The following is a 57,671-nucleotide window of genomic DNA, read 5'->3' on the forward strand; positions in this document are numbered from 1 at the left end:
AAAAACTTGGGGATTTAAGCAGAGAGTTGACTTTCATACAAACCATGAATTTAAGCAATAAAAACGATAGTATCTGGCAAAATGAACTTTTTTCTTTTTTAAAGGAATTAGAAAATTTATTGCTTGAGTATCTAGAAAAAGGCGAAGAAGAAGCCGAAAATTTAAGAGAATTTCTGATGAATGAATTTGAAAAACTAAAAGGTTAGGCATTGCAAGAGGAAAGAAATTCTTTAAAATATTTTAAATTTATTTCATGGAGTATTTTTACTTTAGTTCTGATTTTTATTTTAATTCGTTATGACGAGCTTGCCAATCTTTTAGCAGGAGTGGCAATACTTCTTATTGGAATGACTAATTTAGGTATAGGTTTTAAAGCTTTTAGTGGTGGTTTACTTGAAAAAATTTTAGCGAAGTCAACCGATACAAAGATAAAAAGTATACTTTTTGGTACTTTAAGTACTTTAATTATGCAATCTTCAACTTTAGTTTCTATTATTACGATTTCTTTTTTGAGTGCAGGGCTTATTTCTTTGGGTGCGGGCATAGGGATTATTTTTGGAGCAAATTTAGGAAATACGGCAAGCTCTTGGCTGATTGTTGGTTTGACAAATATTAAAATTTCAATGCTAGCTATCCCACTTTTGATTATTGGAGTATTATTTTTCTTTCAAAAAGATAGTGTTTTAAAAGGTTTGGGTAATATTTTTATTGGTATAGGATTTTTCTTTTTGGGTGTGGATTATATTAAAAGTGGTTTTGAAAATTTTAAACATATAATTGATCTTTCTCGTTTTGATTTTGCTGGTTTTAAAGGAGTTTTTGTTTTTTTAGGATTAGGTGCTTTGCTTACAGGAGTTATACAATCAAGCACAGCTACAATGGCTATTATTGTCGCTGCTTTACTTGCAGGACAAATCAGTTTGGAAAATTCCTTAGCAGCAACTTTAGGTACTAGTGTTGGAGGAGTTGTAACGGCTGTTTTAGCTTCTTTAAGTACCAATATTGAAGGAAAGAAATTAGCGTTTGCAAGTTGTATTTTTAATTTTGGTATAGCTTTTTTAATAGTGCTTATTTTTCCTTATTTTATACATTTTCTTAATTTTTTATCCATTGTATTAAACATAGAAGATATAGCTTTGAAAGTAGCATTATTTCACACTTTGTTTAATTTAATTGGTGTTGTGCTTTTTTCATTCTTTACTCCTCAAATTGTTCTTTTTTTAAATAAGATAGTAAAAGCTCCTAAAGATAAGAATAAAGACAAGCCTTTATATCTTGATAGTAGTTTGGTTAAGTTTAGTGACACAGCCATCGAAGCTTTAAGGAAAGAAAGCGAGCATCTTTATAACAATACCTATGCAATTGTTGCTCATGCTATAGGTTTTAGTCGTAAAGATATACAAAGTGATAAAAGTTTTAAAGAAATTTTAGAAAATAAAAAGTGGTTTAGTAAAAATGTGGATTTGGACTATTTGTATCAAACTAGGATAAAGGTTCTTTTTGAAGCTATTATCGATTTTTCAACTAAAGCACAAGTTTATATTAACGATGAAACAAAGAATCATAAAATTTTTACCTTTAAGATGGCAGCTAAAAATTTAGCCGAAACAACTAAAAATTTAAAAATTATCCAAGCAAATATTAAGAAATATTCTAGTTCTTCTAATGAATTTTTGGCTTTAGAGTACAATAAAATTAGATCGAATTTAGGAGAGCTTTTAAGAAGTATCGAAGAGCTTAGAGTTGTTGAAGATCGTGAAAAGCTTTATTTGATTATTAAAAATCTTCAAAAAGGAAAAGAAATTTTAAAAGAAATCGATACTTTAACCTTGAGCAATGTTGAACATCTTATTTCAGTAAGAAAAATCACAACAGCTGAAGGAATTTCAATACTTAATGATACAACTTTTGCTGCTAAGATTGCTGAAGAACTTATAGGTGCTGTTGAGGTGATATTTTCTAAAGATATATCAAACTAGTTGTTTGTGCTAGTTTAGTTATTGTCTTGTATAGGCGTTAGAAATTCTTCATTGATTAAAATATCAACAACATCTTTAAACATAGGCAAAGCACTTTGTGCAGCATAATAACTATAAGGTTTAGTAGGATGTCTTACGAGAACTCCTATGGTATAGGCGTGATTTAAATCATTTGCAAAACCAAAAAAGGATGCATTGTAGCGATTTGAGGTGTAACCTTGTCTTTCGGCTATTCTTGCCGTTCCTGTTTTACCTCCTGCAATAATACCTTGTGTAATTGCCTTTTTTCCTGTTCCTTTTTCTATAACATTTATAAGAACATTTTGCATCGTTTTAGCGGCTTCGCTAGAAAGAATTTTTTCTTTTTTTACATCATCATCAAGATTTGTAAAGCGTCCATTTTGATAGAATTTTTCAGCTAAACGTGGTGTGATATAAAACCCATCATTGTTGAAAACATTATAAGCTGCAAGGAGTTGTATAAAGGTTGTTTTAAGTCCATAACCATAACTTAAAACAGATTTTTCTATATCTCTTAAGCGCTTAGGATTTGGAATTTCTCCTTTTTGTTCATAGGGTAGATCAATACCACTTTTTTCGCCAAATTTAAATATTTTAAGCCCTGATACGATTTCTATATTGTTAAGTCTTTTAGCAATTTGTATCATGCCTATATTTGAAGAATATCTTATAACTTCCTCCATAGTCATTTTGTCCATTTTGTGATCGTCTTTGATGGTGAAACGTCCTAGCTTGTAAGAACCGCCATAAGTATTAATCACTTCATCCATTTTTATTTTACCAAGTCTTAAGGCTGTTGTAAAGATAAAAGGTTTGATAACAGAACCTGCTTCATAGCCGTATTCTATAGCGCTTGCATTAAGAACTGATAGATCCTTTCCGCGATTTTGTGGGTCATAACGCCTTGAGCTTGCTAGAGCTAAAATTCTTCCTGTTTTACTTTCCATTACCCCAACGATGATTTCATTGGCTTTTAAATCCTCATTTCTTTGATCTATAGCTTTCTCTATACTTTTTTGCAGTTTTAAAGAAAGATTTAAATATAAATCACAACCATTGATCTTTTTTTGTTGTAGTGAATTTAGATTTAAAATAATATTTCCACCTATATCTTTAAGTCCTTGAATTTTTTCATTTTGAACAGGGCTTAGACATGCATCGTAGTATTTTTCTAAACCTTTAACTCCTATATTTTTTAAAATTCCACTTTCTGGATCTAATATCATTTTAGTATAACCGATAATAGGAGTAAAAGAATCTTTTGACATGTAAATTCTATCTTCTTCATGTTCGATGATATTTAATCCTCTTGTTTCAACTCTTCCTGAGTTATTTGTAAAAGCTTTGAAAAAACCTTGTATATAAAGTTTTTTAGCAAGATCTTTAAGGTAGCTTGCTTGCTTGGAGTCTAAGTTTTGTAAAAGAACAAAATTATAAGAGCGTTTTTTTTGATTTTGCATTCTTTTTTTAATATCTGCTACTTGATCGTTACTTATCCCACTATAAATTTGAAAAAGCTTTAAAAATAGATCAAATTTATCTTTGTTAATGCTTCTAAGATCAATTTCAGCACGATAAATTTGTTTAGAACTTGTGATAGTAAAATTATCTTTGGTTATAATCGATCCTCTTAGAGCAAGAGCGTATTGATCTTTTTCAGTGTTAGGTATATGACGTTTTGATGTAAGAAAAAAAGTAGAGCTGATAAAAATAATCATAAACAAAAGTGCCATGCAGTAGGCAAAGGCAACTTTTGAAACCCTATTTTTTTTATATTCTTGCATTAGGGTTTAAATTTGAGTTCTTGTGATTTCTTTATAAGCACTGATCGCTTTATTTCTTACTTCTAGCATAAATTTCATGCTGCTTTCAGCTTTAGTGATAGCTATAGCTGCTTGATGTAAATCTTTTACTTGTCCTGTGGCAATGTCTGTCATTGCAGCTTCTCCACTTTCTTGTGCTTTATTTAAATCATCGATTTCATTTTTAAGCATCTTGGCAAATTCATCACCAATTCCTGTGGAATTTTGACTTTTGTTGGTATTTGAAATATTATTATTTAATCTTAAATCATTAATATTGTTCATTTTTTATTATCCTCTTAATAAATCAATCGCACTTTGAGCTATAGTTTTTGCACTTGTAAAAGCACTTACATTGGCTTGATAAGCTCTTGTAGCTTCAATCAAATCTGCCATTTCAATAACAGGGTTTACATTTGGATACGCTACATAACCTTCAGCATTTGCATCAGGATGGCTTGGATCATACTTCATACGAAAATCTTTGTCATCTCTGACCACTTTATCCACTACAACACTTTGAATAGCAGGTTTAGCTTCTTCTGGCGAACTTGGATCATTTAAAGGATTTTCATATTTTAAAAAATTATTATCTTTGTTAATTCGCTCATTTAAAAGCTTATCAAAATCTGTTGCTTTAAAGATCACTTCGCGTCTTCTATAAGGCCCACCTTCAGCTGTTCTTGTAGTGTTTGCATTAGCTATATTAGAGCTAATAACATTCATTCTAAAACGTTGAGCACTTAAACCATAACCACTAATATCAAAATCACTTAAGTATGCCATAATTTACCTTTAACTTAATTTAGAGCTTGCATCAAGTATAGAACTAAAGATATTGCTTTGTCTTCTTAAAACTCCATCAAGAGCTGTTATCATAACTGTATTTTTACTCATTTCTGTAGTTTCTACATCTAGATCAACAGTATTTGCATCATTTCTTGCCAAATGACCATCTCTTAAGTAAATAGTAGATTTACTAGGATCAGGAAATTTCCAAGGTTTTTGATGCCCTTCTTCGGTTACTGCCAATTCTAATTCTTTTTTGTCATTTTTTTTGAAAATTTCATTTGCACGATTTACCAAAGCTGTTTCAAATTCAATATCTCTTGCTTTATAAAAAGGAGTATCAACATTTGCAAGATTGGCATTGATGAGTTGATTTCTTAGATTTCTACCCGCTAAAGCACCAGTGACTAGTTCTTTTGATTTAAATGGGTTAATCATTTTTTATCCTTTTTATAATTTTTAATATTAACAAGCAAATACTGTTCCAATTTAACTGTTTTGTATAAAAATATCAAAATTATTTTCCTTTTTGTAAATTTATGGCTTTATTGTGATCATCTATATTTGTGCTAAAAATATGAACTCCAGTATTTTTATCACGCACAAAATATAAATAATCTGTCTTTAAAGGAAAAATAGCTGCACGAATAGCAGCTAAAGAAACATTACAAACCGCTTCTTTAGGCAATCCTGTAAATTTATAGGTATTATAAAAGCTATTATCTTGTCTTATTCTTTGTGGGGTAACTTTTACATGGGAGTAAATTCCATAATTTAAAGTTCCATCCATTTGAAGCTTCATACCTTTTTTAAGTCGATTGTAAATTACGCTTGCAACTATAGGCATTTCATTGTCATTAGCAGCTTCTTTTTGTATTACAGAAGCGATGATGATATATTGGTGCCATTTTTTTGGATTATAATCACCAAAAATTTTCTCAGAAGTTTTTTTATTGGAAATTTCAGCATGGTTTAAAAGCATTTGAATGAGTAGATTTTCTGTAATGCCTTTCGGGATTTTATAAGTTTCTGGTAAAAAAACTCCTTCATCATAAGGAGCTTGAGCTTGAAATTCTTTTAAAAGTATATCTTTATCAAGTCCAAGTTGTTTGGCTGCTTGTTCTAGAAAGATTACGCTTGTTTCTCCTGGGATAAGAGTAATGGTTTGAAGTGCTGCTTTAGCAATAGTGAGTTTATGTAGAAATTCAGCTCTATTTAAATCTTTTGTACCTATGTTGATCCAGCCTGATTGAGGGTGTCCTAAAAAAAATAAAATATATTTATCAATATTACTCATCTGATATTTATTTTGCTTTAAATATGTTATAATTTGAGAAATTGAACCTTGGGGAATAAATACCACAGAATTGCTTTTTAAAGGCTGAGTTAGATAATAAAAAATCCCCAAAATAAATATCAAAAAGAAGTTGCGTATGAAAAAGAAAATTTTATATATTGTTGTATTTTTTGTTGTGCTTATATTAGCTTTGTTTATAGTGCTTAAAAATGGAATTGTCATCTCTAGTATCCAATTTGATTTTTTAAAATTGGAACAATTATATATTAAATTAGATAAAAAATTAATTGTACGAGCAAAAAATATCACTATAAATGAGACTCAAAATTCCGAAATTTCATCACAAACCCACTCTTCTGATAATGCTTCAACAGAGATTTTAAAAATAACAAAAAATTTAAAATATCTATATACTTTTGTTAAAGAGATTGATATACAAAATTTAAATATAAAAGATAATCATGTGCGTATTTTATTTAAAGATAATGAATTTTTTATAGATAATGATTTATTGTTTTTAAAATTAACATTACAGCGTCAAAATAAAGAACTTATAGCTGATATTAAAAAACTTTTATTAAAAGATTATGATTTAAGTATTGATGGAAATTTAAGCATCAATACTAAGAGCGAGTTTTATTATTTTCAAGGTAGAGCAAGTGGAGAATTGCTTGACTTTAACGCAAGCATCTCTTACAAAGATAAAAATTTAGCTTATAAAATAGAAGATTTAAACATTAGAAATATTACGGAAATTTTTAAAAGAGTTAATAAAAGAATAGAACTTCCGCAGAGTTTAAATCTTTGGGTAGCATATAGGGCTAAGGGAGAATTTTATCATTTAGATTATTTGCAGGGCTTTATAGATTTTACTAAAGATAATTATTATTTAGACAATATTAGTGCATCAGGTTATGTTAATAATGTCAAAGTTCGCTTGGATGATAAAATGAATGCTATTGAAATTCCAAAACTCGATTTAAATTTAAACAAACAAAAGCTCGATTTTGTCTTTAATAAAGCTTTCTATAATGGTGCTGATTTAAGTTCTAGTAAGGTTTATCTATATGATTTGTTTGATGAAAAAAAAGTTGGGATTTATTTGCGCATTAAGTCTGATAATCTAAAATTTGACGAAAAACTTGCTAAAGCTTTAGAGGATTATCATTTTTCACTACCTTTTTATCAAAAAAGCGGAAAAATTAAAAGTGATTTGGAGCTTAAAATTGATTTTCATGATAAGGGTGAAATTTCTTATAGTGGTATTTTAGCTTTAGAGAATGCTAGTATTTCTTTGGCTGATTTTAATATTACAAAAGCATTTGTAAAATTAAATCAAAATGATTTAAATATAGAAAATGCCAGTGTTAAAAATGGCTTTTTAGAAGCTGATTTTAATGCTAAATTTGACTTACAAAAACAGCAAGGAAATTTCAATACTCAGATTTCAAGGCTTTATTTTGACAATGGAGAGCTTTTAGATTTAAAAAATCAAAATGTAGAAGTAAAATTAGATTATTCGCAAAATGTTAATATTAGCATTCCTCAGTGGAATTTGATTTTAAATTTTAAAGATGGACTTGAGGCTAATCTTAATAATCCTAAGATTTTATTTTCATTTTCTCCATTACTTAAAAAGCTTGGGTTTATCGATGCTAAAAATGTTTATTATAAAACTTTAAATTTTGAAGATTTTAATGCAAGTGTTAATGATACTTATTTTAAAAATAATTTACTTATCAACGGTCAAACTCCTTATGAAAATGATAGCTTTGATATTGTAAAAAATAAGGGCATTATGGAAATTCATACTCAAAGTGATACAGCAAGTGCTAAAATAAGTTCTGATAATAAAGAAATTCATTTAAAAAATTTAAGTTATATTTATAGAAAACATTCCAACTCTTCAAATTCAACATTTGATATTGCTACTAATACCCAAAATATTAGTTTTGGTGGAGCAAATGTAGCTTTAATTTTGGCAGATTCTAATAAAACTTTGGCTTTTGATAGAGTAGAAGCTGATTTAAAAGGCAATGCTTTAGATCTTAAAGGTTCTAGAGGAAATGCAAAATTTGATCTTTATTATTCTTCTAATGATTTAAATTTAAACGTTAGCAATATTGATGATAATTATTTAAATGAGTTTTTACAAAAACAAGCTGTTCAAGATGGAGTGTTTAACTTAAGTATAAAAGGAAGTGGATTGGAGTATTTTGATGGACAGATCGATTTTAAAAATACTTATGTGAAGGATTTAAGAGGTATAAATCAGCTTATTTCCTTCATCGATACTGTACCAAGTTTATTGATGTTTAAATCTCCAACTTTTAATCAAAAAGGTTTAAGCTTACATGATGGAAAGATTATTTTTAATAGAAAAAAAGATCTTTTAAGTGTTTCAGCTATTAATTTAAATGGCGATAGTGTAGATATATATGGTTTAGGATCAGCAAATTTAAGATTAAATACAGTGGATTTTAGTTTAGAGCTTAAAACTTTAAAATCAGCTTCAGAAGCTATATCCAAGGTTCCAATTTTAAATTATGTAATTTTAGGTAAAAATCAAGAAATTAGCACAAACTTAAAAATAGATGGAAGTATAGATGACCCTAAATTTCATACCGAAATTTTAACAGATACCCTAAAAACCCCTTTTAATCTTATTAAAAATATCATACAACTTCCTGCTAATTTACTTAATTAAAAATATTTAAAGTTTGTTTGAAAACTAAAACAAACTTTAAACTTACTCTTGCATTTTTTTTTATTTGTAATATACTTAAAAATGAAAATAAAAATAAGTATTTTAAAGGACTAAAAATGCAAATTACTTATACCTTAACAGATGAGTCTCCAGCTCTTGCGACTTATTCGTTTTTGCCTATAGTGAAAGCTTTTTTAAGTAGGGCACATATAGGAGTAAAAACCTCGGATATTTCTTTGTCTGGAAGGATTTTAGCTACTTTTAGTGAGTATTTAAAAGAGGAACAAAGATGTGAAGATGCTTTAGAACTTTTAGGTGAGCTTGTCAAAAGATCGGATGCAAATCTTATTAAAACCCCAAATATTTCAGCTTCTATTCCTCAGCTTAAGGCGGCGATTAAAGAATTGCAAGATAAGGGTTACATGTTACCAAATTACCCAGATGAGCCAAAAAATGATGAAGAATTGCAAATTAAAACAAAATATCAAAAAGTTTTAGGTTCAGCAGTTAATCCTGTATTAAGACAAGGAAATTCAGATCGTCGTTCAACAAAAGCGGTAAAAGATTATGCAAAAAACAATCCTTATCGTGTGGTTGAGTTTAATCCAAACTCAAAAACTCGTGTTTCTTACATGAAAGAAGGGGATTTTTTCTCTAATGAAAAAGCGGTTTTAATCGATCAAGATTGTGTGGCTAATATAGAATTTACAAGCGTTGATGGTAAAAAAGAAATTTTAAAAGAGGGCTTAAAACTTGAAAAAAATGAAATTTTAGACGCTACTTTTATGGATGTGCAAAAACTTCAGGAATTTTATACAAAAGAAATTAAAGCAAGCAAAGATGATGATGTGCTTTTTTCTTTGCATTTAAAAGCTACAATGATGAAAGTAAGTGATCCTATACTTTTTGGTTATGCGGTAAAAGTATTTTTTAAAGAATTATTTATCGAATTTCAAGATGAATTTGAAAAATTAGGCATTAATCCAAATAATGGTTTAAGTGAGCTTTTAAGTAAGATCGAAAATTTAAGCAAAAAAGATGAAATTTTAAAAAAATACAATGAAATTTTAGCTAAATCTGCAGATATTTCTATGGTAAATTCAGATAAAGGCATTACAAATCTTCATGTTCCAAGCGATGTTATCGTTGATGCTTCTATGCCTGCAATGCTTAAAAATGGCGCAAGATTGTGGGATAAGGAAGGTAAGGAAAAGGACACAAATGCCGTAATTCCTGATCAAACTTACGCAACTATTTATGAGGCGGTTATTGAAGATTTGCATAAAAATGGTACTTTAAATCCTTCAAAACTTGGCAGTGTATCTAATGTAGGTTTAATGGCTAAAAAAGCTCAAGAATATGGATCGCACGATAAAACCTTTGTGGCTAAAGAAGAAGGAACTTTTAAAATAGTTTCTAACGGTAAAGTTTTATTAGAACATAAGGTTAGAAAAGGTGATATTTATAGAGCTAATCAGGCTAAATTTGATGCAGTGTTAAATTGGATTGATTTAGGTATAGAAAGATCAGAACTTAGTGGAGCCGAAGCTATTTTTTGGTTAGATAGCAAAAGAGCTAGTAATAAAATCATGATAACTTTGGTACAAAATCGTTTAAAAGAAAAGGGTAAAAATGTAGCCATTTTAACTCCAAAAGAAGCTTGTTTAAGAAGTTTAGAGTTAATCCGAGAAGGTAAAGATGTTATTTCTATCACGGGTAATGTTTTAAGGGATTATTTAACCGATCTTTTTCCTATTTTAGAGCTTGGAACAAGTGCAAAAATGCTTTCTGTTGTGCCTATGTTAAATGGTGGAGCTATGTTTGAAACAGGAGCAGGGGGTTCAGCACCTAAACAAGTAGAACAATTAGTCGAAGAAAATCATCTGCGTTGGGATAGTTTGGGTGAATTTTTGGCTTTGCAAGCAAGTTTGGAATTTTATGCAAATAAGTGTGGCAATCATAAAGCTAAGGTTTTAGCAGAATGTCTTGATGAGGCTATAGGCGAATGGCTTGAAAATAATAAAGCTCCATCAAGAAAAGTCAAAGAAGATGATAATAGAACAAGTCATTTTTATTTAGCAATGTATTTTGCAAATCATTTAGCAAGACAGGCAAGTGATATGGAGCTTCAAAGCTTTTTTAAAGATATTGCCCTAGAGCTTTCTTCTAATGAAGAAAAAATCAGAGCCGAATTTAACGATGCACAAGGTGTGAAAGTGGATTTGGGTGGGTATTATAAATTTGATGATGAAAAAGCAAATAAAATCATGCGTCCAAGTGCAACTTTTAACGCTATTTTAGAAAAAATAGGACAAAGATGAAAATCACTGTTATAGGGGCTGGCAATGTAGGTTCAAGCGTAGCTTATGCTTTGATTTTAAGAGAAATAGCAAATGAAATTGTTTTAGTAGATATTAACGAGGATTTGCTTTACGCAAAAGAACTAGAGCTTACTCAAAGCATAGCTGCTTTAAATTTAAATATAGATTTACTTTGCACTAAAGATTATACTCATACCAAAAATTCAGATATAGTGCTTTTTAGTGCAGGTTTTGCTAGAAAAGATGGGCAAAGTAGAGAAGAATTGCTTCAGTTAAATACAAGCATTATGCTTGATTGTGCTAAAAAAATTAAAGATTTTACAGAAGATCCGCTTTTTATTATTTTAACTAATCCTGTGGATTTTCTACTTAATACTCTTTATGAAAGCGGGATTTTTTCATCAAAGAAAATTATAGCCATGGCGGGTGTTTTAGACAATGCAAGATTTAAGTATGAACTTGCCAAAAAACTTAATGTCAAAATGTCAAGAGTGGATACAAGACTTATTGGTTTTCATAATGATGATATGGTTTTGGTAAAATCTTACGCAAGTGTTAAAAATAAAAATATAAGCGAATTTTTAAATGAAGAAGAATTTGAGGATTTAGAAAATGAAGTTAAAACAGGCGGAGCTAAAGTAATCAAACATCTTAAAACTTCAGCTTATTTAGCCCCTGCTAGTGCTTGTATAAGAATGCTTGAGTCTATAAGAAGTGGCGAGTTTTTACCTATGAGTGTGATTTTACATGGGGAATTTGGAGTGCAAAACAAAGCCTTGGGAGTTATGGCAAGATTAGGACTTGAAGGTGTGATTGAAATCATGAAAATGGATCTTAGTTTGCAAGAAAAAGACAAATTAGAAAAATCTTTAATCAAATATCAATATAAAGGAGAATAAATGAACATACATGAGTATCAAGCAAAAGCAATTTTTGCAGACAATGGTATCCCTACCTTAAAGGGAAAAGTTGCATTTAGCGTAGATGAAGCTGTGGCTAATGCTAAAGAATTAGGCGGTAGTGTTTGGGCAGTTAAAGCTCAAATTCACGCAGGAGGCCGTGGTCTTGGTGGTGGTGTTAAAATCGCTAAGAATTTAGATGAGGTAAAAGATTACACAAGTAAAATTTTAGGAATAAATTTAGTAACTCATCAAACAGGACCTGAAGGCAAACTTGTGCAAAAACTTTATATAGAAAGTGGCGCTAATATAGTAAAAGAGTATTATTTGGCTATTTTGTTTAATAGAATGGCAGAGCAAATTACCATTATCGCTTCAAGTGAAGGAGGGATGGATATAGAAAAAGTAGCCAAAGAAAGTCCTGAAAAAATTGCAAAAGTAGGTATTGATCCACAAATTGGATTTAAAATGTTTCATGGACTTGAAGTAGCGAGAGTTTTGGGACTTGATAAAGATGAAGGCAAAAAACTCATTTCTATGATAGCTAAACTTTATAAGCTTTACATGGATAAAGATATGAATATGCTTGAAATTAATCCTTTAATTAAAACTGCAGAAGGGGATTTTTATGCCCTTGATGCAAAATGCAGTTTTGATGATAGTGCGCTTTATCGTCATCCTGAAATTGCTGAACTTAGAGATATTACTGAAGAAAATCCTGCTGAAAGAGAAGCGGCTGAATTTGGCTTAAGCTATGTGAAATTAGATGGAGATGTAGCTTGTATGGTAAATGGTGCGGGTCTAGCAATGGCAACTATGGATATTATTAATTATAGTGGTGCAAAACCTGCAAATTTCTTAGATGTAGGTGGGGGAGCTTCTCCAGAAACTGTTGCAAAGGCTTTTGAAATTATTTTAAGAGATAAAAATGTAAAAGTTATATTTATCAATATCTTTGGTGGTATTGTTCGTTGTGATAGGATAGCAAATGGAATTTTAGAAGCTACTAAGAATGTTGAGGTAAATATTCCAATTGTAGTGCGTCTTGATGGCACTAACGCAGCAGAAGCAAAGACAATTTTAGATAATTCAAATCTTAAAAATATCAAAGCAGCAACCAATCTTAAAAACGGTGCAGAGCTTGTAAAAAGTTTAGTAGGATAAGGATGGAAAATGAGTATATTGGTTAATAAAAATACAAAAGTAATAGTTCAAGGTTTTACAGGTAAAGAAGCAACTTTTCACGCTGAGCAATGCATGGCTTATGGTACAAATATAGTTGGAGGTGTCACCCCTCATAAAGGCGGACAAACTCATTTAGGTAAACCAGTTTTTGATACCGTTGCAGATGCGGTTAAAGCAACAAAGGCTGATGTGAGCTTGATCTTTGTCCCTGCTTTTGCTGTGGGTGATAGCGTGATTGAAGCAGCTGATGCGGGTATTAAGCTTGCAGTTGTAATCACCGAGCATACGCCTGTAAAAGATATGATGTTTGCTAAGCAATATGCTAATAAAAAGGGTATGAAAATCATTGGACCAAATTGTCCAGGTATTATCACTTCTGAAGAATGCAAATTAGGAATTATGCCAGGTTTTATTTTTAAAAAAGGTTGCGTGGGGCTTATTTCAAAAAGTGGAACTTTAACTTATGAAGCTGCTAATCAGGTAGTTCAAGGTGGTTATGGAATTTCTACTGCAGTAGGAATTGGCGGTGATCCTATCATAGGTCTTGCTTATAAAGAACTTTTAAGTGAATTTCAAAAAGATGATGAAACTAAGGCTATTATAATGATAGGCGAAATTGGTGGTAGTTTGGAAGTGGAAGCGGCTAAATTTATTAAAGAAAATATTAGCAAACCTGTGGTAGCATTCATTGCAGGTGCAACTGCTCCTAAAGGCAAAAGAATGGGGCATGCAGGTGCCATAGTAGGAAGTGCTGATGAAAGTGCTGCAGCTAAAAAAGAAGCTTTAAAAAGCTATGGAATTCATGTGGTGGATTCTCCGGCTTTAATTGGTGAAGAAATTCAAAAAATATTAGGTTAATAAAGGAAAAAAACATGAGTATGACAGCTCCAAAAGATACCCCTGTTTGGGTAGATGAGCATAGATGTAAAGCATGTAATATTTGTGTTAGCTATTGCCCCGCTGGGGTTTTAGCTATGCGCGATGATGTGCATGCGGTTTTAGGACAAATGATAGAGGTAGTACACCCTGAATCCTGTATAGGCTGTACCGAGTGTGAGACACATTGCCCTGATTTTGCTATTATGGTGGCAAAAAGAGATGAATTTAAATTTGCCAAACTTACTGCTGAGGCTAAAGATAGAGCTGTAGCCGTAAAAAATAACAAATACAAAAAATTAGCATAGGAAAAATAATGAGAGAAGTTATAGCAACAGGTAATGTTTTAATCGCCAAAGCTGCGATTGATTGTGGATGTAAATTTTTTGGAGGTTATCCTATTACTCCTAGTAGTGAGATAGCTCATGAATTAAGCCATATGCTTCCTGCAAATGATGGAACTTTTATACAAATGGAAGATGAAATTTCAGGTATTAGCGTGGCTATTGGTGCGGCAATGAGTGGAGTAAAATCCATGACTGCAAGTAGCGGTCCTGGAATTTCTTTAAAAGCAGAGCAAATAGGACTTGCATTTATTGCTGAAATTCCACTTGTGATTGTAAATGTTATGAGAGGTGGTCCTTCAACAGGTCTTCCAACTCGTGTAGCACAAGGAGATTTGTTTCAAGCTAAAGCACCAACTCATGGGGATTTTGCAAGTATTGCTATTGCTCCTGCAAGTCTTGAAGAAGCTTATACAGAAACCATTAGAGCGTTTAATTTAGCTGAAAAATATATGACTCCAGTATTTTTACTTATGGATGAAACTGTAGGGCACATGAATGGTAAAGCGGTTTTACCTGATTTAAAAGATATTAAAGTATATAACCGTAAAAAATTTGAAGGCGATAAAAAGGATTATAAACCTTATGCAGCAGGAGAAAATGAGCCTGCAACTTTAAATCCTTTCTTTACAGGTTATCGTTATCATGTTACAGGACTTCATCATGGAGATATAGGTTTTCCAACTGAAGATGGAGTTATAGTGAAAAAAAATATGGAAAGACTCATAGGTAAAATAAAAAACAATCAAGAAGATATTTGTACTTATGAAGAGTATATGCTTGATGATGCTGAGTTTTTAATCATTGCTTATGGAAGCGTGAGTCGTTCAGCAAAAGAAGCTATACAAAGATTAAGAGAGCAAGGGATTAAAGTGGGGCTTTTCCGTCCGATTACTCTTTATCCAGTGGCTGAGAAAAAAATCGCTGAAGTTGTAAGCAAATTTAAAAAAGTAATGGTAAGCGAGCTTAATATGGGACAATATCTTGAAGAGATTGAAAGAGTAACTTCGCGTCGCGATTTTATTAGTTTGCACCGTGCAAATGGTCGTCCTATCACTCCAAGTGAAATTATTGCTAAGGTAAAGGAGAATATATAAATGGCTTTTAATTATGATGAATATCTAAGAGTAGATAAAATGCCTACTCAATGGTGTTGGGGATGTGGCGATGGTGTTGTTTTAAAATGTATTATCCGCGCGATAGAAAAACTTGGTTGGAATATGGATGATGTTTGTCTTGTTTCGGGTATAGGTTGTAGTGGCAGAATGAGTTCTTATGTAAATTGCAATACAGTTCATACTACTCATGGTAGAGCAATAGCTTATGCAACAGGCATTAAACTAGCCAATCCTAGTAAACATGTTATTGTAGTAAGTGGAGATGGGGATACTTTGGCAATTGGTGGAAATCATACCATACATGGTTGTCGCAGAAATATTGATTTAACACATATTGTAATCAATAATTTCATCTATGGACTTACAAATTCTCAAACAAGTCCAACTACTCCAAAAGGTTTTTATACAGTAACAGCTCAATTTGGAAATATTGACCCCAATTTTGATGCGTGTGAATTAACTAAAGCTGCAGGAGCTTCTTTTGTGGCAAGGGGTAATGTGATAGAAGCTAATAAGCTTGAAAATTTAATTTATAAGGCTTTAGCGCATAAGGGTTATAGTTTTGTAGATGTTTTTTCAAATTGTCATATCAATCTAGGCAGAAAAAACAAAATGGGCGAAGCTGTAGCTATGCTTGATTGGATTAAAAATCGTGTTGTGGATAAAGCTAAATTTGAAAGCATGGATTTTGAAGAAAGAAAAGATAAATTTCCAACAGGAATTTTACATGAAGATAATTCTCAGCCAGAATACTGCCACGCTTATGAAGAAGTACGTCGTGCAGCCAAAGAAAAAAGAATGGTGGATTTAGGAGCTTTAAAATGAAATATCAATTAAGATTTGGCGGTGAAGGCGGACAAGGTGTTATCACCGCAGGAGAAATTTTAGCAGAAGCAGCCATTAAAGAAGGTCGTCAAGCTTTTAAGGCTTCTACTTATACTTCACAAGTGCGTGGCGGTCCTACTAAGGTGGATATTATCATTGATGATAAAGAAATTTTATTTCCTTATGCTGTAGAAGGGGAAGTAGATTTTATGCTTTCGACTGCAGATAAGGGTTATAAAGGTTTTCGTGGGGGTGTAAAAGAAGGAGGTATTATAGTTGTAGAGCCAAATTTAGTACATCCTGAAAGTGAAGATTATAAAAAATGGCAAATTTTTGAAATCCCTATTATTACCATAGCTAAAGATGAGGTAGGAAATGTGGCTACTCAATCAGTTGTTGCACTTGCAATTGCTGCTTATATGAGCAAATGTATAGATTTAGATGTTTTAAAAGAAACTATGCTTCATATGGTTCCTGCAAAAACTCGTGATGCAAATGCTAAAGCTTTTGATCTGGGTGTAAAATACGCCACTCAAGCAAAACCATATTCATAATAAATTCCGCATCATGCGGAATTTAACTTCTAAAATTTTACACATTGCAAATAAAATTTAAATTTTAATTATTTTAATTTAGCTACTTTTAACGATTAAAATTTTATAATCAAAAACTTATATTTTCAAGGAAAATTAATGGATTTTTTTGATGAAATGTTTAATAAAACTCCAAAAGAAAAATTTATAGAAATTATACAGAATGGAAATTTAGGAGCCTTAGAAAAAGTTTTTGAGGAATTTTTTGCTGATCATATTGCCATGGTGGAACTTTTGGAAAAACAAGGTTTAACAGAAATGGATGTAAAAAATTTCATATTAGAAAATGGTGATTTTATAGAAGAAAGGCAAAATGATATTTATATAGAATTGGGCGCAAAAATTTTAGGACACGAAGGCTAAAATTGTTTAAAATAAGCCCTTGTTTAATTTGTATTTTTTTTATTTTTAGTAATGTTTTAGCATCTGAACCAACTTTTGATTATACTTATAAATTTATACTTAAAAAAGATGAGAGAGCTAGTGTGCAGATTAAAGAAATAGGCTATGAAGATAAGGTGCAAAATTTTGATTTTTATTGGACTTTGTTTGATAATACTAATATCATCGTACATTCGAAATTTCGCAAATATCCGCGTCAATTTGTGATGAGTTTAAGAAGAAATTTAGATTGGGTAACTCAAACTTTAATACCTGATTATACTAATCCACATATTGATAGAGCAAGACTTATTTTAGAATTTAGTGGTTATAATAAAGGTTTGGCAACTTTTACGGTTTATATAGAAGATAAGGAATCTCGCTTAATGGTAGAATTTTTAGATCCGAGAAAAAAAGCTTTACAAAATCCACCGCAAAATAATCAGGTTGTTCCTATGATTAATTTTAACGAACCTCAGGTAAAACCATTAACAAGCAAAGAAAATAATAATAGCAATTAACAAGGAAAAGATAGTGCAAAAAATAGATGAATTAATAAAACAGTTTTTACAAGAGCTTGGCTATGAACCTATTTTAAATATGCTTTCAAATGTAAAATCAGGAAAGAAATTACGCTCTAAATTATTATTAACTATCGCAGATGAGAGTGAGATTGCTTTTAAAATTTGTGCGGCTATAGAATTGATACATCTTGCTAGTTTATTACATGATGATATTATCGATGAGAGTGAATTAAGGCGTGGAGCAAGATCTGTTAATGCTGAATTTGGTACAAAAAATGCTCTTATGTTGGGCGATATTTTGTATTCAAAAGCCTTTTATGAATTAAGCAAAATGGATGCTAGATTTGCAAGTATTATTTCAGATGCTGTTGTAAAGCTTGCTATAGGCGAACTTATGGATGTTGATTTGGGAGAGAAATTTAATATCAATAAAGAAGCTTATTTGAAAATGATCTATAATAAAACAGCTGTTTTGATTGAAGCAAGTGCTAGATGCGGAGCTATTTTGGCTGGATTATATGAAAAAGATTTTGCAGAATATGGTAAAAATTTAGGACTTGCTTTTCAGATGATTGATGATATTTTAGATATTAAGAGTGATGAAAAAATTCTTGGAAAACCTGCTATGAATGATTTTAAAGAGGGTAAAACTACCTTGCCTTATATTTATCTTTATGAAAATTTACAAGAACAAGATAGGATATATTTGCAGACTTTATTTAAAAAAGATTTAAATGAAAATGAAAAAGAATGGCTAAAAACTAAATTTGAAGAACAAAAAGCTTTAGAAAAAGCTATTTTAGAAGCTAAAACTTATGCAAAAAAGGCTAGAAAAGCAATTGAAAAATATGATAATAACAAGCTTAATGATATTATTAAAGCTATGATAGATAGGGAATTTTAATGTATTATTGTATATCTTTTACTCATAAAAATACAGATATTGCCTTAAGGGAAAAGTTAAGCTTTTCCAATGAAGCTAAAAAAAGTGAGTTTTTAAAAATCATTAGCACTCATGAAAATATTGAAGAATGTTTGGTTATAAGCACTTGCAATCGTGTTGAAATTGTTGCTTTTGTAAAAATGGCCTGTGCGGAGTTTATTGTTAAATCTTTGGCTTTACTTTGTGATGTTGATAAAGATATTTTACTTGAAAAAGCTGATATTTTTGAAGATAGTGGAGCAATCCACCATCTTTTTTCTGTAGCAAGTTCTTTGGATAGTTTGGTGGTTGGAGAAACTCAGATAGCAGGACAATTAAAAGATGCCTTTGCTTTTGCTGTAAAAAATAATTTTTGTGGAGTACACCTTTCAAGAGCAGTACATAGTGCTTTTAAATGTGCTGCTAAGGTACGCAATGAAACTCAAATTTCTAAAAATTCTATTTCTGTAGCTAGCGTTGCCGTGGCAAAAGCAAAAGAACTTGCAGATTTAACGCAAAAAAAAGCTGTTGTTATTGGAGCTGGAGAGATGGGAGAACTTGCGGCAAAACATTTAATTGCCGCGGGTGCTAAGGTGATTATTTTAAATCGTGATTTACAAAAAGCTAAAGATTTGTGTGTGAGACTTGGTGTTTTAAGCGAATATGATAGTTTAGAAAATTTAAAAAAATATTTAAATCAATACGAGTTTTTTTTCTCAGCTACCAATGCACCAAATGCTATTATTACAAATTCTTTAATAGAAGAACTTTCTTATAAAAGGTATTTTTTTGATATTGCAGTTCCAAGGGATATTGATATCAATGAAAATGAAAATATATCTGTTTTTGCTGTAGATGATCTTGAAATTGTGGTTCAAAAAAATTTAGCACTAAGAGAACAAGAAGCTCGTATGGCTTATGGGATAATAGGTCGTGAAACAAGTGAATTTTTTAGGTATTTAAACGATTTGGCTTTGATGCCTATTATCAAAGCTATACGCTTGCAAGCTAAAGAATATGCAGATAAACAACTTGAAATTGCGTTAAAAAAAGGATATTTGAAAAAATCTGATAAAGAAGAGGCTAGAAAGTTGATTCATCAAGTTTTTAAGGCTTTTTTACACACGCCTACTGTAAATTTGAAACATTTACAAGGTAAAATGCAAAGCGATACAGTGATTAATGCTATGCGTTATGTTTTTGATTTGCAAAATAATCTTGAAGGTTTAAATCAATATAAATGTGAATTTGATATGGAGAATAATGATGAGATTTACTAAATTTTATGCACCAAGTTTAAAAGAAGCGCCAAAAGATGCGAGTTTACCTAGTTATATTTTTTTAACGCGTGCGGGTTTTGTAGAACAAATTGGTAGCGGACTTTATAATTTCTTGCCTTTGGGAAAAAGAGTTTTAGACAAGATTAAAAATATAGTTAAAGAAGAAATGGATAAGGCTGGAGCACAAGAAGTAAATCTTAGTTTTATCACTCCTGCAAGTTTGTGGCAAGAAAGTGGGCGTTACAATGTTTTTGGAAAAGAACTTTTGCGTTTTAAAGACAGAAAAGAAAATGAATTTGTTTTAGGTCCAACACATGAAGAAGCTATGCTTTCTTTGGTAAAAAACAAAATCACAAGCTATAAACAACTTCCTTTGCATTTATATCAAATTGGACTTAAATTTCGTGATGAAGCAAGGCCTAGATTTGGGCTTTTAAGATGTCGTGAATTTCTAATGAAAGATGGATATAGTTTTCATGCTAATGAAGAAGATTTAGGGCGTGAGTTTGAGCTTATGTATAAAACTTATTCTCAAATTTTACAAAGAATGGGGCTTGATTTTAGAGCAGTTGAAGCTGATAGTGGGGCTATTGGTGGAAGTGGCTCTAAGGAATTTATGGTTTTAGCAAAAAATGGGGAAGATGATATTTTAATTTGTGAAAATTGTGATTATGCGGCTAATGTTGAAGCTGCAAAAAGAGCTAAAAAAACTTGTCAAGATGAGCGTCCTGAAGCAAATTATGCAAGTAAATTTCACACTCCAAATATTAAAACTATAGATTCTTTAGCACAATTTTTTAAAATCAATGCTTTTTATACGATTAAAGCAGTGGTAAAAAAAGCTATTTATGAAAATGAAAGCAAATTAGTTGTGTTTTTTATAAGAGGAAGTGATGATTTGCAAGAGGTTAAGGCTCAAAATGCTTGCAGTGCCCTTGAACTAGTCGATGCGAGCGAAGAAGAATTGGAAAAAGCTGGCTTAGTAGCTGGTTTTATAGGTTTTGTGGGATTAAAAGATATAGATTTTTATATAGATTTTGAGCTTGAAAACGAAAAGCAAATGATTATGGGTGCGAATGAAAAAGATTATCATTTAATCGGTATTGATGTTGTAAATTTAAATAAAGATCGTTTTAAAGATTTGATTGAAGTTAAAGAAGGGGATTGTTGTGTTAAATGTGGAGCAAAATTAAAACAAAGTAAAGGTATAGAAGTAGGGCATATTTTTAAGCTAGGACAAAAATATTCCAAAGCGATGAATGCAAATTTCTTAGATGAAAATGGCAAAAGTCAGCCTTTTTACATGGGATGTTATGGCATAGGTGTTTCACGCTTGTTGGCTGTAGCTACTGAAGCAAGTCATGATGAAAAAGGATGTATTTGGAATAAAACTTTAGCTCCTTTTGTGCTTGAAATTATTGTTTCAAATCTCAAAGATGAAAAGGCTTTAGAATTTGCTAATAAGCTTTATGAGGATTTAACTAATCTTGGATTAGAGGTATTGCTTGATGATAGAAATGAGCGTTTTGGGGTTAAAATGAATGATTTTGAACTTATGGGCTTTCCTTATGCGTTAGTTGTTGGTAAAGGATTAGAAAAGAATGAAATAGAGCTTATCCAAAGAGAAGGTTTGATAAAAGAACTTATAAAAACTGATGAACTTATGGAAATTCTTAAAAAGAAAGTGTTATGAATTATAAATTAAGTTTAAGCCCTTTATTTGTACTTGAAATTATTGCAAGTATACTTTTTATAGTGTTTTTTGGTTTTGGTAATTTTTTATTTTTCATACTTTTGAGTATGATTTTTGGTGCGGTTTTATTGGGAATTTTTTGGAAAAATATGCTTGAATTTCAAATGGGTGGCTTAAAGGATATGTTAACACAATTTTCTTTTGTTATCGCAGGGTTTTTACTTGTTTTTCCAGGGATTATTACAAGTGTTTTTGGAATTTTTGTATTTTTCTTTGGTATTGCTTTGAAATTAATAACTAAATCAAAATATCAATACACCAAGCAAGAGTATCAAAATTCTAATGAAGAAATTATTGATGTTGAAATTATAGAGGATAGAAAATGAAGCTTATTATTGCAACAAGAAAAAGTCAATTAGCTCTTTGGCAAAGTGAACATGTAGCCCAAATTTTAAAAAATACACATCAAATTGAAGTGCTTTTAGAAGGTTTTAAAACAAAAGGCGATGTTTTGCTTGATTCTCCTTTGGCAAAAATTGGTGGTAAAGGACTTTTTACAAAAGAACTTGAAGAAAGTATGTTAAGAAAAGAAGCACATTTAGCAGTGCATAGTTTAAAAGATGTGCCTAGTTTTTTTCCTCAAGGTTTAGTTTTGGCAGCGGTAAGCAAAAGAGAGCAAAGCAATGATGCTATGCTAAGTCAAAATTATAAAGATTTTCTTTCTTTACCAAAAGGTGCAAAAATAGGCACTACTAGTCTTAGACGCAAGATGCAGCTTTTATTATTAAGACCTGATTTAGATATTATTTCTTTGCGTGGTAATGTCAATTCTCGTATAGAGAAATTAAAAAATAATGATTTTGATGCGATTATTTTGGCAATGGCGGGAATTAAACGCTTAAACTTAGATAAGCAAGTGAATTTTGTTTATGAATTTAGCAAAGATGAGCTTATTCCTGCGGCTTCTCAAGGAGCTTTAGGTATAGAAAGCATAAATGATGAAAAAATTTTAGAACTTTTAAAATGTTTAAATGATGAAAATGCTTTGATTGAAACAAGCATTGAAAGAGAATTTATTGCTACTTTAGAAGGAGGTTGTCAAGTTCCTATAGGTATTAACGCAGAGCTCTTGGGAGATGAAATTTGTGTGCGTGCGGTACTTGGACTACCCGATGGAAGTGAAATTTTAAAAGATAAGAGAATGATTAAAAAGAATGATTTTAAAGGTTTTGGAGAGAGTTTGGCTAAGGAGTTTATTGCTAAAGGTGCTAAAGAACTTTTAAAAAAAGCTGAGAGTATGATATGAAAGAATTTATTCAAATTTTAAAAGAAAATGATCTTTTAAGGGTAATTGAAGAACCTGTAGATGTAGATCTTGAAATCGCTCATTTAGCCTATATAGAAGCTAAAAAAGGAGAAAAAGGGAAGGCTTTATTATTTAAAAATCCTATAGATAAAAAATTAAATAAACAATATAAATTTCCTGTTTTGATGAATACTTTTTGCAATGAAAAGGCTTTAAATTTAGCTTTTGGACGTGATTATGAAGAGGTGGCTGAAGAAATTTCAAAACTCACCAAGCTTCATATTCCTACGAGTTTTAAAGCAAAAATGGATTTTTTTATGAATTTGTTAAGTTTTAAAAATATTCCTCCTAAAAGACTGAAAAAAAATAAAGCCTTGTATGATTATGAAATTTTAAACTCACTTGAAGAACTTCCCATACTAAAAACTTGGGAAGATGATGCGGGTAAATTTATTACCATGGGGCAAGTTTATACGCAAAATTTAGATAAAACTCAAAATAATCTTGGAATGTATCGTTTGCAAATGAGTGATAAAAATGAACTTTTAATGCATTGGCAAATTCATAAAGATGGGGCAAATTTTTATCACGAATACAAAAATGCTGGTTTTAAAAAAATGCCTGTAAGTATAGCCATAGGTGGAGATCCGCTTTATATTTGGTGTTCTCAAGCACCTTTACCTAAGGGAATTTTTGAACTTTTACTTTATGGTTTTATTAAAAAAACTCCTGCAAAAATTACTCCTTGTGAAAATGGTATTTTTATACCTTATGATAGTGATGTGGTTATTGAAGGTTATGTGGATTTAGAAGAGTTTAAAATCGAAGGTCCTTTTGGAGATCATACGGGTTTTTATACTCCTGCTGAACTTTTTCCTGTGATGAAAGTAGAAAAAATTTATGCTAAAAAAGATGCGATCTATCAAGCAACGGTTGTAGGAAAGCCTCCTTTAGAAGATAAGATCATGGGGCTTGGTACTGAAAGAATTTTTTTACCCTTGCTTCAAACTTCAGTACCTGATTTAATTGATTATAATATGCCTGAAAATGGGGTCTTTCATAATCTTATCTTAGCAAAAATCGATGCAAAATATCCCGCTCATGCGCAACAAATTATGCATGCATTTTGGGGAGTAGGGCAAATGAGTTTTGTTAAGCATGCAATTTTTGTGGATAAAAATGCACCTTCTTTGAAAGATTATGATGCTTTAATTCCTTATATGTTAGATCGTTTTAATACAAAGAAAATTTTAATTTCAGAAGGAATTTGTGATCAATTAGATCATGCTTCACCTAATTCTTGTTTTGGGGGTAAAGCAGGACTTGATGCTTGCGAAGAAATACAAGTTGAAGAGCTTGAAATTTTAGAAGATGAAAAATTACTAGAACTTTTTAAAACTAAGGTAGAACTTTTAAATTTAAAGCAATTTTATAAAGAAAGTAAAAGTCCTATAGTTTGTATTTTGCTTGATAAAAAAGAAAAAATCGAACAAAGTTTTGACAAACTTTTAGAATTTAAAAAACATTTTAGGATTTTAGTATTTTTAGATGCTGAAAATAAGCTTGAAAATTCTTATATGCTTGTTTGGCGTGTGGTAAATAATATAGATGCTAAAAGAGATATTTTTATCAAAGAAGAAAGACTTGGAGTAGATGCAAGTGCTAAAGGTGAAGCTGAGGGTTATTTAAGAGCTTGGCCTAAGCAAACAGATTGCACTAAAAGCGTGATAGAAGATTTGATCTTGCGTAATATTTTAGAAAATAATCCAGATCTTTTTAATAAATTTGAAATTTTTTAAGATAATTGAGATTTATTTTAAAATTTTGGCACAGTTTTTGCTTATTATTTTTTTATTATTGAAAAATAAAATTTTCTTTATAGGTGTTCATAAATTTATAAATTTGTCGATATAAGCTTTTAACTAGCAATAGGAAATTTTAAAAAGGATTTTAAAATGGAAATATCGAAGGCAAATGGGCAAATGGATACAGCTTTGGCAAACATTAGCCAAAGAACAAGTGAGACACAGGCTAGTTTAAACATTCAAACCGATAGAAGTCAAGGCCAAGAAGGCGATGATGGACAGCAACGAGGTGTGAGTGAAAAGTTGGCTGATATTACAAAAAAGTTAAATGAGCAAATGGATTCTCTAGATACCAATGTTCGTTTTGGTTATAGTGATAAAATCGGTTCTATGTATATTAGCGTGACTGAAAAAAGTACTGGAAGGGAAATCCGTCAAATTCCTAGTGAAGAAGCTATGAGATTAGCTGAGTATTTTAGGGATGTGATAGGAATGATATTTGATAAGGAGAGTTAAAAATGGCATTTGGTAGTCTATCTAGTTTAGGATTTGGTTCTGGGGTTTTAACTCAAGATACTATAGATAAATTAAAAGAAGCAGAGCAAAAAGCTCGTATTGATCCTTATACTAAAAAAATTGAAGAAAATACAACCAAACAAAAAGATTTAACAGAAATCAAAACTAAATTACTAAGTTTTCAGACGGCTGTTTCATCATTAGCCGATGCTACGGTTTTTGCGAAAAGAAAAGTTGTAGGAAGTATTAGCGATAATCCTCCAGCAAGTCTTACAGTTAATTCGGGTGTTGCTTTGCAAAGCATGAATATCAATGTTACTCAACTTGCACAAAAAGATGTGTATCAAAGCAAAGGATTAGCAAATGACAGTGGTTTTATTAATGCAAATTTAACTGGAACCACCGATCTTACTTTTTTTTCAAATGGCAAAGAATATACTGTTACGGTAGATAAAAACACAACCTATAGAGATTTAGCTGATAAAATTAATGAAGCTAGTGGAGGAGAGATTGTCGCTAAGATTGTAAACACAGGAGAGAAAGGCACTCCTTACCGCTTAACTTTAACCAGTAAAGAAACAGGCGAAGACAGTGCGATAAGTTTCTATGCTGGAAAAAAAGATGCGCAGGGTCAGTATAAAAGTGATTTAGAGGCAGAAAAAATATTCAAAAGTCTTGGATGGGAATTAGATACAACGAGTTCTATTGATCCAGCTAAGGATAAAAAAGGTTATGGTATTAAGGATGCTTCTTTGCATATCCAAACTGCGCAAAATGCAGAATTCACACTTGATGGTATTAAGATGTTTAGATCAAGTAATACTGTTACCGATCTTGGTGTAGGAATGACTTTAACTTTAAATAAAACAGGTGAAATTAATTTTGATGTACAGCAAGATTTTGAAGGTGTGACAAAAGCCATGCAAGATTTGGTGGATGCTTATAATGATTTAGTAACCAATCTTAATGCTGCAACTGACTATAATAGTGAAACTGGAACAAAAGGAACTTTACAAGGCATCAGTGAAGTAAATTCAATACGCTCAAGCATTCTTGCTGATTTGTTTGATTCTCAAGTTGTTGATGGAACTACTGAAGATGCAAATGGTAATAAAGTAAACACTAAGGTTATGCTTTCTATGCAGGATTTTGGCTTAAGTTTAAATGATGCAGGCACTTTGAGTTTTGATTCTTCTAAATTTGAACAAAAAGTTAAAGAAGATCCAGACTCTACTGAAAGTTTTTTTTCAAATATTACTAAATACGAAGACATTAATCACACAGGAGAGGTAATTAAGACAGGAAGTTTAAGTAAATATCTTAATTCCAATGGAGGTAATACTAATGGTTTAGCATTTAAACCAGGAGATTTTACTATAGTTTTTAATAATCAAACATATGATTTATCTAAAAATTCTGATGGTACTAATTTTAAATTAACAGGGAAAACAGAGGAAGAATTGCTTCAAAATTTAGCTAATCATATAAACAGTAAAGGTATTGAAGGCTTAAAAGTTAAGGTTGAATCCTATAATCAAAACAATGTTACAGGGTTTAGGTTGAATTTTAGTGGAGATGGTAGTTCGGATTTTTCAATCAAAGGAGATGGTAGCATTCTCAAGGAATTGGGTTTGTCTGATGTAAATATAACCTCTAAGCCTATAGAAGGTAAAGGTATTTTTTCAAAATTAAAAGCCACGTTGCAAGAGATGACTGGAAAAGACGGTTCAATTACAAAATATGATGAGAGTTTGACAAATGATATTAAATCATTAAATACCTCTAAAGACTCGACTCAGGCTATGATTGATACAAGATATGATACAATGGCGAATCAATGGTTGCAATATGAGAGTATTTTAAATAAACTCAATCAACAGCTAAATACTGTGACTAATATGATTAATGCGGCAAACAATTCTAATAATTAAGGATAAAAAAGATGCAAAATAATTTAGCCTATAATGCTTATTCTCAAAATCAAGTGGGGATAGAGTCCCCGCAAAAACTTATTGAAATGCTTTATGAGGGAATTTTGCGTTTTTGTGCAAGAGCTAAAGTAGCCATAAGAAATGAAGATATAGAACAAAGAGTGTATTTTGTAAAAAGAACCACGGCTATTTTTATAGAGCTTATTAATACTTTAAACTATGAAAAAGGCGGAGAAGTGGCACATTATTTAAGCGGGCTTTATACAAGAGAAATTCAACTTTTATCTTTGGCAAATTTAGAAAATAACGAAGATAGAATCAATGAAGTTATAAATGTAACCAAAGGTTTGCTAGAAGCTTGGAGAGAAGTGCATAACAATGAAACAGTGGCTCAGTGATTTTAAACTTGCATTAATCCAAGAAGATGTCAATAAACTTGAAAATTTACTTGATGAACTTGATATGAAAGCTTTTATTAAAAATTTAGCCAAAGAATCGCCTTCAGAAGATTTTTTAAAAGAAAATGCAAATGATGTATTTTATCAAGTTCAAGCTCTTTTGCAAGAAGCTGTTATACTGATTGAACAAAAGAAAAAAACAAAAGCTGTTGAAATTCAAAAATTTCAAAAAGCGTTGACATATTTTAAATCTTAAAAAAGCATAGCGATAAGCCGAGTTCTGTCTTGAATGCTCATTTATCTAGTTTTGTTTTTGCAAACAAAATCAAGCGAAGGGTTAAAACAAAGACGCTAACCATCCCTTCTTGCTGCACATTGGGTTTACATAGCCGAAATTGTTACCAAAATCGCTGGTGGGCTTTTACCCCGCCGTTTCACCTTTTCCACTTGCGTGGTAGTTTTCTTTCTGTTGCACTATCCCTTAGGTTACCCTAGCCATCTGTTAGATGGAATGTTTGTCTTTAGCAGCTCGGACTTTCCTCTCCTAAAAAGAAGCGAGCATTTACTATGCTTTAAATTTGGATTTTAACGTAATTTTACTTATTTTTTCATCAAATAAAATAATTTTATTGTGATATCAATCAAAATTTGATAAAATTGTTTTTTATTTTTTAACAAAGGAAATTTATGGCATCTTATTCAATGGGTGATTTAAAAAAGGGACTTAAAATAGAAATCGATGGAATTCCTTTTAAAATAGTTGAGTATCAGCATGTAAAACCAGGCAAAGGTCCTGCTTTTGTGCGTATTAAAATCAAATCTTTTATTGATGGTAAAGTACTTGAAAAAACTTTCCATGCAGGTGATAAATGTGAAGCTCCAAATTTAGAAGATAAAACTATGCAGTATCTTTATGATGATGGTGAAAATTGCCAATTTATGGATACGCAAACATATGAACAAGTAGCTATTAGTGATGATGATGTAGGTGAGGCGAAAAAATGGATGCTTGATGGTATGATGGTAGATGTGCTTTTCCATAATGGTAAAGCTATCGGCGTAGAAGTTCCACAAGTTGTTGAACTCAAAATCATCGAAACAGCTCCAAATTTTAAGGGTGATACTCAAGGATCAAATAAAAAACCGGCTACATTGGAAACAGGCGCAGTAGTGCAAATTCCTTTTCATGTGTTAGAAGGTGAAGTTATACGCGTTGATACTGTGCGTGGTGAGTATATAGAAAGAGCGAACAAATAATACAAAAAAAGCTTTTGGACTATTCCAAGGCTTTTTTAAATTTATATAAAATTTATTTTGTTACTTAATTTCTCATTCCATTCTTAAAAATATTTTTTTAAACTTTTCTTCAATTTAAAATTTCTATAATATTTCTAATTCATATTATGGAGATGGTTGATGGAATGGTTACTTCTTGCTTCTATACCTTTGATTGTTTTAGGTTTTGCTTTAAAGATTAACCCCTTTTTAGTGGTAACTTCAGTTGGAATTTATGCTGGACTTGTTTCAGGTTTTGATTTTGTTAAGGTTGTTAGTGATATAGGAAAATCTTTTGTAGATAATCGCTATGTTGCTATAATTTGGCTTATTTTACCTTTACTTGCTGTTTTGGAACGCAAAGGCTTAAGAGAGCAGGCTAAAAATTTAATATCCAAAATAAAAGTTGCCAGTACAGGACGAATTTTAATGTGTTATTTTGTTTTTAGACAAGTTACTGCAGCTTTAGGGCTTTTATCTTTAGGCGGACATGCGCAGATGATAAGACCTTTAATAGCCCCTATGGCAGAAGCTGCAGCTAAGCTTAAATTTAAAAACTTAACACATAAAGATAGTCAAAAAATCAAAGCTTTTTCCGCGGGAACGGATAATGTTGCTGTATTTTTTGGAGAGGATATTTTTATAGCCGTGCATTCTATTTTATTTATTAAAGCTTTTTATGAGAGCAATGGTATTATTGTTGAGCCATTGCATTTATCAGTTTGGGCTATACCAACTGGAATTTTGGCTTTAATTATCCATTGCTCTAGACTTTATTTATTTGATAAAAGATTGGAAAAAACTTATAAAGGGTTGAGTGATGATAAGTCTTGATTTACTTTATTATATTGTAGGAATTTTATTTTTAGTTTTTGGAATTTTAAGTTTTTCTAATCAAGCTAAAGATATAAAATCAAGAATAAGCGGCGGGGTATTTTGGATAAGTTATAGTTTTACTTTTTTACTAGCAGGAGTTTTGCCTCATTTTGTGATGGGTTGTATAGTGATTTTACTAGCACTTATAGCAGGGTTTAATTTATTAAAACCAGCAAAGATCGAAGTTAGCAAAGAAGAAAAAGAATACGAGATAAAACATGCAAATATTTATAAAAATAAACTTTTTATTCCTGCTTTAATGGTTCCTTTGATTACACTTATTGGGACTTTTTTATTTCCCCATTTGAGTTTTTTTGAAAATAAAAATGCTACATTGATGGCTTTGATTATAGGTATAATTATTTCTTCAATAGTTGCTTGTTTTATGTTTAAGGCTTCTCCTAAAAGAGCTGTTAAAGATGCAGCACATACTATGGATCACATTAGTTGGGCGGCGCTTTTACCGCAAATTTTGGCTACACTTGGGGTAGTTTTTGTTTCTACAGGAATGGGCGATCAAGTATCTAAACTTTTATCTAGTTATATTAGTTTGGATAATGCTTTTATTGCAGTAGCTGTGTATTGTATCGCTATGGCGCTTTTTACTATAGTAATGGGCAATGCTTTTGCAGCTTTTCCTGTGATTACTGCTGCTATTGCTTTGCCGATTTTAATCATACAAATGCATGCAAATCCTGCTATTATAGGTGCGATTGGAATGCTTAGTGGATTTTGCGGAACTTTAATGACGCCTATGGCTGCAAATTTTAATATAGTTCCTGCGGCACTTTTAAATTTGGATGATAAAAATGGCGTAATTAAAGCCCAGTTTATGTCAGGACTTGTTTTGCTTGTAGCTAATATCTTTTTAATGTATTTTTTAGCTTTTAGATTTTAAGGAGAAACAATGGAAAAATTTATAAAACAATTTAGCTTTATTGCACTAGAAAATATTTTTAGAGAATTGCCAAATAAAATCACACATTCTTTTAATGATATCAATGATATTAAACCGCCAAAACTTATGTATCCTATATTTTATGGTTCTTATGATTGGCATTCTAGCGTGCATTCTCACTGGCTTTTGGTGAAAATTTTAAAAGATTTTTCTCATTTTGCTCCAAAGGATGAAATCATCAAAGCTCTAGATTCTCAATTTAGCAAAGAAAAAGCAGAAGGAGAGCTTAAATATCTTCAAAACCCTGCACACAAAGGTTTTGAAAGACCTTATGGATGGGGATGGTTTTTAAAACTGACTTTGGAGATAAATTTACTTGCTAAAGAAAATGACAAAGCTGAAATTTGGGCTAAAAATTTAGAAGGCATAGCTGATTTCTTTGTTAAAGAAGTTAAGGAGTTTTTACCTAAGATGGATTATCCTATACGAGTTGGAACCCATTTTAATAGCTCTTTTGCTTTGTATTTTGCTTTAGAATATGCAAGATTTAAAAAAGATCAAGAATTGGAGTATTGCATCATCCAAAGTGCTAAAAAGTGGTTTTTAAATGATAAAAATATGCAAGCTTTAGAGCCTTGTGGAGATGAGTTTTTATCTCCTGTTTTGATGGAAGCGGTGCTTTTAAGTGCTGTTTTACATAAAAATGATTTTGTAAAATTTTTTAAAGCATATTTGCCAAATTTAGAAGCAAAAGAGCCTGCAACTTTATTTACCCCTGTGAGTGTGAGTGATAGGAGCGATGGTAAAATAGCACATTTAGATGGGTTAAATTTAAGCCGTGCTTGGTGTTTTAAAATACTTTCAAATTTTTGCGATGAAAATTTAAAAATTCTTTTAAGAAACAATGCTACAGAGCATTTTGATAAAGCTATAGCTCATATAGAAGATGATTATCTTGGGTCGCATTGGCTAGGAAGCTTTGCTTTGCTTGCTCTGGATGTGGATATTTTATAAAAAATTTCATAAGATGAGTAAATTTGTTGCTAAATAGATATTTTTTAAATTTAGATTTTGTTTTTATGCTTTGAAAAATATATTTTTTGATATTATAAGCCCTATAATATTTTAAAGGATGATAATGGTTTTTTTTAATCATCTCTAGTATTATAGTGGCTATTATTTTGGGCTATATTACTAGACATAATGTTGGAATTTTTGCTATGATTTTTGCTTATATTATAGGAGCTTTTTTTATGGATTTAGCTCCTAAAAAAATCATAGCTTTTTGGCCTATTTCTATATTTTTTGTTATTTTTGCTGTCTCATTGTTTTATAATTTTGCAACCGTAAATAGAACTCTTGAAAAATTAGCTGGACATTTGATGTATCGTTTTGCTAATCATCCTTATTTGCTTCCTTTTGTTATTTTTGTGGTTAGTGCTATTATAGCTGCTTTAGGAGCAGGTTTTTATACAGTTTTAGCTTTTATGGCACCACTTACTTTTTTACTTTGCGATAAAATCGGTTTAAGCAAAATTGCTGGAGCTATGGCTATAAATTATGGTGCTTTGGGAGGAGCAAATTTTATGACTTCTCAAAGCGGGATTATTTTTCGAGGATTGATGGAAAATTCAGGCATTGAAGCAAATGAAGCTTTTGTAAATTCTAGTATTATTTTTGCTTTTACTATAATCTTGCCTATTGTGGTATTATCTTTTTTTGTGTTTAATGCTTTTAAAAATAATATAAAAATTAGTGTTATTTTAAAACCTGATCCATTTGATTATAAACAAAAAACTACTTTAATTCTCATGTTTATGATGATTGTTGTTGTTTTAATCTTTCCTGTGCTAAATATTATTTTTCCACATAATGAGACAATTAGTTATTTTAATAAAAAAATAGATATAGCCATGATAGCCATGATTTTTGTTGCCATTGCTTTATTTTTAAAATTAGCCGATGAGAAACAAGTTGTTGCTTTAATTCCTTGGGGAACCTTGATAATGATTTGTGGAGTAGGGATGTTAATTAGCATAGCAGTTGAAGCAGGGGTTATAAAATTATTTTCAGATCTTGTAGAAAATGAGATCAATGTGATTTTTATTCCGTTAATAATGTGTGCTATTGCAGCTTTTATGTCGCTTTTTTCAAGTACTTTGGGTGTGGTTACTCCAGCGCTTTTTCCTATAGTTCCAAGCATTGCTGCAAGCAGTGGATTAAGCGAGGCATTGCTTTTTTCTTGTATTGTTGTAGGGGCTCAAGCTTCTGCTATTTCTCCTTTTTCTTCTGGAGGAAGTCTAATTTTAGGATCTTGTCCTGACAAATATAAGGAAAAATTATTTAAAGATTTACTTATTAAAGCTGTGCCTATAGGATTTATAGCGGCGATTTTAGCCACTATTATAATGAGTTTTATTTTATAAGGATAATTTAATGAAGATTGATACTCATGCACATATATTTTTGAAAAAGTTAAATACGGTTGCAAATGCAAGATATAAACCTGATTATGACGCTAGTTTTAAAGATTATAAGGCAAATTTAGATCATTATGATTTTGATAAAGGGATTTTAGTTCAGCCAAGTTTTTTAGGTGTTGATAATGAATTTTTACTTCAGAGTATCGAAAAAGATGAAAATATAAAAGCTATAGTTGTGGTTGATGAAAATATTAAATTTGATGAGCTTAAAAAACTAAAAGAAAGAAAAGCTTATGGAGTTAGATTAAATTTAATTGGCAAAGAATTGCCAAATTTTAAAAGTATGGTTTGGACTCAATTTTTTGAAAATTTAAGTAAGCTTAAAATGCAAATAGAAATTCAAAGAGATTTAGATAATAATCTTGTTGATATTGTTGAAAATTTAATTCCTTATGGTTGTAATATTGTTATCGATCATTTAGCAAGAGCTAATGCAAACTTAACAAATTTAGAGGATTTAATTTGCTTAAAAAACTCTAGAATATTTTTTAAAATTAGCGGTTTTTATAGAGCAAAAATAGATTATGCTAATAATGAACAAGCTGTAAAATTTGCAAAGAAAATATATGAAATTTTAAAAGAACATTTTCCACTTAGCAATTTTGTTTTTGGAAGCGATTGGCCACATACAAATTTTGAATCAAATGTTAATTTTTCATCGGCTCTAGTAGCTTTTAATGAAGTTGTCGTATCTAAAAAAGAACAAGAGCAAATTTTAGGGGATAATGCTTGTGCTTTATTTGGCTTTTAAGCTTTTTGTTTTATCCTAAAGATGTATTTTGCAATGCGTTCAAAATGCACTCTTAGATAAGGTTTGTAAATCACAAAACCACCTAAAAGCCCTAAAATGCTTCCTATTACAACATCAATTAAACGAGCGAGTATTAATTTATCTGCATTTTCACTCATAAAATTAGCTGCTTCCGAAAGATAAGTAGCATAAGGAGTAAAGAAAATCATAGCTAAAGCATAGTTTCGATTGACTAAAAATTGTCCTATAAAAAACAAAGACATCATAAGTAAAATAAGCTCTATATCGTGAAATTGTTTAGATAAAAGCCACCATGCAAAACATACTCCTAAGGCCGTTCCTATGATGCGTTGAATTTGTTTAATCCATATAGAATTTAAAGTTACACCTTGCATAATAGCCGTGCAAGAAATGGCTATCCAATAACTTCTTTCAAGTTCTAAAAAAGTTCCTATAAATATAGAAAAAGCCACAAAAGAACCCATGATCAAAGAATCCACAAAAACTGCATCAAAACCTATGTATTCTCTAGGTGGAATTTCGCTAGGTAAAGCATTTTTAAATCCATAAATCACAACGATAGAATATAACAAAGCCATTAAATTAGCTACCATTGCTCCAAGAAAAACAAGACCTACTAAAAAGATAAAATCCTTAGCTTCAAAAGGAGAATAGGCTCCTAAAACACAAGAAAATACAAAGAAAAAATATCCAGGTGCACCAATGTTATAGTATCTAATTAAAATAGAACTTCCCATGGCCATAATTCCTATAGGGATGAAGGCAAAAATTGCAGGCAAAAAATGAGTTAAAATTCCTAAGAAAAAACTAGAAACTATGCCAAAAGAACAGCACATCACAACAGCCATTCTATGATATAAAGGAGTGTTTGGAACATATAAAAAAGACAAAGCTCCTATCATGGCAATGAGTCCATAGTTTAATTTTCCAAAAAATACACTAAGCCCTAAAACTATACCTACGCCTAAAGCCGCAAAAAAAGGCATTTGCCAAACTTGTTCGCTTGAATTTAATTTAGCAATTTCTTTAAAGTGTTGCTTTAGTATTTCTATTTTATTCACTCTCGAATTTGTCCTTCCCCATTGATTATATATTTATAAGTGCAAATATCTTCAATCCCCATAGGACCTCTTGCATGTAATTTGCTGGTTGAAATTCCAACTTCTCCACCAAAGCCAAATTCTCCTCCATCGCTAAAACGCGTTGAAGCATTAGCATAAATACAAGATGAGTTTATAAGGCGTTGAAATTTAGCGATATTTGAAGCATCATTTGAGATAATGGTTTCAGAATGCAAGGAGCTGTGTTTATTGATATGCTCTATAGCTTCATCGCAATCTTTTACTAATTTTACACTTAAAGCAAAATCAAGCCATTCTGTATCAAAGGTATTTTCATTTGCTTTAAAAATTTCTAAATTTGAGTTGTTAAAATAAGCCAAAGCATTTTCATGGGCGTGAATTTTTACCTTAAATTTTTCAAATTCAGGTATTAAAAGACTTATAAAATTTTTAGCAATTTTTTCATGGATTAAAAGCGTTTCTAAAGCGTTACAAACACTTACTCTTTGACACTTTGCATTAAGGATTATTTTTAAAGCCATATCTAAGTTAGCACTTTGATCTACAAAAGCATGACACAAGCCTTTATTTTGCTTAATGAGAGGAATTTTGGTATTGTTTGCAATTTCTTGTATCATATTTGAACTTCCGCGAGGTATGATCACATCGATTAAATCATCAAAGGCTAGAATTTGCAAGATTTCATCTCTTTGGGTAAACATAGCAAAACAATCTTGCAAATCAAATTCCTTAAGTACTTTATTAACAAGAGTAAATATAGCCTCATTTGTAAATTTTGCTTCACTTCCGCCTTTAAATACACAAGCATTGGAACTTTTTATCATTAAAGCTGCGATTTCAGCGCTAAGACTAGGCCTTGCTTCGTAAATAACACAAATGAGTCCTAAAGGAATGCTTATTTTTTGTATGTTTAAACCCGCATAATTTTTCCAGCCTTTAGAAATTTTGCCTATAGGATCTTCGATGTAAGCGATTTTTTCTAGGCCTTCGCAAAGAGCTAAAATACGTTTTTCATCTAACAAAAGCCTATCTTTCATTGCTCCGCTTTTTGTGAAATTTGCCATATCTTTTTTATTTGCTTCTAGGATAATTTTGAAATTTTCTCTTAAAATTTGAGCTAATTTTAGAATAATTTTTTCTTTATCTTTGGGCGTTAAGTTAAGTAGTTTTTGAGAATTTTTCTTAATATTTTCAAGCAAATTTCGCATTTTTAATCCTTTATTTACAAAAAACTTGATAAATTATACAAAAAAATTTAGAATTGAAAGGTAAATATAAATGAAAAAAATAGATTTAATTGTAGTAGGTGCAGGTCCAACAGGGATAGGCTGTGCAGTTGAAGCCAAGCTTAAAAACAAAGAAGTTTTGATACTAGAAAAATCAAATAACATTTGTCAAACTTTAATGCAATTTTATAAGGATGGCAAAAGAGTAGATAAAGCTTATAAGGGATGCGAAGGAACCAATCACGGACATGTTCCTTTTGAAGATGGCACCAAAGAAAGCACTATAGAAACTTTTCAAAACGCTTTAAAAGAGCACAATATAGAAGTTGAATTTGGTTCTGAAGTTGAGAGCGTTAAAAATGAAAATGGAGTTTTTTTAGTAAGTACAGCTAAAGGTGTTTATGAGTGTAAAAACATTATTGTTGCTATAGGTAGAATGGGTAAACCTAATAAACCTGATTACAAACTTCCTATGACTTTAACAAAAATCATTAATTTTAATGCCAATTCAGTTTTGGGAAATGAAAAAATTCTTGTTGTAGGTGGCGGAAATTCAGCAGCAGAATACGCTGTGGATTTGGCAAATTCAAATCAAGTTAGCCTTTGTTATCGTAAAAAAGAATTTACAAGATTAAATGATATAAATCTTAAAGATATTCACGAAGCTGGAAATTCGGGTAAGGTAGAGTTAAAATTAGGAATTGACATTAATGAAGTAGAAGATGATAATGGCAAAGCTAAAGTAAATTTTACCGATGGTACAAGCGATATTTATGATAGAATCATTTATGCTATTGGTGGTTCTACTCCACTTGATTTTTTACAAAAATGTGGGATTAATGTTGATGATAAAGGCGTGCCTTTAATGGATAAAAACAAACAAAGCAATGTTAAAGGCATCTTTGTAGCAGGAGATATTGCTACTAAAAATGGAGCAAGTATAGTTACAGGGTTAAATGACGCTGTGAAAATTCTTTCTGTGCTTTAAAATTTAGCCTTTGGGCTAAATTTTTATTTTAGTTTAATCTAGAAAATTCATATGCAAAATAAAATAAATATTAATAAACTTATTGCGAAATTACTTTATTTAAATTCTTACATACTAGGACTTTTGGCATTTTATTAGCGGTTTAAAATATTTTTAATTTTAAATATTTTAAGGATTATTATGTCAAGTATTTTTAGCACCTTAAGCCCTTTTAGGCTTTTTGTAAAATGTGCCGTGCCAAATGTTATAAGCATGGCTTTTATTTCTTTTTATTATATAGTTGATGGAATTTTTGTTGGAAAATATCTAGGAAGTGATGCTTTAGCGGCACTAGCCTTGATTATTCCCTTTATCATGATGTCTTTTGCTTTGGCTGATATGATAGCCATAGGATCAGCAGTGCAAATTTCTATGCATTTAGGTTTAGGCAAGAAGAATTTAGCTAGAAAGATATTTAGCTCAAGTATGTTGATTATTTTTATAATCTCTTGTTTTATTGGAATTTTAGAGTATTTTTTAGGACCTGTTTTGATTGATTGTTTAAATGTTAGCGATGAGATTAAAACGATGGCTAAAGAATGTATGTTTGTTTTTGCTTTGTTTGCGCCCTTTACTATGCTTTCTTTTGCTTTGGATAATTATTTAAGAATTTGCGGAAAAACTGCTTATAGTATGGTAATGAATGTGATTATAGCATTAAGCAATATAGTGCTTGATTATATTTTTATAGTCGAGTTGGGTTGGGGCTTATTTTCAGCTGCTCTTGCAACTTGTTTGGGGCTTGTTTTAGGTGGTATTTTTGGAATTTTTCCTTTCTTGTTTCAAAATTTAGAGCTTAAAATTTCAAGCCTATACATGAATTTAAAAATTTTTAAAAATATTCTTTATAACGGAAGCAGTGAGTTTTTTGGCAATATTTCAGGATCTTTATATAGTATTTTTGCAAATTTTGTTTTATTAAAAATTTCTGATACTCAAGCCGTGGCAGCCTTTTCTATAGTTTTATATATTGATAGTTTTATTATAATGCTTATTATTGCTATGGGTGATGCAATGCAGCCTGCGCTTAGTTACAACTATGCTAAAAAAGATTTTTCAAGAATCAAAGCTATTGTAAAAGTGGTATTTTTTGCAGGGGGATTTTTATCTTTATTCTCTATAGTTCTTATATTGATATTTGGAGAAAATTTAATCACGCTTTTTACAAAAGAAAACAATCAAGAATTTAAAACTTTTGCTTATACAGCTTTGATGCTTTTTGCTTTTAATTATTTTTTTGCATGGTTTAATGTTCTAAGTGGTTCTTTTTTGACAGCTTTTAATAAGGCAAGCTTTTCTTTGGTTTTAAGTTTGGCGCAAAATTTATTTATACCTTTGTTTTTTCTTTTGTTTTTATCTTGTTTTATGGGTTTAAATGGAGTATGGCTAAGTCCATTTTTTGCTGAATTTTGTGTTTTGATTTTAGCTTGGATTTTTCTTAAAAGAATTTTTAAAGATCTATTTTTATAGGAGATAGATCTTTTTTAAATTTTATCAAAGGAGCTTTTTTATAATTTTTAGAATTTATATCCTATACCAGTTAGGACAATTTGATAGGTTTCATCATAAAATCCTATATCGCTATTTCTTTTTTCTATGCCATAATTTGCAAAACCATAAAGTCCGTTATAACCCAAAAATTGATTTTTAACAACTTTTAAATTAAGCTTAACTATATTACCATCTTGTTTTTTGTGGAAGATAGGATCAGTTCCTACTGCTTCATATTTGCTAAGATTTAAATTTGGAGTGAAGATGTAATCATTAGCAAAAGCCAAATTTGTTCCTATACTAAAACCATATCTTGAATAGCTTTGAGCTTTTCCGTCTGCATCATTGTAATCATAATTTAGTCCTAGGTTTAATAAGCTATAATTATAGTTTAATTCAATTTCGTGATAATATCCCTCCCTTTTTAAAGAGCTTTGTGCAATAGTGTCTTTATCATATTTGTTTTTGCTAAATAAATATGAAGTGGTAAATTTCCCAAAATCACTTTCATAAAGTTGAGAGATTTTAAAACCATATCTATCAACATCAGTTTCTTCTCTATTTCCTATTACATAAGGATTTGCATAAGCTTTTTCTCTTAAAGAGGAAATTACAGAAAAAGAAGTGCTAAAACGCTCTAAATAAGCTCTTTCGTAGCCTAAAGCTATACCGCTGATATCTCTTCCATTGTAGTTTTTAATAAAAATTCTATCATTATCTATAAGATTACCATAGTAAAGTTCTGCACCGATAAAAGGAATGAAAGAGGAGTCTGAATTATCAGCATTGTGACTGCTTAGATAATCGCTGTTTGCCAAGGTTGAAATATTACTTTTAATATCCCTTGCACCCACACCTATGCTTAAATTTCCACTAAAACCTTCTTGAAATTCTACAGCCGTAGCTGATTGGGTTAAAATGGAGGCTAAAACACAGGAAAATAAATATTTTTTCAAATGTTCTCCTTGAAATGTTTGTTGTTTGTAATTAAATTACATTTATAATTGTAACTAATATTACATTAAATATTTATAAAAAAATTAAGTTTTATAATTTAAGTTTTTTTAGATAGAATTTTTAGAATTAATTTATATTTATAAGGAAATTTAGTGCAGCAAGAGTATTATGACTTGGATTTAGAACGAGCTATTTTAAGCAGTTGTATCATGAGTGAAGAAGCTTATGCTAGTATAGCAGGTGATATTAGCCCAAAAGATTTTAGTCTTAAAGCTCACCAAGATATTTTTAAAGCGGTTATAGCTTGTAGTAATAACAAAGAGCCCATTTCTGTAAGTTTTTTAAGAAAACATAAAAAAATAGATGAGCAAATTTTAGCAGAAATTCTTGCCACTCCTTCTATGATAGATTTGCCTGCTTATGTAAATGAACTTCACGAAAAGTCCGTAAAAAGACAACTCTTGAGTTTTGCACATCTTTTGCCAACTCGTATCAATGAAGATCGTGCTGTAAGTGAAATCGCAGATGAAATTGGTAAAGAAATTTTTAGCATTACAAATCGTGTGAATTCTAGAGATATTAAAGATGTTGATATGGTAATATCAGAACTTTTTGAAGAATTTAAAAAGCAAAAAACTTTAGAAAATAAAGGTATTATAGGGCTTGATACAGGTTTTGAAGGTCTAAATAAAATGACAAAAGGCTTTAAAGGGGGTGAACTTATAATAATCGCCGCGCGTCCAGGTATGGGAAAGACAACTCTTTGTTTAAATTTCATTGATAAGGTTTTAAGACAAAAAAAAGGCGTGGCTTTATTTTCTCTTGAAATGCCTGCAACTCAAATCATGCAAAGAATGCTATCTTCTAAAACTTCTATTCCTTTGCAAAAAATTTTAACTGCAGATTTAAACGATGATGAATGGGAGCGTTTAGGAGATGCTTGCAATGATTATAGTCAAAAGAAATTATATATTTACGATAGTGGTTATGCAACTATTGCTGATGTAAGGGCTATTTTAAGGCGTTTAAAATCTCAAGATGAAAGTATAGGACTTTGTGTGATTGACTATATAGGGCTTATGATGAGTAATTCAAATTTTAATGATAGACATTTGCAAGTTAGTGAAATTTCAAGAGGACTTAAGCTTTTGGCTAGGGAGCTTGATATACCTATTATTGCACTTTCACAACTTAATCGTGGCTTAGAGCAAAGGGCAAATAAGCGTCCTTTGATGAGTGATTTGCGAGAAAGTGGAGCTATAGAGCAAGATGCGGATGCTATTTTGTTTGTATATCGTGATGAGGTTTATAGAGAACAAGAAGAAAAAGAAAGAGAGAATAAAGCTAAAGCTGAAGGCAAAGCTTATCAAAGGCTTTTTATACCAAATCCTATGCAAGAAAATGCTGAAATTATTGTTGGAAAAAATAGAAATGGACCTGTTGGAACTATAGAAGTTGTATTTTTAAAAGAAAAATCTTGTTTTGTAGATAAACCTATAGGCTATGAAACTACTGAATTTACAGGCTAGCTTTAATAAAATAAGTTTTTAATATTTTAAAGTTATTTTTTACGACACAACCTGTCGCAAGGGTGTTTTATACTTTCTTTGTTATTTTAAAACAAGGAGAGAAAATGTTAAAACAAATCGCATTTGGTAGTATAGCTCTTACAGCTACAGGATATGGCATAAAAAAATTATACGAAAAATTATCCAAGCCAGAAAGAAAATTTGATACACATGCTATTGTTCCAAGCTGTAAAGATATGATCAATACCGAAGAATACAAACTCAAAAGAGAGCTTGAAATCGAACAAAAGAAAAATCAAATTCAAGAATTTCTTTGCGAATGTATGGAGTGTTATAGCGGCTTTTCAAAATATTTTAATTCTAAGGAATTTTTAGAATTTGAGCAAAATTTTACCTCTAAAAATAATCATAAAACAGAATTTCTTTTGTCGTCTTATAAAGATCAAATGATAAAAGTAATCGACTATGCTAAAAAATTTGAATGCTTAAGTGCTTTTTTGGAAACACAAAGCGAAAAAAATGACTTAGCGGTTGTAAAAATGATAAGCGAAAGCATGGAGAGAAAAACACAGAGATTTTATCTGCAAACAAAATTTTAAACTTTTCCTCAGTATATTTTTCCTTCTATGTGGAGTTCTCCTATGTGGAATAAACAATGGGAATAATGCTTGGAATTTTAAGCCTTATAGCTGGCTTTGTTGCCATAGTGTTGATGTGTAGTTTGTATTTTATAGCGTTTATGGTTTTTGTTGGCATAGCGATACTTATTTTTTTTCTATGCAACCTTATCCTTATAATATAATATTTTGCGCTATATATTTAATCACAATTTTAGCGCTAGTGCTATGGCGTAAAACTTAAAAATTTCACTTCTCCCTTGACGGGGGGGGGGATTTGATAAAATACAAAGTTAAAAATTTTAAAAACAAGGAGAAAATATGGCCTACAGATATGATAAAGATTTAGAATTCTTAAAAGAATTAAGCAGTCCAGAACTCGATGAGCTTGTAAAAATTTTAACCCATGATAAAGACGGGAAAGTTCGTTTTACTGAAGAGTTAACCAATAATGATCTTTATAAAAAACATTATCCAGATCATAAAGAATATATCGAACTCATTTTAGAAGAATTTCAAAAATTTGGAGGAAATAGTATTCTTAATATATTTCGAGGTGGTGGAGTTTTATATAATGAAATTCTACGCGATGTTGCAAAAAATTTGATGTAAAATTTGATGAAAATGAAAGCACAAACTCCATAGAAACATCACTTTTATGCAAATTAATAGAAGAAGAGTTAAAAAATTCTCAAGATGAAAATACATTAAGAGAACTTGTAAATATTTTCGAACTTGGCATTTCTAATATTAATAAACAAACAGTTGTAATGGGATTGCAATCTCTTATTAAAATAGGTGGATTTAAAAGCTATCAAATTGCAGTAATAGTTGCAAATCAAGTTATGAAAGTTTTACTAGGAAGAGGTTTATCTCTTGCGGCAAATGCAACACTTACAAGAGCTTTAAGTCTTTTTTCTGGTCCGGTAGGTTGGACAATTATGACCACATGGACTGCATTGGATTTAGCTAGCCCAGCCTATAGGGTTACTATACCAGCAGTACTTCAAATTATAATTTTAAGACTAAAACACAATACAAAAACTAAACACAAGGAAATGCATTAATGGAAAATATTTGCCAATTTATCATAGAAAATATTGATAAAAATTCATTAAATACAAAAAAAATAAAACTTGTTTTCAATATGCAAGAGCAAGAAATTACAACAATTTCGAAGATATTTAAGGTATCTTCGGAACACATTATTGCTTTTTATGATACCTCAACATCCTTTAATTATTTTAGCAAAACTACCGGAATATGTTTTACTGGCAAAGAAGTTATCTTTAAAAGAAAAGAAGATGAAGTTTTAATGAAAATCAACTATGAAGATTTCAAAGAGGCAAATAAATCCTTACCTGAAAAAACAACAACTCTTCAAGACATCAAATTTCCCATATCTTTTCATAATCTTGGAACATCTTATCTTTCATTTGATGATTTCAAAAAGAAAAACTACATAGAAGAAAATGATGAGCTTATAATAAATTTTTTACACATCTTAACTTCAAAAAATAACATAGAAAGTTTTAAAAATGAAAGTATGTTTCCACAAGCCTTAGAAAAAACAAACGAAAGTATTAAAGAAAACTATATAAAAGTTATTATTAAAATAATATTAGATCAATACGGTTTTTTAGATGAAAAAAGATCAATCAAAATTTTTGCTCTAATGAATAAAATTAATGTTGCTTCAGAAACAAGGTATAAAATACAAGATTTTTTACATAATAAACATTCTAGTTTTGAAGATTTGCTAAACATCATAAAACAAGAATCTAGATTTATGCAATTCAAATATATTTTAATTTCACTAATAAAAGACTTAATTGATATAGATTTTGAAGATAATAAAATTTATAATTTTTTGTATGAAAACAAAGACATTTTTAAAATCAAAGACCTTAAAGAAATCTATTGGATAAAAGAAATCATTAAAAAAGAATATCAAATAATATTAGACGATAATAAAGAAATTCAGCAAATTTTTAACTTTATATCCGAAACAGCTACAAAAAATAATATATCATTAAACGGTTTATATCTTTCAGGAATGACAATTGGCATGTCTGTATCAATTATGGAGTTACTAGGATTTGGGGAATTAATAAAATTACCACTAATTGATTCTTCAAAAAAATATCACAATAAAAACAAACAACAATTACGTCTTTTTATTATTCAAGAAATTCTCAAAGAAAATCAAAAAACAATTACCCAAATTATTGATATCATCAATAATTTAATTGAGCAATGTAATACAAATACACAAAATTTACAAGAATTAATAAAATTATTAAAATTGGCTTCAAAAAATAATGAAACTTTTAAAGAAAGGGAAAAACTTTTATATTGCCCAGAAACGCTTTCATTGATAACAATAAATAATCATCTAAAAGAAGATGATATTCAATTTATAGAACAATACTATACCTATAATCAAAATACTCATGAGTATGAGCGCAATGACAATCTTTCTTCGTCAGATTTAGAAAAACTTTCAAATTTTTTTAAATTAAAAAATCTATAAGGATAATTTTATGGATAAAATACAAGAAAACACCAAAATAGAAAAGGCTATATTAGCCGAAAAACAACAAATCTTTTTAATACAAAATAAATTATCCGAAATTGAAAAAAATATCAAAGAACAATGTTTAACCATAGAACAGATTCAAAATAGTATCACAGAAAAAAATCAAAATTTGAGCAATATAGAATATAAGGAAAATCAATCAATCGATTCATTGGAAAATTTTTTTAACACTTATAGCAATTGGGAAACATATTGTCAAGAAATTGAAAAATATTTAAACTTAAAAAAAATAAACTCAAATGAAGATTCTTTAAAATTTTTGACCACTTATTCAAATTTATCAGATGTTAAAAAAAGAATTGAAGATGAATTTACCCATAGAAATGCAGAGTGCGATAAGTATGATTATTTAATAGCAATAACATGTGGAGCAATAGCTGGCATTATGGACATTTTTTTAGTTGGAAATCCTAAAGATAGCTATCTAGGAAAAAAGGTAGATAAGACGGTAGAAAAAATGACTCAAAAATTTGCACAATTATGTGGTTGGGATAAGCAAAAAGCATTAGACAAAAACAAAGATTTAACTAAAAGTGTTATAGCGTTTTTGGAAAACAAATTTAAAATTAATTATGATCAAACTACTACAAACGGAAGAAATGGAACAAATGGAAAAGTAGATAATTTAAGTATGAAAAATCATCATTTAAAAAGCATAGGTCACTCTCCAGATATTTTCGGGTTATTTGTATCTATAGTAAATCAATTTACCAATACTTCAACTTTTGTCAGCAACGGAAAAATCATAACCATAGATACAAATACTTTTGAATTACAAGGGGGAAATTTTATTGCTAAAATATTTTGTGGATTTTTTAATTGGTTTGGACATTTAGCATCTGATTGGTGTGGATCTAGTGGAGGAAAGGAAAGAGGTGCAGGCATTCCTATGCCTTTTTATAATTTATTTTTACTTTGTGATTTTGGAAATTTTGGACAACATAGACAAACACTAGCACAAATTGCAACCCAAGTTTTTGAACAAGGATATGATCTTAGGCATGGAGTTACTATGTCTATTCCTGTTATGATTAATGAAATGCTAATTCGTTTTATGTATATAATAAAAGCTAAATTTTACCACAAAAAAGAATGGAAAGAATGTATACCAAAAGATGACATACCTGAATTAAATAAAATGCTTTTAATAGGATCTGGTACTTTTTTATTAATTGATACTGGTGGTGCATGGATAAAAAGTAAAAATCCTATAACAAATCCGGTAGTTTTCCTTTCTGAAATCAATTTAATTAATGTTATAAGATTTAGCACTTTAATTCTTAAAGAAATTTATATATTATATAATAATGGAAAAATAGATAATAAAAAATTAGAAAAATATCTAGATGACACTTGTAAAATTTTATTAATTGAAGCTCATAATAAATCTAAGCCTTTTAAAGAAATCCTAAAATAAGGCAAAGCATGAACCACCTTTTAATCCTTTATAATCCCTACTATCAAGAAGATGTCATCAAGCAACATTTAAGCATTTTACAAGAAAAATCCCAAGTTGCCTTTGGCAAAATCAAATCAAAACTCAACGATCAAGAAAAGCAAAATTTCTTAGAAGAAATTTACCAAAGTACAAATGAAGAAAATTTCTTGCAACTTTTTTAAGCGATTATGCTAATTTATTTGTCGCTAAGGTGGTAAAAATTTCTAAAAATGTCGATGAAAGTTTGATTCCTAGTTATTATAAAGAAAAAAATTTAGAAGTGGAAGACTTTTTTATCATCAGTGATTTAAGAGAATTAGTCAGGGAAGATTTTAGTCTTTTAAGAGATAAATTTTTAGCCAATTTCATCACCCCAAACGATCACACCTATGCCATTTATGGCAATAATTACACCTATCCTTTGCCTGTGAGATTAAAAGAAGAGTGTTCTTATTTTTTAGGAGATGAAAAGCATTATCTAAGCGTGTATAAAAGCAAAGAATACCTAGCCATGCAAGAAAATTTCATACGCTTTGTTTTTGGCAAAAGGATTTTTTATCTCTTGCACCCTGATAGCATAAGCAATATCATTCATGCAGAATTAGAGCTTTTACAAAGCGAAAACGATCTTTTAAATGATTTTACAAGCATTATAGTCAAATACTCCGAAACCTTAGAATATGAAATTTACGCTTTTGCCAAAAAAGTTCTTTTAAAAGCTTGTATGAAAGATCCTAGCCTTTATGATTTAGCTTATAATGTCCAAGGCAAATCTTTTATACTTAAAGATTTTTTTACCCAAAAGCCTAATCTTGGAAGTATTAAATTTCTACTCAGACATGAAAATATCCAATATCATTTAGGAAAAAGTTTAACTCAATTTATCAATTATCCTTTTTCAAAAAGTCTTACTCTCATTCAAGAAATCCGTAATGAAGCCGTTCATGCAAAAGCCCCAAGTTTAAATGAAGTCAAAAAACTTAGAAATGAAATTTTAGGCATAGAAGGTGTAAGCTTGTTAAAAAGCATTTTAACCCACAAGGAAATTTCATGAAAGAATACGACAAATTAAGCATACGCTTGGTGCAGATTTTATCAAAATTTAACAATGGAGAAAGTCTAAGTGCCCAAGAGCTTGCGCAAGAGTTTAATGTCGATACAAGAACCATACAAAGAGATCTTAACGAAAGACTTACTTTTATGCCTATTAAAAAAGAAAATGGAAGATATGTTTTAGAAAGCTTTGCTTTGGGAAAATTAAGCTTTAAAGATATACAGAATTTCGCCACCTTAAGTGGCATTGCTGAGCTTTATCCAAAACTCGATCAAGGCTTTATAGTTGATCTTTTAAGCCATAGGGTAAATAAAGTTTTGATGGTAAAAAATGAAGGTTTTCAAAAGGTGGATTATGAGCTTTTTAAAGATCTTAGTGTGGCTATACTCAAACACAATGTATTAAATTTTTTCTATAAGGAAAAAGAACGCCAAATCAAACCTTGCAAACTCGTAAATTACAAGGGAATTTGGTATCTTTTAGGGGATGAAAACGATAAATTAAAACATTTTAATTTAGATAAAATTTCAAAACTTCGCACTAAAAATGAAAATTTTATTCCCAGTGAAAAACTTGAGGAACAAATCCAAAATGATCCTAATATCTGGCTTGGAGAAAGCAAAGAAGTGATTTTAAAACTTGATAAAAATGCTAAGGAATATTTTTTTAGAAAAGAAATACTAAGCAATTATCAAATCATTGATAAAGATGAAACAAGCTATACTTTAAGCACTCAAGTTTCCTATGAAGATGAAATTTTACATCTTGGTTAAACAGTGGATTCCTTATATAAAAATTCTAGCTCCTATAGAACTGAAAATACGGCTAGAAGATATTTTAAAAAGTTATTTAAACAATCTATCTAAATAAAATTTATTTTAAATCCTTAACTGGTTGCGAAGGGGAGATTTGAACTCCCGACCTTCGGGTTATGAGCCCGACGAGCTAACCACTGCTCTACTTCGCGGCATATAAGATACTTTGAAATATAAAATAAGAAGTGGATGGGGTAAAGGGATTCGAACCCCTGAATGACAGGACCAAAACCTGTTGCCTTACCGCTTGGCGATACCCCAATAAATATTTTTTAAAAGTGTGATTATAATGAATTTTAATTTATTTGTCAAGCAATTTAAGTTATAATTTTAAAAATTTTAAGGAAATAAAAATGAAATTTGTTAGCGTAGAACAAGCGATTAAGGATTTACAAGCAGGAAAAATGCTTGTTATGGTAGATGCAGAAGATAGAGAAAATGAAGGCGATTTAATCTTTCCTGCGCAATTTAGCACTCAAGAAAAAGTAAATTTCATGATAAAAGAAGCTCGTGGTGTGGTTTGTGTAGCCTTAGATGAAACTTTGGCAAAAAAATTTGAACTTCCTTTAATGGTGCCTAAAAATACTTCAAACCACGAAACTGCTTTTACTATAACCGTAGATGCAAAAGATGCTACAACGGGAGTTAGCGCCTATGAAAGAAATATGACTATACAAATTTTTGCCGATGATAATGCTAAGGCGAGTGATTTTGTAAGACCAGGGCATATCAATCCTTTAATCGCAAAAAAAGGTGGGGTTTTAGAACGCACAGGTCATACAGAAGGCACGGTTGATCTTTGTAAATTAGCAGGATTAAAAGGTGCTTGTGTGATTTGTGAAATTGTAAAAGATAATGGAGATATGGCAAGAAGAGAAGATCTAGAAATTTTTTGCCAAAAACATGATTTAAATATGATAGCCGTAAGCGATCTTATAGAATATCGCCTAAAACATGAAAGCCTTATTAAGCTTGAAGAAAAAAGTCAAAGTGTTTTAGCAGGCTTTAAAGCAGAAAAATTTATCTTTAGTGATCATAATCAAACCCAACACATAGCTTTTTGCTTTAAAGATATCAAAAAATGTGAAAATGTTAAATTTCATATCAGTGGTAGTGATTTTGAGCTTTTAACTTCAGATAAATTTTCAAAACTTTTAGAGCAAATCAAATTTCTTAGTGAAAATGGTGGCGTTATAGTTTTCATGCAAGGAGAAAAATCCAGTACTACTCAATACAAAAACTATGGTATAGGAGCACAGATTTTAAGATATTTTGGTATAGAAGAAATTAAACTTTTATCTCAAAGTTGTGATAAAGACTATATAGGTTTAGAAGGTTTTGGTTTAAATCTTAAAGCTTGTAATTTTAACTAAAAAGGAAAAAAATGACTTTAAAAGAACAAATTTTAAACGATATCAAAGAGGCAATGAAACAAAAAGATGATTTTAAAAGAGATAGTTTAAGAACTCTAAATGCAGCTTTTAAGCAAATAGAAGTGGATGAAAGAATAGAGTTGGATAATGAAAGAATTTATAAAATCATTGCAAGTGAAATCAAAAAACGCAAAGACGCAATCGAACTTTATCTTAAGGCAAATCGTGAAGATTTAGCACAAAAAGAACAAAATGAAATAAGTCTTTTTGAAATTTATCTGCCTAAACAACTAAGTGATGAGGAGTTAACTTTAGCCTTAAAACAACTTATAGAAGAATTGGGCGTAAGTTCACTAAAAGAACAAGGTTTGGTAATGAAAGAAGCTAAAATAAAATTAGGTGCGAGTGTTGATGGCAAAAGACTTAATTTAGCACTTAAAGAGCTTTTACAATAATTTTTTGGAGTGTTATTATGAAAGAGTTAAGCGGTTCGGCAATGATTTGCGAGGCTTTAAAAGAAGAAAATGTTAAAATTGTTTTTGGTTATCCTGGAGGCGCTGCGCTTAATATTTATGATGAAATTTACAATCAAAAGTATTTTAAACATATTTTAGTGCGTCATGAACAAGCGGCTTTGCATGCTGCTGATGCTTACGCAAGAATGAGCGGAGAAGTGGGCGTAGCTATAGTTACAAGCGGACCAGGTTTTACAAATACTATTACAGGTCTAGCTACGGCTTATAGCGATTCTATCCCTTTGGTGTTGATTTCAGGGCAGGTGGCAAATTCTCTTATTGGTACAGATGCTTTTCAAGAAATTGATGCAGTAGGCATTTCAAGACCTTGTGTAAAGCATAATTATTTAGTTACTTGTATAGAAGAGTTTCCACGCATTTTAAAAGAGGCTTTTTATATAGCAAGAAGTGGTAGACCTGGGCCTGTGCATATAGATGTGCCAAAAGACGTAAGTGCAACTTTGGGACTTTGGGAATACTCTAAAGAAATTTCCATGAAGACTTATAAGCCCGTTTATAAGGGTAACTCAAAGCAAATTAAAAAATTTGCAGAGCTTTTAAAAGAAGCAAAAAGACCTTTGTTTTACTTAGGTGGAGGTTGCATCAGTTCTAATGCAAGCGAGCAAATCAGAGAGCTTATAAAATTTACAAAAATTCCAGCAGTTGAAACTTTGATGGCGCTTGGAACTTTAAGAAGTGATGATGTTTTTAATCTTAAAATGGCAGGCATGCATGGAAGCTATGCTGCTAATATGGCTTTAAGTGAGTGTGATTTGCTTGTGAGTGTAGGAGCGAGATTTGATGATAGGATTACAGGAAAAACAAGTGAATTTGCTAAACATGCGACTATAGTTCATGTTGATATTGATCCCAGTTCTATTTCAAAGATTATCAATGCGCATTATCCTATAGTAGGAGATATTAAAGAAGTTCTTAAAGAGCTTTTAGAAGAGCTTAAAAAGGAAAATTTCAACACAACTTTTAAAGAATGGCATGAAACTTTAAAGCGTTATAATGAACTTTATCCGCTTTCTTATGAAGATAGCAATGAGATTTTAAAACCGCAATGGGTGATTGAAGAATGTGCGAAAATGGCTCCAGATGCAAGGATTATTACCGATGTGGGTCAGCATCAAATGTGGGTGGCACAGTTTTATCCTTTTAATTATCCAAGACAACTTGCAACAAGTGGAGGGCAAGGAACTATGGGATATTCTTTACCTGCTGCTTTGGGTGCAAAGCTTGCTGTGGGTGAAGAAGTGGTGATTAATTTCGTAGGCGATGGATCGGTTTTAATGAATATCCAAGAGCTTATGACTGCCTATGAGTATGGTATAAAAACTATAAATATTATTTTAAATAATGCCTTTTTAGGTATGGTAAGACAATGGCAAAGTATGTTTTATAAAGAGCATTTTTCACAAACTGATTTAAGCACTCAGCCTGATTTTATCAAAATAGCCCAAGGTTTTGGTTGTGAAGGTTATGAAATTTCAAACAAAGAAGAATTCATTCAAGCTTTTAGCCAAGCTTTAAAAAGTGATAAAACCTCTCTTTTAAATGTAAAAATTGATCGCTTTGAAGATGTTTTACCTATGGTGCCTGCAGGAGGTGCGATTTATAATATGATTTTACCAAAGGCAAAGGATAGACAATGAGAAGGGTTTTATCGGTAATTGTTTTAAATGAGCATGGGGTTTTATCTCGTATAGTAGGACTTTTTTCAGGAAGAGGTTATAATATTGACTCGCTTACAGTAGCACCTTTGGAAAATAAAGAATTTTCTCGTATTAATATAGTCACCTCAGGAAATGAAAGAACTTTTGAGCAGATAGTCAAACAACTTCATAAGCTCATTCCTACTTATAAAGTGATAGAAAGTGAAGAATTTATTGACAAAGAAATGGCTTTAGTGAAAATTCCTTTAAATGAAAATTTAGGTGGACTTGATGCCGTTTTGAAAGCTTATAATGGTACTATTGCAAATAGCAATGAAAATTTTTTGTTTTTAATGGTTGCTGATGATGCAAATCGCATTGATAATTTTTTAAAAACAATTAAAAAATACAATCCTAGTGATATAGTTCGCAGTGGATCTGTTTTGATGGAGATTAAATGAAATTAAGTGAAATAGCAGAATTTTTAAGCTTGGAATATAAAGGCGAGGATATAGAAATCAGTGCTTTAAATTCTTTATTGAAAGCAAATTTTACAGAGCTTACTTATTGTGATGGTGAGAAAAATACCAAAGATATACCTCACACAGGAGCTGCTGCTATTTTAGTATCTAAAGAATATGAAAATTTAGTACCTAAAGATACTAAAGCTTTGATTACTCAAAGTCCACATTTGAGTTTTGCTTTTTTAAGCAAGCTTTTTGCTAAACCTTTGATAAGCACAGCTAAAGAAAAAGTACAAAATATCGCAAAAAGCGCAAGAATCATGCCTAATGTTTATATAGGTGATAATGTAAATATCGGTGAAAATGTAATCATTATGGCGGGAGCTTATATAGGCGATAATGTCAGCATTGGTGATGAGAGTATTATCCATCCTAATGTAGTGATTTATAATGATACTAAAATCGGTAAAAAATGTCATTTGCTTGCCAATTGTGTAATAGGAAGCGATGGCTTTGGTTATGCGCACAATAAAAACGGCGAACATTATAAAATTTATCATAATGGCAATGTGGTTTTAGAAGATTTTGTAGAAGTGGGGGCTTGTACAACTATAGATAGAGCAGTTTTTGATAGTACTATTATCAAAGCAGGTACTAAGGTAGACAATCTAGTTCAAATCGGACATAATTGCAATATAGGTCAAAATTGTATCATTGTGGCACAAACTGGAATTTCAGGTTCAAGTGAGTTAGGACGCAATGTTATTATGGGTGGTCAAAGTGCAACGAGTGGACATTTAAAAATAGGCGATTTTAGTACTATAGCTGCAAGAGGCGGTGTGAGTAAAAATTTAGAAGGCGGGCGTGTTTATGGAGGTTTTCCTATCATGCTTCAAAAAGATTGGCTAAAACTTCAAGCTAAAATAGCAATAAATTTTAAAGAAAAATCACAAGATTAACATCGCATCGCCATAAGAGTAAAAGCGATATTTTTCTTTTATGGCGAGTTCATAAAGTTTTAAACACTGTTCTCTACCGATAAAAGCTGAAACTAGCATGATAAGAGTAGATTTTGGTAAATGAAAATTGGTTAAAAGATGATTTTGTCTTATAGGTGGATTTTGTGGGTGTAAAAAAAGATCACAAAAACCATTTTTTGTTTTAGTTCTTGTATAATATTCTATGGTTCTTGTTACCGTTGTTCCTACGCCTAAAATAGCTTGTTTAGAATCTATAATTTCACATGCTTGCTGCGGAATATTAAAAAATTCGCTATGCATTTTATGCTCTTGTATATTTTCACATTCCACGCTTTTAAAGGTTCCAGCTCCTACATGCAAGGTTAAATGATAAATTTCGTGTTTTTTTCTTAAATTTTCAAGCATAGTCTCACTAAAATGTAAACTTGCAGTCGGAGCAGCCACTGCGCCTAAATTTTTTGCAAAGATACTTTGATAATCTTTCAAATCACTTTTTTCATCCTCCCTTTTAATATAAGGAGGCAAGGGTATATGTCCTATCTTGTCAAGCAGGTTGTAAAGATTTGAGGTGTCTAAGGTTTTATCATTTTGAAAAAATTGAACTTTTCGAAGACCATCATTTAAAAGTTCTACAACGCGTACTTTTAAATCATCTTTAAAATATAAGATTTCATCTTTTTTAATGCGCCCTTTAATTTGAGCTAGAAAAAGCGGATTGTGAGAATTTAAAAAAGGTTGATGCAAGAAAAGCTCTATTTTTCCTCCGCTTGCTTTATTGCCATAAATTCTTGCTTTAATAACTTTGGTATCATTGAAAAAAATCGCGCAGTTGGGTAAAAAGTCTTGTAAATTTTTAAAAGTAGTATGAAAAATTTCTTTGTTTTTGCGATCAAAAACCAAAAGCCTAGCATCTTCTTTTGGATTTGTAGGATAGTTGGCTATGAGTTCATTAGCTAGAGTGTAATCATAGCTTGAAAGAAGTAAGTCTTTATTCATCGCTTTCTTTATCTTTTGGAGCAGGATTTACCTTTTGAACAATTAAAATAGAAAGTCCATAAAGTCCGCAAAGTGGTCCTGCCATTAAAAATTGAGATAAAACATCAGGTGGAGTCATAAAGGCTGAAAAAACAAAAATAACTAAAACAGCTATGCGAAAATGGCGTTTTAAAAAACTATCATCTATAAGTCCGATTTTAGCAAAGAAAAAGGCAATTACAGGCATTTCAAAAGCTAAGCCAAAAGCCACAACAACTTTGGTAAAAAAATCTACATAAGTTCCTATGGTAATCACAGGATTAAAATCTTCATTTAAACCAAAATTAATCAAAAATTTAAAAGCCAAAGGCACTACAACAAAATAGCAAAAACAAGCCCCAAAGGCAAACATAATGCTTGCAAAGCTAACAAAAGGCACTACAAGGCGTTTTTCATTATCATAAAGTCCTGGAGCTACAAATTTCCAAAATTGCCAAAAAATTACAGGTAGAGAAAAGATAAAGGCTGCAAAAAAACTAACCTTCATTGCGGTAAATAAGGCTTCTTGTACTTCAATTACATTCACATGTTTGGCTACTTCGGGTAAAACAGCTATAAGTGGAGCTTTTAGAATATCTAAGATATAGCTACGCAAGGCAAAACATACAATAAACATAACTACAATGCAAGCAACGCTTATAAAAAGGCGTTTTCTAAGTTCTATTAAATGAGGTCTTAATTCTTCAAACATTTATTTTTCCGTTTTATCTTGTGTTTCTAATCTGGTAAGATTTGGTTTTTCTTCTGTATTTAAATTTTGTTCGCTAAGGTTATTTTTTACTTTATCATCTCTGCTATCAAAGGTTAAATCTACCTTTGTTTTATCTAAAATATCTCTCTTAAGGTCATCAAATTCTTCAAAGCTGAGTTTTTTGCGTATATTTTCATTAGTGCTTGAAAATTCATCTTTGTATTTCTTAGCTTCTTCTTTTAAGTCATTGATGCGTATTTCTTTTTCTATGCTTGATTTTGCATCATCTATGTTGCGTTTTACAGCCTTTAGAATTTTTGCTATTTGTACTATAGCTTCTGGAAGTTTATCAGGTCCTAAGACTAAAATCGCTACAACTAAAATAACTATAATTTCACCAAAACTCATTAATCATTACTCTTTGATTTGATATTTTAAATAAATATTTTACTTAAAAAACTTAAATTTAAGATGAGAGATATAAAGTAAGTTCATCGCTAATGAGAAAATTAGGATTAAAATATCTTTTATTTTTGTAAAAAAGTTTTTTTTCTTTTAATAATATATTTATTTTGTCTTTTTGCCATTGATTGAGTTTTGTTTCATCAATCCCTACTATACTTCTAAGTCCTAAAAATAGGTGCTCTAAATTCAAGTCTTTGGAACTTAGTTGCTCTATAGATCTAAAAGTAGGATTTTCTATGTAATTTTTTAAATTTTTTGCTGTATAAAAACGCTTATTTTCATAAAATCCTACTGCACTTAATCCACAAGCTAGGTAGTTTTTTCCTTGCCAATAAGCAAGATTATGTTTGCAAATTTGGGCTTTGGTTTTTGAAAAATTACTGATTTCATATTGAAAAAAGTCAAGCTCTAGAAGTTGTTTGATGAAAAATTTCATTAAATTAGGAGCATTTTTTTTGAAATGTTCTTTTTTAGCAAAGGCTGTGTTTGATTCTATGGTTAAATTATAAGCACTAAGGTGTGTGATTAAATCCTTGATTTGTTTTAAGTGTAAGAGTTCAAATTCAAGCATTTTTTTATTGTCTAATTTTGTATCATAAATAAGATCTAAATTGATATTTTTAAAACCTACTTTATTTGCGTTTTCTAATGTTTTGATAATCATTTCTTGATTGTGAATTCTTCCAAGAAAGTGAAGTTTTTTAGGATGAAAACTTTGAGCTCCAAAAGAAATGCGATTAACTCCTAGATTTTTCATATTTTTAAGCCAATTTAATGTTGCTGAGTTGGGATTAACTTCGCATGAAATTTCTACATTTTTATCTAGTAAGGGATATAAAATTTTAAAAATATCTTCATAATTATACGCATCGACACAACTTGGTGTTCCTCCGCCTATGAATAAGGTTTTAATTTGATTTGATTGAATGTTAAATTGTTTTAATTGAAAAACAATATCTTCTTTTAAAGCCTGAAAATAAGCTTTTTCATAATCATTTTTTTTCAAACTTGTAAAAGCGCAATAATTACATTTGCTTTCACAAAATGGAATATGGATATAAAAATGCATAAAAACCCTAGAATATTTTATTAAATTTTTAATGTATTTTAATAAAAATTTGATTTGATTTAGGTTAAAATTATATTCTTGAGATTTAAGGAAAAATATTGTGGAAAACGAGAAAAATTATAGACCAAATGTTGCAGCTATTGTTTTATCAAGTTCTTATCCTTTTGAGTGTAAGATTTTTGTAGCTAAAAGAAGTGATATGGATAATATTTGGCAATTTCCACAAGGAGGTATTGATAAAGGTGAAAGTGTCAAAAACGCTTTATTTAGAGAACTAAAAGAAGAAATAGGCACTGATGAGGTTGAAATCATTGCTGAGTATCCAGAATGGTTGAGTTATGATTTTCCGAGTAAAATTGTTAAAAAAATGTATCCTTATGATGGGCAGATTCAAAAATATTTTTTAGTGCGTTTAAAGCACGGTGCTACAATCAATATCAATACCAAGCATCCTGAATTTGATGATTATCAATTTGTGAGTGTTAAACAAATTTTTGAAATGATTAATCATTTCAAAAAAAATATTTATGTTAGAGTGATCAAATATTTTGAAGAGAAAGGTTATATCTAAAATGCTTATAGTTCAAAAATATGGTGGAACAAGCGTTGGAACACTTGAGCGTATCGAAGCAGTAGCCAATAGGGTTATCCAAAGTGTGCAACAGGGTAGTCAACTTGTTGTTGTAGTATCTGCAATGAGTGGGGTGACAAATACTCTTATCGAGCAAGCTGAATATTTTAGTAAAACTCCTAATGGTAAAGATATGGATATGCTTTTAAGCAGCGGAGAGCGTGTAACAAGCGCTTTACTTTCTATCGCTTTAAATGAAAAGGGTTGTCCCGCTATATCGTTTTCTGGGAGAAAAGCAGGAATTATTACAGATAGTGTTTTTACAAAGGCAAGAATTCATCATATTGATACAAAAGCGATAAAATCAGAACTTCAAAATGGTAAAATAGTTGTTATAGCAGGTTTTCAAGGTGTAGATGAGGAAGGTAATGTAACTACCTTAGGGCGTGGTGGAAGCGACTTAAGTGCTGTGGCGGTAGCAGGTGCCTTAAATGCGGATTTGTGTGAAATTTATACCGATGTTGATGGGGTTTATACAACAGATCCAAGAATTGAACCAAAGGCAAAGAAATTGGATAAAATTTCTTATGAAGAAATGCTTGAACTTGCAAGTTTGGGTGCAAAAGTTTTGCAAAATCGCTCTGTAGAGCTTGCAAAAAAATTAAATGTTAACTTAGTAACTAGAAGTAGTTTTAACAATAACGAAGGAACAATGATAACAAAGGAAGATGGAATGGAACAAGCTTTAGTAAGTGGTATTGCTTTGGATAAAAATCAAGCAAGAGTGACTTTAAGAAATGTAGAAGATAAGCCTGGAATCGCAGCTGAAATTTTTTCTGTTTTAGCAAATGAAAATATTAATGTAGATATGATTATACAAAATGTTGGAGTTGATGGTGCTACAAATTTGGGTTTTACGGTTCCTCAAAATGAACTTGAATTAGCCAAAAATGCTATGCAAAAAATTTTAAGCTCAAAAACAACTATAGAAAGTGATAGTGCTGTAGTAAAAGTTTCTATAGTCGGCGTAGGTATGAAATCACATTCAGGAGTGGCAAGTAAAGCTTTTAAAGCTTTAGCTGATGAGGGGATTAATATCGGTATGATTTCTACTAGTGAAATAAAAATTTCAATGATAGTTCATGAAAAATACGGAGAACTTGCAGTTAGAGCACTACATGAGTGCTACGGACTTGATA

54 protein-coding genes, 2 tRNA genes, 1 other RNA gene and 5 pseudogenes (2 of these 62 running past the window's edge) are annotated in these 57,671 nt (G+C 30.6%); 47 read left to right on the top strand and 15 right to left on the bottom strand.

The genetic code is table 11. From position 1 onward, the window contains the following. Together OT390_RS02775 and OT390_RS02780 are read left to right on the top strand one after the other, a co-directional pair. Positions 1-206, top strand: the end of a protein-coding gene (locus OT390_RS02775; protein WP_002859922.1) for a hypothetical protein. Its footprint begins 229 nt before the window's first position; only the last 206 of its 435 coding nucleotides appear in the window; its start codon lies beyond the left edge, outside the window; it ends in the stop codon at positions 204-206. A 3-nt stretch (positions 207-209) separates the two neighbouring features. After that, positions 210-1,979: a Na/Pi cotransporter family protein gene (locus OT390_RS02780; RefSeq protein ID WP_002867673.1), complete on the top strand. Its 1,770-nt coding sequence runs from the start codon at positions 210-212 to the stop codon at positions 1,977-1,979. Between the two features lie 14 nt (positions 1,980-1,993). Here the strand turns inward: OT390_RS02780 and OT390_RS02785 are convergent, their stop codons facing one another. The 5 genes from OT390_RS02785 to mltG all read right to left on the bottom strand — a co-directional run bounded on the left by OT390_RS02785 (position 1,994) and on the right by mltG (position 6,110). After that, the gene (locus OT390_RS02785; RefSeq protein ID WP_002867674.1) at positions 1,994-3,784 is read right to left on the bottom strand and encodes a penicillin-binding protein 2; all 1,791 of its coding nucleotides are present in this window, start codon (positions 3,782-3,784) and stop codon (positions 1,994-1,996) included. A 6-nt stretch (positions 3,785-3,790) separates the two neighbouring features. Further along, a complete protein-coding gene (gene fliE, locus OT390_RS02790) occupies positions 3,791-4,087 on the bottom strand; it encodes a flagellar hook-basal body complex protein FliE (protein WP_002856884.1) in 297 nt (98 codons plus the stop codon). A 6-nt stretch (positions 4,088-4,093) separates the two neighbouring features. Next, positions 4,094-4,588 (bottom strand): flagellar basal body rod protein FlgC, encoded by a 495-nt coding sequence (flgC, locus tag OT390_RS02795; protein ID WP_002867675.1) that lies wholly within the window; start codon positions 4,586-4,588, stop codon positions 4,094-4,096. A 9-nt stretch (positions 4,589-4,597) separates the two neighbouring features. Next, positions 4,598-5,029 (bottom strand): flagellar basal body rod protein FlgB, encoded by a 432-nt coding sequence (gene flgB / locus OT390_RS02800; protein WP_002859066.1) that lies wholly within the window; start codon positions 5,027-5,029, stop codon positions 4,598-4,600. Positions 5,030-5,108: 79 nt separating this feature from the next. Then, positions 5,109-6,110 (bottom strand): endolytic transglycosylase MltG, encoded by a 1,002-nt coding sequence (gene mltG / locus OT390_RS02805; protein WP_002859925.1) that lies wholly within the window; start codon positions 6,108-6,110, stop codon positions 5,109-5,111. Between mltG and OT390_RS02810 the strand changes: the two genes are divergently transcribed. The 21 genes from OT390_RS02810 to OT390_RS02910 all read left to right on the top strand — a co-directional run bounded on the left by OT390_RS02810 (position 6,025) and on the right by OT390_RS02910 (position 27,768). Continuing rightward, entirely contained in the window at positions 6,025-8,595 is a 2,571-nt protein-coding gene (locus OT390_RS02810; RefSeq protein WP_014516716.1) for a DUF3971 domain-containing protein, read from the top strand. The two genes, mltG and OT390_RS02810, sit on opposite strands and share 86 nt — an antisense overlap. Before the next feature lie 116 nt (positions 8,596-8,711). Beyond that, positions 8,712-10,916 carry an NADP-dependent isocitrate dehydrogenase gene (locus OT390_RS02815; protein ID WP_406611508.1) on the top strand — a complete coding sequence of 735 codons (2,205 nt, stop codon included), beginning with the start codon at positions 8,712-8,714 and terminating at the stop codon, positions 10,914-10,916. After that, positions 10,913-11,815 (top strand): malate dehydrogenase, encoded by a 903-nt coding sequence (locus OT390_RS02820; protein WP_002858544.1) that lies wholly within the window; start codon positions 10,913-10,915, stop codon positions 11,813-11,815. Before OT390_RS02815 ends, OT390_RS02820 begins: the two co-directional genes overlap by 4 nt. Then, on the top strand, positions 11,816-12,979 hold the full coding sequence (gene sucC / locus OT390_RS02825) for an ADP-forming succinate--CoA ligase subunit beta (protein ID WP_014516718.1): 1,164 nt from the start codon (positions 11,816-11,818) through the stop codon (positions 12,977-12,979). Between the two features lie 9 nt (positions 12,980-12,988). After that, positions 12,989-13,858 carry a succinate--CoA ligase subunit alpha gene (gene sucD, locus OT390_RS02830; RefSeq protein WP_002859070.1) on the top strand — a complete coding sequence of 290 codons (870 nt, stop codon included), beginning with the start codon at positions 12,989-12,991 and terminating at the stop codon, positions 13,856-13,858. A gap of 14 nt (positions 13,859-13,872) precedes the next feature. Continuing rightward, positions 13,873-14,184 (top strand): 4Fe-4S binding protein, encoded by a 312-nt coding sequence (locus OT390_RS02835; RefSeq protein ID WP_002854819.1) that lies wholly within the window; start codon positions 13,873-13,875, stop codon positions 14,182-14,184. 8 nt (positions 14,185-14,192) lie between these two features. Further along, positions 14,193-15,317, top strand: coding sequence for a 2-oxoglutarate synthase subunit alpha (locus OT390_RS02840; RefSeq protein WP_002858560.1), 1,125 nt, complete (start codon positions 14,193-14,195; stop codon positions 15,315-15,317). Beyond that, on the top strand, positions 15,318-16,163 hold the full coding sequence (locus tag OT390_RS02845; RefSeq protein WP_002854895.1) for a 2-oxoglutarate ferredoxin oxidoreductase subunit beta: 846 nt from the start codon (positions 15,318-15,320) through the stop codon (positions 16,161-16,163). Then, entirely contained in the window at positions 16,160-16,717 is a 558-nt protein-coding gene (locus OT390_RS02850) for a 2-oxoacid:acceptor oxidoreductase family protein (RefSeq protein ID WP_002812564.1), read from the top strand. Before OT390_RS02845 ends, OT390_RS02850 begins: the two co-directional genes overlap by 4 nt. A gap of 138 nt (positions 16,718-16,855) precedes the next feature. Beyond that, positions 16,856-17,119, top strand: coding sequence for a DUF2018 family protein (locus OT390_RS02855; protein WP_002854834.1), 264 nt, complete (start codon positions 16,856-16,858; stop codon positions 17,117-17,119). Between the two features lie 2 nt (positions 17,120-17,121). Continuing rightward, on the top strand, positions 17,122-17,658 hold the full coding sequence (locus tag OT390_RS02860; RefSeq protein WP_002858491.1) for a hypothetical protein: 537 nt from the start codon (positions 17,122-17,124) through the stop codon (positions 17,656-17,658). Positions 17,659-17,671: 13 nt separating this feature from the next. Continuing rightward, positions 17,672-18,565: a hexaprenyl-diphosphate synthase gene (locus tag OT390_RS02865; RefSeq protein WP_002867680.1), complete on the top strand. Its 894-nt coding sequence runs from the start codon at positions 17,672-17,674 to the stop codon at positions 18,563-18,565. Continuing rightward, positions 18,565-19,863: a glutamyl-tRNA reductase gene (gene hemA / locus OT390_RS02870; RefSeq protein ID WP_406611509.1), complete on the top strand. Its 1,299-nt coding sequence runs from the start codon at positions 18,565-18,567 to the stop codon at positions 19,861-19,863. The genes OT390_RS02865 and hemA overlap by 1 nt, the downstream gene beginning before the upstream one ends. Beyond that, the gene (locus tag OT390_RS02875; RefSeq protein WP_014516719.1) at positions 19,847-21,556 is read left to right on the top strand and encodes a proline--tRNA ligase; all 1,710 of its coding nucleotides are present in this window, start codon (positions 19,847-19,849) and stop codon (positions 21,554-21,556) included. The genes hemA and OT390_RS02875 overlap by 17 nt, the downstream gene beginning before the upstream one ends. Beyond that, complete coding sequence (gene fxsA / locus OT390_RS02880) at positions 21,553-21,942, top strand: FxsA family membrane protein (protein WP_002854991.1); 390 nt, start codon at positions 21,553-21,555, stop codon at positions 21,940-21,942. The genes OT390_RS02875 and fxsA overlap by 4 nt, the downstream gene beginning before the upstream one ends. Further along, entirely contained in the window at positions 21,939-22,862 is a 924-nt protein-coding gene (gene hemC, locus OT390_RS02885; RefSeq protein ID WP_002820769.1) for a hydroxymethylbilane synthase, read from the top strand. Before fxsA ends, hemC begins: the two co-directional genes overlap by 4 nt. Continuing rightward, complete coding sequence (locus OT390_RS02890; protein ID WP_002867682.1) at positions 22,859-24,661, top strand: menaquinone biosynthesis decarboxylase; 1,803 nt, start codon at positions 22,859-22,861, stop codon at positions 24,659-24,661. Before hemC ends, OT390_RS02890 begins: the two co-directional genes overlap by 4 nt. A 156-nt stretch (positions 24,662-24,817) precedes the next feature. Beyond that, positions 24,818-25,183 (top strand): FlaG family protein, encoded by a 366-nt coding sequence (locus tag OT390_RS02895; RefSeq protein ID WP_002776146.1) that lies wholly within the window; start codon positions 24,818-24,820, stop codon positions 25,181-25,183. A gap of 2 nt (positions 25,184-25,185) precedes the next feature. Then, positions 25,186-27,114: a flagellar filament capping protein FliD gene (gene fliD / locus OT390_RS02900; protein ID WP_032586543.1), complete on the top strand. Its 1,929-nt coding sequence runs from the start codon at positions 25,186-25,188 to the stop codon at positions 27,112-27,114. An 11-nt stretch (positions 27,115-27,125) separates the two neighbouring features. Continuing rightward, positions 27,126-27,512, top strand: a complete 387-nt coding sequence (fliS, locus tag OT390_RS02905; protein ID WP_002776169.1) for a flagellar export chaperone FliS — start codon at positions 27,126-27,128, stop codon at positions 27,510-27,512. Next, positions 27,493-27,768 (top strand): hypothetical protein, encoded by a 276-nt coding sequence (locus OT390_RS02910; RefSeq protein ID WP_002776186.1) that lies wholly within the window; start codon positions 27,493-27,495, stop codon positions 27,766-27,768. The genes fliS and OT390_RS02910 overlap by 20 nt, the downstream gene beginning before the upstream one ends. Here the strand turns inward: OT390_RS02910 and rnpB are convergent. Further along, positions 27,766-28,086, bottom strand: an RNA gene (gene rnpB, locus OT390_RS02915) — RNase P RNA component class A. The genes OT390_RS02910 and rnpB overlap by 3 nt on opposite strands. A 113-nt stretch (positions 28,087-28,199) precedes the next feature. Here rnpB and efp point away from each other — a divergent pair. The 6 genes from efp (at position 28,200) to OT390_RS02945 (ending at position 33,795) form a co-directional block, all read left to right on the top strand. After that, positions 28,200-28,769, top strand: a complete 570-nt coding sequence (efp, locus tag OT390_RS02920; protein WP_002855210.1) for an elongation factor P — start codon at positions 28,200-28,202, stop codon at positions 28,767-28,769. 159 nt (positions 28,770-28,928) lie between these two features. Continuing rightward, complete coding sequence (locus OT390_RS02925; protein WP_002856730.1) at positions 28,929-29,621, top strand: DUF969 domain-containing protein; 693 nt, start codon at positions 28,929-28,931, stop codon at positions 29,619-29,621. Next, complete coding sequence (locus OT390_RS02930) at positions 29,608-30,561, top strand: DUF979 domain-containing protein (protein WP_002859936.1); 954 nt, start codon at positions 29,608-29,610, stop codon at positions 30,559-30,561. The genes OT390_RS02925 and OT390_RS02930 overlap by 14 nt, the downstream gene beginning before the upstream one ends. Before the next feature lie 9 nt (positions 30,562-30,570). Further along, on the top strand, positions 30,571-31,575 hold the full coding sequence (locus OT390_RS02935; RefSeq protein ID WP_032587553.1) for a DUF2891 domain-containing protein: 1,005 nt from the start codon (positions 30,571-30,573) through the stop codon (positions 31,573-31,575). A gap of 137 nt (positions 31,576-31,712) precedes the next feature. Next, entirely contained in the window at positions 31,713-32,987 is a 1,275-nt protein-coding gene (locus OT390_RS02940) for an SLC13 family permease (RefSeq protein WP_406611521.1), read from the top strand. A 10-nt stretch (positions 32,988-32,997) separates the two neighbouring features. Further along, a complete protein-coding gene (locus tag OT390_RS02945; RefSeq protein ID WP_406611510.1) occupies positions 32,998-33,795 on the top strand; it encodes an amidohydrolase family protein in 798 nt (265 codons plus the stop codon). Here the strand turns inward: OT390_RS02945 and OT390_RS02950 are convergent. Beyond that, a complete protein-coding gene (locus tag OT390_RS02950) occupies positions 33,792-34,877 on the bottom strand; it encodes an FUSC family protein (protein ID WP_002859081.1) in 1,086 nt (361 codons plus the stop codon). The two genes, OT390_RS02945 and OT390_RS02950, sit on opposite strands and share 4 nt — an antisense overlap. Then, on the bottom strand, positions 34,874-36,106 hold the full coding sequence (locus tag OT390_RS02955) for a glutamate-5-semialdehyde dehydrogenase (RefSeq protein ID WP_002887669.1): 1,233 nt from the start codon (positions 36,104-36,106) through the stop codon (positions 34,874-34,876). The genes OT390_RS02950 and OT390_RS02955 overlap by 4 nt, the downstream gene beginning before the upstream one ends. 70 nt (positions 36,107-36,176) lie before the next feature. Here OT390_RS02955 and OT390_RS02960 point away from each other — a divergent pair, with 70 nt between their 5' ends. After that, positions 36,177-37,112, top strand: a complete 936-nt coding sequence (locus OT390_RS02960; RefSeq protein ID WP_002859083.1) for an NAD(P)-binding domain-containing protein — start codon at positions 36,177-36,179, stop codon at positions 37,110-37,112. A 180-nt stretch (positions 37,113-37,292) separates the two neighbouring features. Further along, positions 37,293-38,621 (top strand): MATE family efflux transporter, encoded by a 1,329-nt coding sequence (locus OT390_RS02965; protein WP_052786418.1) that lies wholly within the window; start codon positions 37,293-37,295, stop codon positions 38,619-38,621. A gap of 47 nt (positions 38,622-38,668) precedes the next feature. Here OT390_RS02965 and OT390_RS02970 read toward each other — a convergent pair whose 3' ends face one another. After that, positions 38,669-39,598: a DUF2860 domain-containing protein gene (locus OT390_RS02970; protein WP_002859085.1), complete on the bottom strand. Its 930-nt coding sequence runs from the start codon at positions 39,596-39,598 to the stop codon at positions 38,669-38,671. A gap of 153 nt (positions 39,599-39,751) precedes the next feature. On the opposite strand from OT390_RS02970, the gene OT390_RS02975 reads away from it, so the two are divergent. The 9 genes and pseudogenes from OT390_RS02975 (at position 39,752) to OT390_RS03015 (ending at position 47,706) form a co-directional block, all read left to right on the top strand. Then, complete coding sequence (locus OT390_RS02975; RefSeq protein ID WP_032587550.1) at positions 39,752-41,128, top strand: replicative DNA helicase; 1,377 nt, start codon at positions 39,752-39,754, stop codon at positions 41,126-41,128. 62 nt (positions 41,129-41,190) lie between these two features. Then, positions 41,191-41,793, top strand: a pseudogene (locus OT390_RS02980) (hypothetical protein). Beyond that, positions 41,784-41,989, top strand: a pseudogene (locus OT390_RS02985) (hypothetical protein). The pseudogenes OT390_RS02980 and OT390_RS02985 overlap by 10 nt, the downstream one beginning before the upstream one ends. 77 nt (positions 41,990-42,066) lie before the next feature. Then, on the top strand, positions 42,067-42,357 hold the full coding sequence (locus OT390_RS02990) for a DUF3944 domain-containing protein (protein WP_074470967.1): 291 nt from the start codon (positions 42,067-42,069) through the stop codon (positions 42,355-42,357). A gap of 158 nt (positions 42,358-42,515) precedes the next feature. Further along, positions 42,516-42,812: a hypothetical protein gene (locus tag OT390_RS02995; RefSeq protein ID WP_394535932.1), complete on the top strand. Its 297-nt coding sequence runs from the start codon at positions 42,516-42,518 to the stop codon at positions 42,810-42,812. Then, positions 42,812-44,278, top strand: coding sequence for a hypothetical protein (locus OT390_RS03000; RefSeq protein WP_002896194.1), 1,467 nt, complete (start codon positions 42,812-42,814; stop codon positions 44,276-44,278). The genes OT390_RS02995 and OT390_RS03000 overlap by 1 nt, the downstream gene beginning before the upstream one ends. 10 nt (positions 44,279-44,288) lie before the next feature. Beyond that, positions 44,289-45,761 carry a hypothetical protein gene (locus OT390_RS03005; protein ID WP_394535931.1) on the top strand — a complete coding sequence of 491 codons (1,473 nt, stop codon included), beginning with the start codon at positions 44,289-44,291 and terminating at the stop codon, positions 45,759-45,761. Positions 45,762-45,769: 8 nt separating this feature from the next. Then, a pseudogene (locus tag OT390_RS03010) lies at positions 45,770-46,836 on the top strand (HP0729 family protein). Next, a pseudogene (locus OT390_RS03015) lies at positions 46,833-47,706 on the top strand (helix-turn-helix transcriptional regulator). The pseudogenes OT390_RS03010 and OT390_RS03015 overlap by 4 nt, the downstream one beginning before the upstream one ends. A 21-nt stretch (positions 47,707-47,727) precedes the next feature. Here OT390_RS03015 and OT390_RS03020 read toward each other — a convergent pair. After that, positions 47,728-47,803 (bottom strand) — tRNA-Met (locus OT390_RS03020). A 34-nt stretch (positions 47,804-47,837) separates the two neighbouring features. Next, positions 47,838-47,912 (bottom strand) — tRNA-Gln (locus OT390_RS03025). A gap of 92 nt (positions 47,913-48,004) precedes the next feature. On the opposite strand from OT390_RS03025, the gene OT390_RS03030 reads away from it, so the two are divergent. From OT390_RS03030 to lpxD, 5 genes are read left to right on the top strand one after another with little or no spacing between them, the layout of a single operon-like run. Further along, entirely contained in the window at positions 48,005-49,024 is a 1,020-nt protein-coding gene (locus OT390_RS03030; protein ID WP_002852104.1) for a bifunctional 3,4-dihydroxy-2-butanone 4-phosphate synthase/GTP cyclohydrolase II, read from the top strand. A gap of 11 nt (positions 49,025-49,035) precedes the next feature. Then, positions 49,036-49,479, top strand: a complete 444-nt coding sequence (locus OT390_RS03035; protein ID WP_002852081.1) for a GatB/YqeY domain-containing protein — start codon at positions 49,036-49,038, stop codon at positions 49,477-49,479. A gap of 17 nt (positions 49,480-49,496) precedes the next feature. Then, positions 49,497-51,197 (top strand): acetolactate synthase large subunit, encoded by a 1,701-nt coding sequence (locus OT390_RS03040; RefSeq protein ID WP_002887659.1) that lies wholly within the window; start codon positions 49,497-49,499, stop codon positions 51,195-51,197. Next, positions 51,194-51,658 carry an acetolactate synthase small subunit gene (ilvN, locus tag OT390_RS03045; RefSeq protein ID WP_002852211.1) on the top strand — a complete coding sequence of 155 codons (465 nt, stop codon included), beginning with the start codon at positions 51,194-51,196 and terminating at the stop codon, positions 51,656-51,658. The genes OT390_RS03040 and ilvN overlap by 4 nt, the downstream gene beginning before the upstream one ends. Further along, positions 51,655-52,620 (top strand): UDP-3-O-(3-hydroxymyristoyl)glucosamine N-acyltransferase, encoded by a 966-nt coding sequence (gene lpxD, locus OT390_RS03050; RefSeq protein WP_002852180.1) that lies wholly within the window; start codon positions 51,655-51,657, stop codon positions 52,618-52,620. The genes ilvN and lpxD overlap by 4 nt, the downstream gene beginning before the upstream one ends. Here the strand turns inward: lpxD and queA are convergent. The 4 genes and pseudogenes from queA to hemW all read right to left on the bottom strand — a co-directional run bounded on the left by queA (position 52,609) and on the right by hemW (position 55,901). Then, positions 52,609-53,637, bottom strand: a complete 1,029-nt coding sequence (gene queA / locus OT390_RS03055) for a tRNA preQ1(34) S-adenosylmethionine ribosyltransferase-isomerase QueA (protein ID WP_002859950.1) — start codon at positions 53,635-53,637, stop codon at positions 52,609-52,611. The two genes, lpxD and queA, sit on opposite strands and share 12 nt — an antisense overlap. Beyond that, positions 53,630-54,367: a twin-arginine translocase subunit TatC gene (gene tatC / locus OT390_RS03060; protein WP_002852171.1), complete on the bottom strand. Its 738-nt coding sequence runs from the start codon at positions 54,365-54,367 to the stop codon at positions 53,630-53,632. Before tatC ends, queA begins: the two co-directional genes overlap by 8 nt. Further along, positions 54,360-54,775 (bottom strand): annotated as a pseudogene (gene tatB, locus OT390_RS03065) (Sec-independent protein translocase protein TatB). The gene tatC and the pseudogene tatB overlap by 8 nt, the downstream one beginning before the upstream one ends. 58 nt (positions 54,776-54,833) lie before the next feature. Then, entirely contained in the window at positions 54,834-55,901 is a 1,068-nt protein-coding gene (gene hemW / locus OT390_RS03070) for a radical SAM family heme chaperone HemW (protein WP_032586549.1), read from the bottom strand. Positions 55,902-56,001: 100 nt separating this feature from the next. On the opposite strand from hemW, the gene OT390_RS03075 reads away from it, so the two are divergent. Together OT390_RS03075 and OT390_RS03080 are read left to right on the top strand one after the other, a co-directional pair. Then, the gene (locus tag OT390_RS03075; RefSeq protein WP_032586551.1) at positions 56,002-56,472 is read left to right on the top strand and encodes an RNA pyrophosphohydrolase; all 471 of its coding nucleotides are present in this window, start codon (positions 56,002-56,004) and stop codon (positions 56,470-56,472) included. 1 nt (position 56,473) lies between these two features. Next, positions 56,474-57,671, top strand: partial view of an aspartate kinase gene (locus OT390_RS03080; protein ID WP_002859954.1) — the 5' portion only. 5 nt of this gene lie beyond the right edge of the window; only the first 1,198 of its 1,203 coding nucleotides appear in the window; it begins with the start codon at positions 56,474-56,476; its stop codon lies off the right edge, out of view.

It is taken from the genome of Campylobacter sp. CFSAN122748 (genome assembly GCF_045277125.1).
In the GTDB taxonomy this organism is placed as follows: domain Bacteria; phylum Campylobacterota; class Campylobacteria; order Campylobacterales; family Campylobacteraceae; genus Campylobacter_D; species Campylobacter_D jejuni.

What these genes read in the sequence shown, in the direction of transcription:
- OT390_RS02785 (WP_002867674.1), bottom strand. Translation starts at nt 3,784, where the DNA reads ATGCAAGAATATAAAAAAAATAGGGTTTCAAAAGTTGCCTTTGCCTAC.
- fliE (WP_002856884.1), bottom strand. Translation starts at nt 4,087, where the DNA reads ATGAACAATATTAATGATTTAAGATTAAATAATAATATTTCAAATACC.
- flgC (WP_002867675.1), bottom strand. Translation starts at nt 4,588, where the DNA reads ATGGCATACTTAAGTGATTTTGATATTAGTGGTTATGGTTTAAGTGCT.
- flgB (WP_002859066.1), bottom strand. Translation starts at nt 5,029, where the DNA reads ATGATTAACCCATTTAAATCAAAAGAACTAGTCACTGGTGCTTTAGCG.
- OT390_RS02810 (WP_014516716.1), top strand. Translation starts at nt 6,025, where the DNA reads ATGAAAAAGAAAATTTTATATATTGTTGTATTTTTTGTTGTGCTTATA.
- mltG (WP_002859925.1), bottom strand. Translation starts at nt 6,110, where the DNA reads ATGACAATTCCATTTTTAAGCACTATAAACAAAGCTAATATAAGCACA.
- OT390_RS02815 (WP_406611508.1), top strand. Translation starts at nt 8,712, where the DNA reads ATGCAAATTACTTATACCTTAACAGATGAGTCTCCAGCTCTTGCGACT.
- OT390_RS02820 (WP_002858544.1), top strand. Translation starts at nt 10,913, where the DNA reads ATGAAAATCACTGTTATAGGGGCTGGCAATGTAGGTTCAAGCGTAGCT.
- sucC (WP_014516718.1), top strand. Translation starts at nt 11,816, where the DNA reads ATGAACATACATGAGTATCAAGCAAAAGCAATTTTTGCAGACAATGGT.
- sucD (WP_002859070.1), top strand. Translation starts at nt 12,989, where the DNA reads ATGAGTATATTGGTTAATAAAAATACAAAAGTAATAGTTCAAGGTTTT.
- OT390_RS02835 (WP_002854819.1), top strand. Translation starts at nt 13,873, where the DNA reads ATGAGTATGACAGCTCCAAAAGATACCCCTGTTTGGGTAGATGAGCAT.
- OT390_RS02840 (WP_002858560.1), top strand. Translation starts at nt 14,193, where the DNA reads ATGAGAGAAGTTATAGCAACAGGTAATGTTTTAATCGCCAAAGCTGCG.
- OT390_RS02845 (WP_002854895.1), top strand. Translation starts at nt 15,318, where the DNA reads ATGGCTTTTAATTATGATGAATATCTAAGAGTAGATAAAATGCCTACT.
- OT390_RS02850 (WP_002812564.1), top strand. Translation starts at nt 16,160, where the DNA reads ATGAAATATCAATTAAGATTTGGCGGTGAAGGCGGACAAGGTGTTATC.
- OT390_RS02855 (WP_002854834.1), top strand. Translation starts at nt 16,856, where the DNA reads ATGGATTTTTTTGATGAAATGTTTAATAAAACTCCAAAAGAAAAATTT.
- hemA (WP_406611509.1), top strand. Translation starts at nt 18,565, where the DNA reads ATGTATTATTGTATATCTTTTACTCATAAAAATACAGATATTGCCTTA.
- OT390_RS02875 (WP_014516719.1), top strand. Translation starts at nt 19,847, where the DNA reads ATGATGAGATTTACTAAATTTTATGCACCAAGTTTAAAAGAAGCGCCA.
- fxsA (WP_002854991.1), top strand. Translation starts at nt 21,553, where the DNA reads ATGAATTATAAATTAAGTTTAAGCCCTTTATTTGTACTTGAAATTATT.
- hemC (WP_002820769.1), top strand. Translation starts at nt 21,939, where the DNA reads ATGAAGCTTATTATTGCAACAAGAAAAAGTCAATTAGCTCTTTGGCAA.
- OT390_RS02890 (WP_002867682.1), top strand. Translation starts at nt 22,859, where the DNA reads ATGAAAGAATTTATTCAAATTTTAAAAGAAAATGATCTTTTAAGGGTA.
- OT390_RS02895 (WP_002776146.1), top strand. Translation starts at nt 24,818, where the DNA reads ATGGAAATATCGAAGGCAAATGGGCAAATGGATACAGCTTTGGCAAAC.
- fliD (WP_032586543.1), top strand. Translation starts at nt 25,186, where the DNA reads ATGGCATTTGGTAGTCTATCTAGTTTAGGATTTGGTTCTGGGGTTTTA.
- fliS (WP_002776169.1), top strand. Translation starts at nt 27,126, where the DNA reads ATGCAAAATAATTTAGCCTATAATGCTTATTCTCAAAATCAAGTGGGG.
- OT390_RS02910 (WP_002776186.1), top strand. Translation starts at nt 27,493, where the DNA reads ATGAAACAGTGGCTCAGTGATTTTAAACTTGCATTAATCCAAGAAGAT.
- efp (WP_002855210.1), top strand. Translation starts at nt 28,200, where the DNA reads ATGGCATCTTATTCAATGGGTGATTTAAAAAAGGGACTTAAAATAGAA.
- OT390_RS02925 (WP_002856730.1), top strand. Translation starts at nt 28,929, where the DNA reads ATGGAATGGTTACTTCTTGCTTCTATACCTTTGATTGTTTTAGGTTTT.
- OT390_RS02930 (WP_002859936.1), top strand. Translation starts at nt 29,608, where the DNA reads ATGATAAGTCTTGATTTACTTTATTATATTGTAGGAATTTTATTTTTA.
- OT390_RS02935 (WP_032587553.1), top strand. Translation starts at nt 30,571, where the DNA reads ATGGAAAAATTTATAAAACAATTTAGCTTTATTGCACTAGAAAATATT.
- OT390_RS02945 (WP_406611510.1), top strand. Translation starts at nt 32,998, where the DNA reads ATGAAGATTGATACTCATGCACATATATTTTTGAAAAAGTTAAATACG.
- OT390_RS02955 (WP_002887669.1), bottom strand. Translation starts at nt 36,106, where the DNA reads ATGCGAAATTTGCTTGAAAATATTAAGAAAAATTCTCAAAAACTACTT.
- OT390_RS02960 (WP_002859083.1), top strand. Translation starts at nt 36,177, where the DNA reads ATGAAAAAAATAGATTTAATTGTAGTAGGTGCAGGTCCAACAGGGATA.
- OT390_RS02965 (WP_052786418.1), top strand. Translation starts at nt 37,293, where the DNA reads ATGTCAAGTATTTTTAGCACCTTAAGCCCTTTTAGGCTTTTTGTAAAA.
- OT390_RS02990 (WP_074470967.1), top strand. Translation starts at nt 42,067, where the DNA reads ATGGCCTACAGATATGATAAAGATTTAGAATTCTTAAAAGAATTAAGC.
- OT390_RS02995 (WP_394535932.1), top strand. Translation starts at nt 42,516, where the DNA reads ATGGGATTGCAATCTCTTATTAAAATAGGTGGATTTAAAAGCTATCAA.
- OT390_RS03000 (WP_002896194.1), top strand. Translation starts at nt 42,812, where the DNA reads ATGGAAAATATTTGCCAATTTATCATAGAAAATATTGATAAAAATTCA.
- OT390_RS03005 (WP_394535931.1), top strand. Translation starts at nt 44,289, where the DNA reads ATGGATAAAATACAAGAAAACACCAAAATAGAAAAGGCTATATTAGCC.
- OT390_RS03030 (WP_002852104.1), top strand. Translation starts at nt 48,005, where the DNA reads ATGAAATTTGTTAGCGTAGAACAAGCGATTAAGGATTTACAAGCAGGA.
- OT390_RS03035 (WP_002852081.1), top strand. Translation starts at nt 49,036, where the DNA reads ATGACTTTAAAAGAACAAATTTTAAACGATATCAAAGAGGCAATGAAA.
- OT390_RS03040 (WP_002887659.1), top strand. Translation starts at nt 49,497, where the DNA reads ATGAAAGAGTTAAGCGGTTCGGCAATGATTTGCGAGGCTTTAAAAGAA.
- ilvN (WP_002852211.1), top strand. Translation starts at nt 51,194, where the DNA reads ATGAGAAGGGTTTTATCGGTAATTGTTTTAAATGAGCATGGGGTTTTA.
- lpxD (WP_002852180.1), top strand. Translation starts at nt 51,655, where the DNA reads ATGAAATTAAGTGAAATAGCAGAATTTTTAAGCTTGGAATATAAAGGC.
- queA (WP_002859950.1), bottom strand. Translation starts at nt 53,637, where the DNA reads ATGAATAAAGACTTACTTCTTTCAAGCTATGATTACACTCTAGCTAAT.
- tatC (WP_002852171.1), bottom strand. Translation starts at nt 54,367, where the DNA reads ATGTTTGAAGAATTAAGACCTCATTTAATAGAACTTAGAAAACGCCTT.
- hemW (WP_032586549.1), bottom strand. Translation starts at nt 55,901, where the DNA reads ATGCATTTTTATATCCATATTCCATTTTGTGAAAGCAAATGTAATTAT.